Below are 57,671 nucleotides of genomic sequence, written 5' to 3'. Positions count from 1 at the left end.
GCACGGCCGCCCCTACGGAAGGGAGCACCGCCCCATGGGATTCGCGGACCAGCGCTTCGCCGTCAACCTGTCGATCCTCTTCACGGAACTCCCGCTCCTGGAGCGTCCGGCGGCCGCCGCGGCGGCGGGTTTCACGGCGGTCGAGCTGTGGTGGCCCTGGACCGGCTCGCCCGCTCCCGGGCGGTCCGAGCTCGACGCCCTGAGGACGGCGGTCGAGGCCGCCGGTGTCCGCCTGACCGGGCTGAACCTCTACGCCGGGCGGCTTCCCGGTCCGGACCGGGGCGCCCTGTCCCTGCCCGGCGAGGAGTCCGCGAGGTTCCGCGCCAACATCGACGTGGCCGCCGAGTTCGCCGGGTCGCTGGGCTGCACGGCGCTCAACGCCCTGTACGGCAACCGCGTCGCCGGCGTGGACCCGGACGAGCAGGACGCGCTCGCGCTGGAGAACCTGGTCCTCGCGGCACGGGCCGCGGACAGGGTCGGCGCGGTCCTCCTCGTCGAGGCCCTCAACGCGCGGGAGTCACCGGACTATCCGCTGGTGAGCGCCGCGGCGGCCGTCGCCGTCGTCGACAAGGTCAACGCGGCGACCGGCCTCGGCAACACCCGGTTCCTCATGGACCTCTACCACCTCGCCATGAACGGCGAGGACCTTCCGCGGGTGATCGCCGCCCACGCCGGCCGGACCGGCCACGTGCAGATCGCCGACAGCCCCGGCCGCGGCGCACCGGGCACCGGGGCGCTCCCCCTCGAAGCGCTCCTCGACCGGCTCTCCGAGGCCGGTTACACGGGCCGGGTCGGCCTGGAGTACAAGCCGGGCGACCGGCCGAGCGCGTCGGCGTTCGACTGGCTGCCCGCCGGGGCCCGGGCCGCCCGCTGATCCGCGCCCCCGATGACGCAGCGGAGTCTGCAGAGAGGCACCCTCATGAGCGACGACCTCCCCAAGGTGGCGTGGATCGGTCTCGGCATCATGGGCTCGCCCATGTCGGAGAACCTGATCGGGGCCGGGTACGACGTCACCGGCCACACGCTGGAGCGGGACAAGCTGGAGCGTCTGTCCGCCGCGGGCGGCACCGCCGCCGCCTCGGTCGCCGAGGCCGTGCGGGACGCCGACGTGGTGATCACGATGGTGCCCGCCTCCCCGCAGGTCGAGGCCGTCGCGTACGGCCCCGACGGCATCCTGGAGAACGTACGGCCGGGCGCGCTGCTGATCGACATGTCCTCGATCACCCCGCAGACCTCGGTGGACCTCGCGAAGGCCGGGGCCGAGAAGGGCGTCCGCGTCCTGGACGCCCCGGTGTCCGGCGGCGAGGCCGGGGCGGTCGAGGCCGTGCTGTCGATCATGGTCGGCGGTGAGCGGGCCGCCTTCGACGAGGCGATGCCCCTGTTCGAGGCGCTCGGCAGGACCGTCGTGCTGTGCGGTCCGCACGGCTCGGGCCAGACGGTGAAGGCGGCCAACCAGCTGATCGTCGCCGTGAACATCCAGGCGTGCGCCGAGGCCGTGGTCTTCCTGGAGCGTTCCGGCGTGGACCTGGGGGCCGCGCTCGACGTCCTCGGCGGCGGCCTCGCGGGCTCCACCGTGCTGGCGCGCAAGAAGGACAACTTCCTGAACCGCGCCTTCGAGCCGGGCTTCCGCGTCGACCTGCACCACAAGGACATGGGCATCGTCACGGACGCCGCCCGCGCCGTGGGCGCCGCGCTGCCCGTGGGGGCCGTGGTCGCCCAGCTCGTCGCCAGCCTGCGCGCGCAGGGCGACGGCGGCCTGGACCACTCCGCGCTGCTGCGCGCGGTCGAACGGCTCTCCGGCGCCCGGGTCTGACCGGGCGCCCCGAACGTCCGGGCCGCGGCGGCGCCGACATCTGTCCTGTCGCGCCCGGGCGCCGCCGCGACCCGGATCCGCGTCCGTCGGGACGGGCTCCCGGAAAGGGAGTACCGGACCGCGGGGCCTGCTCCGGGTGCGGATTCCGGCCGCGGCCAGCAGCCTTGGACCATGGAGGCTGACGGCATGGAATTCCCCAGGATCGTGGTGCACACGCCGGGGCTGGACGGCTCGCGGCGGGTCACCGAGGGCGACAGGGCGCTCGGCATCGCGTACCACCTCGACGACGTGGTCGAGATCCTGCGCCAGGCGGACGTCGACCTCGACGTGATCGAGGTCGAGGAGAGCAACATCATCGAGTGGCAGGGCGGCGGTCCGGACGACTGGCCCGGCCTCTCCGAGCACTCGGAACACACGGGGCACACGGACGGATGAGGGCCGCGCGCCCCGGACCGCGCGTCCGGCGCCCCGGCCGGGTCGCCGCGCCGGGCGGCGAAGGGCCTTCGGGGCGTACGCAACCGGGCGTAGAACGCCTACGGAACCCTCAAATCAACCTCTGAACCCCGCCTCGGGGGCTTCACCTGCCGCCGGATCAGGCACATCCTCGGCACACGGGGTCCCGCCGGCACGGGGGCGGCGGGTCCCGAACGGGGGGAGCACGGGGGCACGGGGGTAGCACCATGAGCAGAAGCGCGGCGGTCGGGGCGGTGCCCCGGCCGCCGCGCCGCTGCCGCGCCTGCCCCGGGACCCGTCGTTCGGATCATGCGGCGGGACGGCGCCGGCTTCACCGGCGGCGGGACCGGCTGGGGGTCCTGGGGCTGTGTACGGTGACCGCCCGCGGGTTCGCCAGGAACGGCAGGACGTGCCGCAGGAAGAGACCCGGCCGCTCGTTGTACGGCTCGTGGGCCGTGGGCAGCCGGACGCTCAGCGTCCCCGCGGGGAGCACGCGCCGGGCACGGCGGCCGTCGAGCAGGGCGGGGACGACGGGGTCGCGGTTCCCCCACAGGAGCAGGATCGGCTGGCTCAGGGCGGCGGGGTCCGCGAGGCCGAAGTCCGGGGCGGCGAGTCCGCGCCAGAGCGCGCAGTGCACCGCCAGCCTCCGCTCGTCGTGCGGCAGCCGGCGCGCCCGGGCGTACGTCTCCCGGGCGCTCGGGGTGCCCAGCCGGCCCAGATAGGCGCGGGCCAGCGGGACGACGAGCCTGCGGGCGCGGGCGGGGCGGCCCATCACCTCGCGGCAGAACCAGCGGGTGAGCGCGGTGTGCCGGGTGAACCCCGCCGGGTCGACCAGGACGAGCGCGGTGACCGACGCGGCGTGGGGCCCCTCGGCGAGACGGCAGGCGACATAGCCTCCGACGCTGTTGCCGAGCACCGCGACCTCCCGCACGCCCTGCTCGTCGGCGAGCGCGTCGATCACCCGCTCCGCGACCTCCACCAGGCCCTCGGGAGTGATCCGCCCGGGTTCCGGGGCGGTCGAGTCGCCGTACCCGGGCCAGTCGAGGACGAACGTGCGGTACCGGTCGGCGAGGGCCGGCAGCACGGCGTCGAAGTCGCGGCCGTCCCCGGGGCTGGCGTGCAGGAGCAGCAGTGCGGGAGCGTCGGACGGGTCCGGGGCCCCCGCCGGCCGGGCGCCGGGCAGGGGGTCGAGGAGGCGTACGGCGATGTCGCCGAGGGGGGTGGGGACGGTCATCCGCATGGGGCGAGCATGCCGGACGCGTCCGCTCCTGGGAACAACGCGCCCGGACGGTCCGTCACTTGGGGGCCCGGCCGGTCCGTCACCCGGAGGCCCGCCCGGCCGGGTCCGCGGACGGACGGCCGCGTCAGACCTCCAGGGGCCTGATCGAGGTGGGCGCGTGGCCCGGCTCGGTCGCGACCTCCTCGAACTCGACCACGTCGCCGATGTCGTTCGTCCTGCTCATGGCGATGTTGGTGACGCGCTCCAGGATCGCCTCGACGACGACGGGGACCTGGAACTCGGCGGCGAGCTTCTTGGCCCGCTCGAAGGCGGCGCCGAGTTCGCCGGGGTCGGTGACCCGGATCGCCTTGCAGCCGAGGCCCTCGACGACCTTGACGTGGTCGACGCCGTAGACGCCGAGTTCCGGGGAGTTGATGTTCTCGAACTCCAGGTTGACCTGGAAGTCGATGTCCAGTGCGAGCTGCGCCTGCCGGATCAGGCCCAGGTAGGCGTTGTTCAGCAGGACGTGGACGTACGGGATCCTGTGCTGGGCTCCGACGGCCAGTTCCTCGATCATGAACTGGAAGTCGTAGTCGCCGGAGAGGGCGACGACCTGGGCGCCGGGGTCGGCCCTGGCTACGCCGAGCGCGGCCGGGACGGTCCAGCCGAGCGGGCCCGCCTGGCCGCAGTTGATCCAGTGGCGCGGCCGGTGGACGTGCAGCATCTGGGCGCCGGCTATCTGGGAGAGGCCGATGGTGGAGACGTACCGGGTCTCGGGACCGAAGGCCTTGTTCATCTCCTCGTAGACGCGCTGCGGTTTGATCGGGATGTCGTCGAAGTGCGTCCGGCGCTGGAGGGTGGCCCGTTTCTCCTGCGCCGAGGCGGCCCAAGCGGAGCGGTCGGGCAGCGCGCCCGCGGCCTTCCGCTCCCTCGCCGCCTCGACGAAGAGCTCCAGGGCGGCCCCGGCGTCGGAGGCGATGCCGAAGTCGGGGGCGAAGATCCGTCCGAGCTGGGTGGGTTCGACGTCGACGTGCACGAAGGTCCGGCCGGCCGTGTAGACGTCCAGGTCGCCGGTGTGGCGGTTGGCCCAGCGGTTCCCGATGCCGAGGACGAAGTCGGACTCCAGGAAGGTGGCGTTGCCGTAGCGGTGCGAGGTCTGCAGGCCCACCATGCCCGCGTTGAGCTCGTGGCCGTCGGGCAGCACGCCCCAGCCCATGAGCGTCGGCACGACCGGGACCCCCGTCAACTCGGCGAACTCGACGAGGAGTTCGGCTGCGTCGGCGTTGACGATCCCGCCGCCGGCCACGATCAGCGGGCGTTCGGAGGCGTCCAGCAGCCCGAACGCCTTCTCGATCTGGGCGCGGGTCGCGGCGGGCCTGTACGCGGGCAACGGCTCGTACGTCGCGGGGTCGAACTCGATCTCGGTGAGCTGCACGTCCACGGGCAGGTCGATCAGGACGGGCCCGGGGCGCCCGGAGCGCATGAGGTGGAACGCCTGCTGGAAGACGCCGGGGACCTGCGCGGCCTCCAGCACGGTGACGGCCGTCTTGGTCACCGGGCGCGCGATCGAGGCGATGTCGACGGCCTGGAAGTCCTCCTTGTGGATCACCGCGGTCGGCGCCTGTCCGGTGATGCACAGGATCGGGACCGAGTCTCCGCTCGCGGAGTACAGACCGGTGATCATGTCGGTTCCGGCGGGACCCGAAGTCCCCACGCAGACACCGATGTTGCCGGCACAGGTGCGGGTGTAGCCCTCCGCCATGTGCGAGGCGCCCTCGACATGACGGGCGAGGGTGTGGCTGATCCCGCCGGACGCCTTGAGCGCCGCGTAGAAGGGGTTGATCGCCGCGCCCGGAACGCCGAACGCGTCGGTGACGCCCTCGCGCTTGAGGATCTCGACTGCCGCGCGGGCAGCGGTCATACGAGCCATGGAGTACTCCTGCTTCGGCCGTCGGACTCGCGCTCCCGTCGCGCCCCGCGGAGAGCCGCGGATTCCCTTTTCAATTCCGCATTGCGGAAACTTACTTCTGCTATCTGGAAGCAATGTAGGTGCCGGGGCGGGGAGCGTCAAGGGTGGGCGGCGCGCCGGAGCGGACCTTCGCGCGTCGCGGCGTTTCGCTGCCGGACGCCGCCCGGAGGAGGACGATGGACGCGCTGACCCGACGTGAGTTCCTGGAGCGGTCCATGGCCGAGAGCGTGCCGGTGCGGTGTCCGGCCTGCCGTCGCGAGCACCTGTACGCGGCACCGTCCTACCCCTGCGCGTGCGGATCGCCCGTGACGGCCCCGATCGACCCCCTCGCGGAGGCGAGCCCCGTCACCCACCGTGCGTGGGACGACGAATGGACGACGGTCCGGTGCGGCGCCTGCGGCCGCGAGAGCCAGTGGCCCCGGCCCGAGCTGGGCTGTCCCTGCGGGACGACGCTGCGCATCCCGCTGCGGACGGCCGGCGCGGCGCCCGGCGCCCGCCCGGCGGAGCCCGCGCGGGACAGGGCCGACGCCGATGCCCCGGCACGAGACACCGGGGACGCCGGAGACGCCGGCACGGAGGGCCTCCCGGGCGGGACCCGGGAGGCCGGGTCCGGTGGCGGGCGGGGCCCGCGTGAGGGTGCGGCGGAGGGACGGCCGGCGCTCCGGCCGGTCACCATCCGTACCGCGCGCGACGCCGTCACCGCCGCCGCGCTGTGCCTGGGCCGGCTCGGCTACCGCGACATCCGGCGCGCCGACCAGCGGCCCACGTCCGGGATCGGGCTCGCCGCCCGCGGCATCCTGGCGCAGGTGGATCCCACCGCGCGGCCGGCCACGCTGCGCGACGTGGAGTGCCTGTGGCTGACCGCCATGACGGAGTCGGCGAACTGCGTGTTCTTCTCCCTGGCCGGGTACGCCGAGGACGCCCGCGCCCGCGCCGACGCCCTCGGCGTCCCCCTCTTCGTCCTGGACCGCACGGGCGCTCCCCGGCCGGTGAACAGCCCGGCCGACGCACTCGTCGCCGTCACGGACCGGCCACCGGACACGGACTGACCACCGGGCACGGGCCCCGGGCCCCGGGCCCCTATTCGGCGTACGTCTCCCGCAGTTCGACCTTCCGGACCTTCCCCGAGACCGTCATCGGGAAGGTCTCCAGGACGCGCAGCCTGCTGGGGATCTTGTAGTGCGCGAGCCTGCCCTCGCAGAAGGCGCGCAGCTCGTCCAGCGTGAGGGGGTCGGCCGGATCGCGCGGGATGACGCAGGCGAGCACCTCCTCGCCGTAGCGTTCGTGGGGGATGCCGACCACCTGGACGTCGGCGATCTTCGGATGGGCGTACAGGAACTCCTCGATCTCGCGCGGGTAGATGTTCTCGCCGCCCCGGATGATCATGTCCTTGATGCGGCCGACGATCTCGACGTACCCGTCCTCGCGCATCACGGCGAGGTCGCCCGTGTGCATCCAGCGCCCCGCGTCGACGGCCTCGGCGGTCTTCTCCGGCTCGTTCCAGTAGCCGAGCATCACGCTGTAGCCGCGGGTGCACAGCTCCCCCGCGGTGCCGCGCGGCCGGGTCACCCCGTCCACCGGGTCGACGACCTTGACCTCCAGGTGCGGCAGGACCCGGCCGACCGTGCCCGTGCGGTGTTCGAGGTCGTCGTCCCGGCGGGTCTGGAGGGAGACGGGCGAGGTCTCCGTCATGCCGTAGCAGATGGAGACCTCCTCCATGTGCATCTCGGCGACCACCCGTTTCATCACCTCGACCGGGCAGGGCGAGCCCGCCATGATGCCGGTGCGCAGGGAGGACAGGTCGTACTCCGCGAAGTCGGGGAGGTTCAGCTCGGCGATGAACATGGTGGGCACGCCGTAGAGGGAGGTGCACCGCTCCTGCTGCACGGCCCGCAGCGTCGCCGCCGGGTCGAACGACGGGGCCGGGATCACCATGCACGCGCCGTGCGAGGTGGCGGCCAAATTCCCCATGACCATGCCGAAACAGTGATAAAAGGGCACGGGGATGCAGACCCGGTCCTGCTCGGAGTAGTCGATCAACTCGCCAACGGAATAACCGTTGTTGAGGATGTTGTGGTGGGAGAGCGTGGCCCCCTTGGGGAAGCCCGTCGTGCCCGAGGTGTACTGGATGTTGATGGGGTCGTCGCAGGACAGTTCGCCCGCGCGGACGTGCAGTGCCTCGTACAGGTCCGGGGTCCCGCGCCGCAGCAGCGCGTCCCAGCCCGGGTCGCCGATGTAGACGGCCTCCCTCAACTCCGGGCATCTTCCCCGCACTTCCTCGACCATCGTCCGGTAGTCGCTGGTCTTGTGGCTCAGCGAGGCGAACAGCAGCGAGATCCCGGCCTGGTTCAGGACGTACTCGACCTCGTGGGTGCGGTAGGCCGGGTTGATGTTCACCATGATCGCGCCGATGCGGGCGGTGGCGTACTGGACGAGCACCCACTCCGGGCAGTTGACCGCCCAGATGCCCACCCGGTCGCCCTTGGCGACTCCGGAGGCGAGCAGCGCGCACGCCAGCTCGTCCACGGCCGCGCCGAACCGCGCGTACGTCCAGCGACGGCCCGAGGGTACGTCGACCAGCGCCTCACGCTCCGGCCAGGCGGCGACGGCCCGGTCGAGGTTGGCCCCGATGGTGTCGCCGAGCAGCGCCGTGCCGCCCGTCCCGTGCGCGTACGAGAATTCGGTCACCGGAAGTCCTCCTCGCGGTACTCGGCGTCCGAGCCGGCGGCCGTGGCCTCGCGCAGCTCGATCCGGCGGATCTTGCCGGAGACGGTCTTGGGCAGCTCGCCGAACTCGATGCGGCGGATGCGCTTGTACGGGGAGAGCACCGTGCGCACGTGCTCGAAGAGGAGCTTGGCGGTGTCCGGTCCGGGCTCGTACCCGGCGGCGAGGACGACGTACGCCTTCGGGACGGCGAGGCGCAGTTCGTCGGGGGCCGGGACCACGGCGGCCTCGGCGACCGCCTCGTGCTCCAGGAGCGCGCTCTCCAGCTCGAAGGGCGAGATCTTGTAGTCGGAGGCCTTGAAGACGTCGTCGGCGCGGCCGACGTAGGTGATGTAGCCGTCGGCGTCGCGGGAGCCGATGTCCCCGGTGCGGTAGTAGCCGCCCGCCATCGCCTCCGCCGTGCGGTCGGGGTCGCCGTGGTAGCCGGTCATCAGGCCCACCGGGCGCTCGGACAGGTCGAGGCAGATCTCGCCCTCCGTGGCGCCGGGCGCGCCCGTGACGGGATCGAGCAGTTCGACGCGGAAACCGGGGCCGGGACGGCCCATGGAGCCGGTCTTGAGCGGCTGGCCCGGACTGTTGGACACCTGGACGGCGGTCTCCGTCTGCCCGAAGCCGTCCCGGATGGTGACACCCCAGGCGCGCCTGACCTGCTCGATGACCTCGGGGTTCAGCGGCTCGCCCGCGGCGACGACCTCGCGCGGCGGGGTCCGCAGCAGGCCCAGGTCGGCCTGGATGAGCATGCGCCACACGGTGGGCGGGGCGCAGAAGGTGGTCACCCCGGCCCGGTCCATCTCGGCCATCAGACGGCCCGCGTCGAAGCGCGTGTAGTTGTACAGGAAGACGGTCGCCTCCGCGTTCCACGGCGCGAAGAGGTTCGACCAGGCGTGCTTGGCCCAGCCGGGCGAGGAGATGTTCAGGTGGACGTCCCCGGGCTTCAGCCCGATCCAGTACATGGTGGCCAGGTGACCGATCGGGTACGAGACGTGGGTGTGCTCCACGAGCTTGGGCCGGGCGGTGGTGCCCGAGGTGAAGTAGAGCATCAGGGGGTCGTCCGCGTGGGTGGGCCCGTCGGGCTCGAAGACGGCGTCGACGCCGGCCGTCTCCCCGTACGCGTGCCAGCCGGAGCGCGCGGCACCGACGGCGATACGGGTGTAGTCCCCCGGCACGGCGTCGAACTTCGCGGTGTCCTCCGCCCGCGCGACGACGTGCCGCACCCGGCCGCGTTCGATCCGGTCCGCCAGGTCGGCGGGGCCGAGCAGCGGGGTGGCCGGGATGACGACGGCACGCAGCTTCATCGCGGCCAGGGCCGTCTCCCACAGCTCGGCCTGGTTGCCGAGCATGACGAGGACGCGGTCCTCGGCGCCCACCCCCCGGTCCCGCAGCCAGTTGGCCACCCGGTCGGAGCGCTCGGACATCTCGGCGAAGGAGACCTCGACACGTCCGCCGTCCTCCTCCACGATGTGCAGGGCGGTGCGGTCGTTGTCCCGCGCGATGACGTCGAACCAGTCGAGGGCCCAGTTGAAGTGCTCCGGGCGGGGCCAGCTGAAGCCCTCGTACGCCGTGGTGTAATCCGCGCGGTGCTCCAGCAGGAAGTCCCGTGCGGCACGGAACTCCCCCGCCCTGCCCGTCGTCGCCGTCATGTGTCCTCCTCGTTGCCGGACCGCCGCCTACCATCGTGTATTCCGTGATGCAGGTCTCACCACCCCCGAACGGGGGTACCCGCGACGAAGGGACGAGCAGGTGGCAGCGGACACGGCCGGGTCGGTGGAAGTGCGCGCGGCACTGGTGCGGCTGCGGCGTGCCACGGGGCTGCCGGTGGCCTTCGGCGGCCTGGTCGACCCCGGTGGACGGCAGGTGCGCATCAGCGAGCTGAGCGGTACGGCGACGCCCGCGCTGAGCGCGCTCGCGGTCTCGTCGGGCAACGGTCTGGGCGGCAAGGCGGTGGCCCTCGCCCGGCCCTGCGCGGTGAGCGACTATCCCGCCTCGCGGCAGATCAGCCACGAGTACGACGTGGCGGTGGCGACGGAGGGGCTGTGTTCGGTCCTCGCGGTTCCCGTCGTCGTACGGCGCCGGGTGCGCGGTGTGCTGTACGGCGCCCTGCGGACGGCACAGCCGCTGGGCGACCGCACGCTGGGAGCGGCCGTCGCCGCGGCCCGGGACGTGGAACAGGAGCTGGCCGTCCGGGACGCGGCGCACGATCTGCTCGGCGTCGTCCGCGAGCCCGGCCCGGCGCCCGGGGCGGCGGGGGACGCCGCCTGGGAGGAGGTGCGCGAGGCACATGGGACACTGCGGGCGCTGGCGCCGCGGATCACCGACCCGCGGCTGCGGGCCGAGCTGCTCTCCGCGTGCGGCCGGCTGGCCGACGCGGCGGCGCCGACCGGGAAGGCCGCGCACCCCGTCGGGCTGGCTCCGCGCGAGGTGGACGTCCTCGCCTGCGTCGCGGCGGGGGCGACCAACGCGGCCGCCGCCGAGCGGCTCGGGCTCCGTCCGGAGACCGTGAAGGGGTATCTGCGTTCGGCGATGCGCAGGCTGGGCGCGCACACTCGTCTGGAGGCGGTCGTCGCCGCACGCAGGGCCGGGGTGCTGCCATAGGGACCGGCCGCCACGGCACCTTCCATTCAATCGTCCGGACCGTGAAATGACGTATGCGAACCATCTGTTATTTCCCTCACCATCCGGACTGTCCGAAATTCGCAGAGACACTGCCTAATATTGGCCAGGACACGACACACGAGGGGAGCGGTGACCGTGCGAGGGGACTTCAGGGAACCTGCGAGACCGCGCCCTGACCTGGTCATCGGCCGGGAGGAACTCTTCGCGGCGGCCCGCGGACAGCTCTCCGGGGGTGGCAGTGTGCTCGTGCACGGGCCGGCGGGAATAGGAAAGTCGACCGTTCTGCGGGCGCTGGCCGCGGAATGCGCCGAATCGGCGCGGACCGTCTTGCGTTGCTCCGCCACCGAGTCCGAATCCCATCTTCCCTTCCTCGCTCTGGCCGACCTCCTCGGTCTGGTCGTCGACGAGATAGCCGACCGGCTGCCCGCCCCGCAGCGCACCGCCCTGGAGTCGGCGCTCACCGGCCGTGGCGAGTCCACCCTCCAGCGCGACGGGCTGGCGCTGCGGCTCGCGGTGCTGTCGGCGTTCCGCGCCCTCGCCGCGCGCGGGCCGGTGCTGATCGTCGCCGACGACCTCCAGTGGCTCGACCCGGCCAGCGCCGAACTCCTCGGCTTCGCCGCCCGCAGGCTCGGCGGCACACCGGTGCGCATGCTCTGCGCCGTCCGTACGGAGACCGAGCCCCAGGCACAGGACCACGACCGCTATCTACGCGCGTCTGTCCCGGAGACCCTCGCCCTGCGGGTCGCCCCGCTGACCCGGACCCAGGTCGCCGCGCTCCTCGTGCAGCGCGGTTACACCGGTCTGTCCCGCTCCACCGTGCGCGACATCCACCGCACCAGCGGCGGCAACCCGCTCTTCGCGCTGGAGCTGGGCCGCGCCCTCGCCGAGTCCCCCACCCGGCCGAGTCCGGGCGAACCCCTCCCCGTACCGACGTCGCTGCGCGCGCTCGTCCTCAGCCGGCTGGACATGCTGTCCGCCGAGGCCCGCCGCACCCTGCTGGTCGCGAGCGCGGGAGCCCGTCCGACGCTGTCCCTGCTGCGCGCCGCGGGCCGGGAGAACGCCGAGGCCGAGACGGCCTCGGCCGCCGCCCTCGGGCTCCTCGCCACCGAACGCGAGACACCGGGCATCCGTTTCGCGCACCCCCTGGTCTCGGCCGCCCTGTACGCGGAGGCCGACCCGCAGGAGCGGCGCGCCGCGCACGCCGCCCTGTCCCACGCGGCCTCCGATCCCATCGAGCGCGCCCGGCACCTGGCGCTGGCCACCACCGGCACGGACCCCGCCGTCGCCGCCCGGCTCGGCGAGGCCGCGGCCGTCGCCCGTGACCGCGGCGCCCCCTCGGTCGCCGTCGGGCTCGGACTGCTCGCCGCCCGGCACACCCCGGCCGACACCCGGCCGGGGCCGGACGAGCGGCGGCTCCAGGCGGCCGAGGACGCGCTGACCGCCGGGGAGACCGACCTCGCCCGGGACATCGCCCGCCAGGTGCTGTCACGAGCCACCGCCCCCGCCGAACGGGTCCGGGCCTGGATGGTCGTCGTCGACTCCGCCGGACAGGCCATGGCCGAGATCGACGCCGTCTTCCCGCAGGCGCTCGCCGACGCGGGCGACGACCCGGGCCTGGTCGCCCTCGTGCGCTACCAGCTCGGCTGGCGGGCCCTGCTGATGGACGGCGAGATGACCAAGGCCCGCGAGGAGGCCGCCCGGTCCGCGCGGCTCGCGGCGCGCGCCGGGGACCGCCGCACCGAACTGCTCGCACTCGGCTTCCAGGCGCAGATGGAGACCCTGATGGGGCACCCGGACGCGCCCTCGACCATCCAGCGGGCGATGCGCGAGCCACAGGACCCGAGGGTCGCCTGCGACCACAACGGCGCGGGCGCCGCCCGCTTCCGCTGGCTCATCATGGGCGACCGGCTCGCCGAGGCCCGCACCGCCATCACCGCGCTGCTGCGCGAGGTGCAGCGACGCGGCATGGTCGAGAGCGAACTGCACTTCCTGCGCGGCCTCGCCGAGACCGAACTGCGCTCCGGCCACTGCGGCCGCGCCCTCGACCTGGCCCGGGAGAGCCTCAGGCTGGCCCGCGACACCGGCATCGGCGAGGCGGCCACCGCCATGTTCACCTCGCTCGCCGAGGCGGCCGGCGGTGACGTGGACCGGGCGCTCTCGCTCGCCCACGAGGCCGTGGACCGCGCCGAGGAGGACGGCGACATGGTCTACCTCTCGCGCGCGCTGGGCGCCCTCGGGCACGCCCAGCTCGTCGCCGGGGACGCGTCGGCCGCGGTCCACTCCCTGCGCCGGGTCCGGGAGCTGGAGGAGAGCCTCGGTGTCATCGACCCGGCCCGGGGCCGCTGGCACGGCGACCTGGCCGAGGCCCTGGTCAGGATCGGCGAGACCGCGGAGGCGCAGGACGTCATCGACGTGACGCGCAGACGGGCGCTCAGGCTGGAGCGTGAGAGCGTGCTCGCCGTACTCGACCGCGCCGAGGCGCTGGTACGGGCCGCACGCGGCGAACAAGGACCCGCGGAGCGCCAGTTGGCCTCGGCGCAGGACCGCCTGGGCAAGCTGGGCTACGGCCTGGAGGAGGCCCGCGCCGCGTACGCCCTCGCCGGACTGCGCACCTTCTCCCCGGCCGCCGGGTCGGCCCGGGCGGGGACACCGGGGCCCACCTCCTACGACGAGGCGGCCCGGCTGTTCCGCCGGTGCCGTGCGCTGCCCTGGCTCCGGCAGGCCGAGGCGGCCGCCGCGCGTCCCCCGGCCGCGCCGCCCCTCGCCCCCGCCGCCCTCGACACCCTCGCGGCCACCGAGCGTCAGGTCGCCGCCCTGGTCATGGAGGGCGCCACCAACCGCGAGATCGCCGGGCGCCTGTTCATCAGCGTCAAGACCGTGGAGGCCACGCTCACCCGGGTGTACCGCAAACTGGGGATACGGTCGCGGGTCGACATCGTGCGGCTGGCGGCGGAACGCAGGCCCGACTGACGCTCCCCCGGTCCGCAGGGAAGGCTTCCGGCCGGGCGGGGCGCCCCGACGGAAGCGGGGCGCACGGGAAGCGGGGCACGGGGGGGCGGGTCCGGAAGCGTACGGGCCTGGAAGAGTACGGGCCCGGAACGACGGCTCGGGGCGCGCGGGAAGCGGCCGGACCGGTGAGACTGCGGGCCGGAACGGTGACGCTCCGGCCGCGACCGGTAGAGGTCCGGGCCAGGACGGTATGGCTGCTGGGTGACTCCCTCGGATGAACGTGCGTCGGACGGGCGGGTCCCGCGGGCCGGGACCAACCGGACGGCGCCCGCGTCAAACACGGCCCGTGCCGTACAAGGGTTTTCCCTCCCCCCGCCCCACTAGGGGGTTCCCCCATTGGGTGAGAGCGGTCCCACCCCCTAGCGTGTGGGCGTGCCGCTCGCTCGGGCCTACGACACTCCATCCAGAGGTGTCGTGACTTCCCCCCACACACCCGCGCGTCCCCCCACCGGCAACTTCCAAGGAGACCGATGTTCGGGCTCAACCGCGTCAAGAACAGCGCCGCCCTCTGTGCGGCGACCGCCGCAGCCGCCGCGACCACGCTGCTCGGCGCCCCGTCCGCCGCAGCCGCTCCCCAGCCCATCGTCGGCGGCACGACGACCACGACGACCGCGTACCCGTTCATGATGCAGATCACCGACGCCAGGCAGAACCAGTTCTGCGGCGGCACCCTCGTCGCCGCCGACAAGGTCGTCACGGCGGCCCACTGCATGTCGGGCGAGACCACCAACAGCGTCCGGGTGGTGGGCGGGAGGACGTTCCTGACCGGCACGGACGGCACGGTCAGCAGGGTCAGCGACATCTGGATCAACCCCGAGTACACGGACGCCACCGAGGGCGACGACGTGGCCGTGCTGACCCTGTCCACGCCGATGCCGTACACCCCGGCGCCCTACGTCTCGGGTTCCGACACCGGTCTGTACGCGACCGGCGCCACGGCCCGCATCGTCGGCTGGGGCACCACCTCGGCGAACGGCGCCTCCTCGAACCAGCTCCGCACCGCGACCGTCCCGATCGTGTCCGACACGAGCTGCGCCGCCTCGTACGGCTCCAACTACGTGGCCTCCGACATGGTCTGCGCCGGTTACGCCGCCGGAGGCGTCGACACCTGCCAGGGCGACAGCGGCGGCCCGCTGCTCATCAACGGTGTGCTGGCCGGCATCACCTCCTGGGGCGAGGGCTGCGCGGAGGCCGGCTACCCCGGGGTCTACACCCGCCTGACGACGTTCTCCGGCCTGGTGACCGAGCAGGTCAACTCGTAGCGACCGATGATTTCCTGAGTACCCCTCAGGCAAAAGCCGAGGGGCGTTGCGAGCCTCCACGAGCGGCCCGCAACGCCCCTCATCCAAGGGCACGCCCCTCATACCTGCCGGCGGACGGCTTCCCCGCGGCGCCTCCCGTCCGCCGGCACCTCACGGCCGTGCGACCGTGCCGAACCGGATGTCGTACCCCTCTCCGGCGTGCATCGCCGTGAGCATCCGCTCCCCCTCCGCGCCGACCTCGTCCCGCTGCGCCCCGGTGAGCCTGCCGAAGGGTTCGACGACCAACGCGCCCTCCTCCAGCTTCCACAGGCCGGACACGAAACCGTCGACGAGCAGGGTGCGGTAGGCCTGATTGCCCCGCCAGGTACGCCCCTTGAGGTCCGCGGGGACGACCCGGGAGCGGTCGGCGTGGGACAGCAGCAGATTGTCGAACTCGGGCAGGAAGCGGGGCGGGGCGGGGGTGTCCGGGTCGGGCCGGGACGCGTCGGGAAGGTCGAAGAGCTCCACTCCGTTCTCGTCGCGGAACACCGTCAGACCGGGCCGCAGCCGTTCGAAGACCTCGCGGAGCCGGGTCAGGCCGGACCAGGTCTGCATGTCCTTGACCGAGGCGGGTCCGAAGGCCGCGAGATAGCGCAGCACGGTCGCGTCGGGCGCCGGGGCGGGTTCGGCGGGGCGGCCCAGCCAGTGCTCGACGGTGGTGAGGGCGACCTGGCCGCTGCGGCCCCACAGACCGCGCGGGGTGACCTGGACGAGCGGCAGGGTGCAGCGGGCCGCGACGGTCAGGGCGAACGGGTCGGCCTTCGGCCAGTGCGCGAACAGTTCCCCCCGGAGCTGCTTCATCGTGCGCGGTTCGGCCTCCACCAGCTCACGGCTGATCGCGGCGAGCCGGTCCAGGTCGACGCCGGTGAGCCCCTTGCGGAAGTAGGCCAGCTCCCGGTCGCGGGCGGCCTGCACCAGCGGACGCAGGGTGAGGGCGTCGTCGGCGGTGTGCGTGTGGATGGTGGAGCGCATGGTGACGATCCGGACGGCCTCGCGTGCGTCCATGGCCGCCGACAGGTGCTCGGGCCGGAAGCCGTCCAGACGGGCCGCGAGGGCGTAGTACGGGGGCTTCACGTTCTGCGCCTGGAGGCCGAGGAGGTGCTCCACGGCGGCCGTCGCGGACATCGGGGCCGGGCGCAGCAGGAGCTGACGGTCGAGGGTCGCGCGGTTGAGGGCGCGGGTGCCGAGCACGGGGGCCGTCGCGGTCGTCTTCGTCATACCGGCACGCTAACCCCGCTCGCGGACACCTTCTGTCCGCAACTCCCGTCCGGGCCCGCCCTGTCCCGTCCGGCACCCCGTTGCCACGGTCCCGTCCCCGCGGCCCCGCCCGCATCCCCCCACCCGGCCCCTGTCCACCGGCGGCACGCGGGCGTTTGCCCCGTATATCCTGCCCGGAGTTCGCGCAGACGTACGTTCGAGCCTGGAGGCAGCCGCGATGTCCGAGCGACGCGCCCGCTCAGCCTCGGAGAACCGGCGGGGCGCGGGGGACGCCGACGACTCCCCGGAGGGGAAGGGCCCCGGGGGCACCGAGAACACGAAGGCGGAGCGAAGGCCCCTGTGGCGGCGCGCCCTGACTCCGCCGTCCGCCGCGCCCCCGAGCCGCACGCCGCCGCGCGACGCGCCTTCCGCGCCCGAGCCCGCCGAGGTCGCGAGCGTCGTCCAGTCCGCGCTGTACCGCGACGGGGTACGGGTGTCGGCGCCCGGGTCGCTGGCCGAGACCTTCCGTGAACTGCGCGAGCAGCCGGACGGCATGGCGTGGATCGGCCTGGCCCGCCCGACGGCTGCCGAACTCCATTCACTGGCCGCCGAGTTCGACCTGCATCCGCTCGCCGTCGAGGACGCGATGGAGGCTCACCAGCGCCCGAAGCTGGAACGGTACGGGGAGACCCTCTTCGTCGTCCTGAGCGCCGCCCGCTATCTGGACGCGGCCGAGGAGGTCGACTTCGGTGAACTGCACGTGTTCGTGGGACCGGACTTCGTGATCACGGTCCGGCACGGCGCGGCACCGGACCTCTCGGCGGTGCGCCGCCGCATGGAGGACAGCCCGGAACTGCTGAGGCTCGGTCCGGAGGCCGTCCTCTACGCCATCCTCGACTCCGTCGTCGACGGTTACGTCCCGGTGGTCTCCGGCGTCCAGAACGACATCGACGAGATCGAGACCGAGGTCTTCCGCGGCGATCCCGCGGTGTCCCGCCGCATCTACGAACTCTCCCGCGAGATGGTCGAGTTCCAGCGCGCCACCCGCCCGCTGGTCGGCATGCTGCACAGCCTGATGGCCGGTTTCGCCAAGTACCGCACGGACGAGGAGCTCCAGCGCTACCTCCGTGACGTCGCCGACCACGTCACGCACACCAGCGAGCGGGTGGACGGATTCCGCCAGGCCCTCACCGACATCCTCACCGTCAACGCGACGCTCGTGACCCAGCAACAGAACGCCGAGATGAGGGCGTTGGCGGAGGCGGGCTTCGAACAGAACGAGGAGATCAAGAAGATCTCGTCGTGGGCGGCGATCCTGTTCGCGCCGACGCTGGTGGGGACGATCTACGGTATGAACTTCCGTCACATGCCGGAGCTGCGGTGGGCGTTGGGCTATCCCTTCGCGATCGTCCTGATGGCGGTCGTCTGCACCAGTCTGTACTTCATCTTCAAGCGGAAGGACTGGCTCTGAGTAGCGGAAGCCTCGCCGCTGAGGCACTGTCCCCTACTCGGCGGAGGCTGTCTCACCGTCCGCCTACGACTGCGAGCGAGTGGTCCAGATGACACTGCGGTCTTCACCTTCGAAGGCGGGTCCGACGGGGTCTTCTCCGCCGTACTCAACCGTGATGTTTCGACACAACACGAACCCTGCCCCACTCCTGGACCGCAGGACGACAAGCAGATGGAACTCTCTGCTGGACGGGTTAATTCCAGAGAAACCGAGAATCTCTTCAGCCTCGGTCGTCGGCCGGATCGACCGCCTTCCCCGCACGGGCCGCAGCGACGGGGTCCGTGACCCTGTCCAGCCGGTCACGCACCCAATATCGCCGTCGCGCCAACCGGGTTGCTCGCCCGCGCAACCTGCGCGGCCAGAGGCGGAACGTGCTCACCGGAACGGAGGCGAAGGGACAACGGGCACCTCGACAGCTTCGCCGGTCGGCGGAACTACCTGAGCATGCCCGTTGATCACGCAGCCGCACCGGGAAACTCCAAGATCCCCGACAGAGTCAAACAAACTCAGTTATGCGGTCCGAGCCTCGACGCCTTCAAGGGCTTCGCGGGTGATCTCGGGAACGAAGACGGAATCGTTCTTCATCCCCTCGGGTAGGTGGCCTCGGCTGTCCTCACGAAAGAGGAACGTGCCACGGGGGGTGAGAATGCCCGCCCCGATCCTGTCGGCGAGTTCAGCGATGACGCCACGGATCTCGCCCATGGCGGGACGCTCGACCCCGATGATGTTGCCCGAGACAGACAGTTCGGCTTCCCCGCCGTCATCCGCGCGGATCCAGAAATCCATACCGTTGGCCGTCGATTTCCCGGGCACGACACCATACGGAGCGAGAACCGTCCGCACCACGTCCATGTCGGGCGGAACGAGTTCACCGTCCACGAACCTATAGAGCCCCAGACTGTAACTCATTTCACTCCTCTTGCTCGTCAGGAAGGTGACGGGTGTCTCCCCTCTTCCTGCAGGGGGAGACACCCGTTGCTCAGCCCGTGACCGGGACGGGCCTGAACACGAACTCGATGCCCTTGACGTCGTTGTCGATCGCCCAGAGCCGCAGAGCAGTGGCGGTTCGCTCGTTGTTCATGTACCACACGACGGGCACACCATTGGCTGCCGCGACCTGTTTCTTCATCGTTGTGGTCTCCGCGGTGGGAAACTTGAGCTTGCCGGTGCTCGGGTTGATGAAGCTGTCGGGATAGTGCAGGTTCTTGGCGTCGATGAGTTTCCCGTTCTTATAGCCGTCGAACTTGACGAAACCACTCGGTGTGGAGGCGGGAACCTTGTACACGAAGCCTTCAGGCACCCCGTCCGTCACCACACGCTGATAGGCGGCGTCGGCTGATTTCATCGACTCCTTCTCCGTGAACCATCTGCCGGGCCCACCGAGCTCAACCCAGCAGAACTCGCCGCTGACGGTACGTGCGAGAGCGGCGATGCGGGGCTTGCCGCACGCCTTGCCCAGTGCCTGGAGGGCCCTGGCGCCGATACCGGCGATGGCCTCTTCGCTCAGGGGGAGAGCGCGCAGGGCTTTCCACGCGTCGGCGAATCCGATGCCGGTCCTCGCGGCGGCGTCGGCTGCCTTGACGGCCTCCGCGATGGGCCTGATGATCTTGCCGGCGAACAGGCTTGCGACGTCCAAGGCGGCCCAGGCGCAGCCGCCCGCGCTTCCTCTCTCACCACCGGGCATGAGCTGGGCGCACCTGATCCAGCTGCCGAAGAGGATGTCGACCGGATCGACGTTCGCCTGGAACTCGGCGATCGTGATGGTGTGTGTGATCGTCTGGGACAGTTCATCGGTCCGGACCTCGCCGAGGTACAGCGTGGCCTCGGCCGGGCATATGAGCTTCTGCGGATCGATACCCTCGGCACTGCACAGGTACAGGTCGAGGACCTCCTTGTACCGGATCTTCGAGGTCATCGTGCAGTCGCCGTTGTAGAAGAGCTTGTCGATGAAGCCCTCGCAGCCGTCCGTCTGCTTGGTGACCTCCGGCTCGCCGACCTTCTCTATGTGGTCGACGACGTAGAACACGTTGCCGATCGAGTGACCGTTCTCGTCGGGGACGGTTCCGGTGTTGATCTGCTTGGCCTTCTCCGCCTTCTCGGCCCTGTCGGCGGCTTCCTGGGCTTCCTGCGCGTATTCGTCGGCGTCCTTGGCGTCCTGTTCGGCCTGGGCGGCGGCAGAGCGGGCCACGGAGGCGTCGAGTTCGGCGGCGTCGGCGGAGGCCACGAGTGCCTTGGCCGTCTCCGCGTTGGCACCGTTGGCCTGGGTCTTGGCGTCCTTGGCGTGCTGTTCGGCCTCATCGGCGAGCTTGACCGCGGTCTTGGCCTCGGCGGAGGCGTCCTTGGATGCCTTGATGGCATCGGCGACCGCGCTGGTGGCGGTCTTCACCGCCGCGTCGGCCTTCAGTTTGTCGGCCTGGGCGGCGTCCGCGTCGGAACGGGCCCGCTTGGCAGCGGCCTCGGCGTCATGCGCGGCTCCACCCTATGCAGGCACACACGGAACCGAATGGAGGTTCGATACGCCCGGGAGGATGTTGGCGTGAAACCTCCCACCGCCCAACAGTCCGCGGTCGGGGCCCTGACAGCCCGGCGGCGCATGGATTTTCTGCGCACTCCCTGCACCCAGAAGGTGGGGTGCGGTTTGCGCCTGTCCGGCAAAGTATGACCGGTTTTCGACATCAATGAGGCACACGGCCCGCCCCCGTGTGTAGTGGTTCTGGCCCGCTACTTCCCCCGTGGTGACGGGCCAGCCCTGTGTCCAGCGGGCGAGGGTGACCGTGATGGGCCGGTCGGGACATGCAGCAAGGCACTCGGCGAGCACGATCTGCTCGGCGGGGTCGATGGCAAGACGGTAGCGGGTCTTGTCGGCGACCCGGTCGGTGACGTACTGGCACCAATAGCCGGCGTATGGCGGCAGCCATGTGGAGGGGGAGTCTCCGTTCGCCCAGGTGGGAGCCGGGTTCGGAGTGTCAGAGGCGACCGCGTGGCGGGACGTCGACGAGACAACGGGGTAGCCGGACGAGTCGGCCTGGGGATGCCCGGCAAGTGGCGGACCCCTCGAGGAGCGTCCTGCCCCGCCATGTGAGGGAACCTGGTGCGAATCCGGGGTTGACGCACAACGGTATGGGATGGCGAGGAGCCGTTCCGGTGCTTGTCAGGCTCAGCCGACACCGACGGGATATCCACCTTCCGATTCACAGTCGCCCGCGAAGAGCCTGTTGGCAGACTCGACCTACACGCCGAGAGTTGACCCGGCGTGGTTGCCGTGACGCCTCGCACAGAGCCACTCACAGCACCTGCCGCCCCCAGCGACGGCCACCCCTGGGGAGAATCTGGGGAGAATGAGACGCGCCGGGGAGTGCGCGGGGAGAACCGATCGCGTCACGCGACACGCACTCGAAAGACTCCGAAAGATTCATGCACACAGGCCAGAGACGATTCTGACCGCATCGACGCAGGTCAGGGCGACTCGGTAGAGGACTTCAAGAAGATCTCGTCGTGGGCGGCGATCCTGTTCGCGCCGACGCTGGCGGGGACGCTCTACGGCATGAACCTCCGTCACATGCCGGAGCTGCACTGGGTGTTCGGGTATCCCTTCGCGGTGTTGCTGATGGCGGGGTCTGCACCAGTCTGTACGTCATCTTCAAGCGGAAGCGGTGGCTCTGAGCAGTCGCCACGAGGGACCCCGTCGCTGGTGAACGTGGCGCTGTCGCCGGTGGACGTCGGCCCGACCGCAGGCGTCGGCGGAACGTTCGGGGCCGCTGGGGAGAATGAGGGCTCTGGCCACAGTTCCGTGAACCCACGAAGGACGCGTGTGGACAGGCGGTGCGTGAAGTTCAGGGAGCACCGGGGTGGCCCGCGGCGGCGAACTGATCAATGACGTCGCGAAGTTGCTCGAGGAAGTCGCGCAGACTGGCGGCCACGGTACAGAACTCGTCGTTCCAGGATGCGGTCCTGGACTTGTGGACCGTGCCGTTGGCCACAAGAGCGAAGAGATTGCCGCCGCCGTCGCTCCCGAAGACGAGTCCATGATCGCCGTTCGCGAGGGGGACCGCGCCGTACTCGTCCACCCGTCGCCTCCGCCTCCGCTGTGACGTCCTACGATGCGTCAGTCCTCCGGCAGATCCGGATCATCGTGCGGCAAGGGAAGTCCATGCGCCTGTCCAGCTACGTCAGGAAGGCCGCCATGGGCGCGGCGTCGATACCCCTCCTCGCCGGGTGCACGGGGGAACAGGATGCGGGCGGGGCCGTGGAGCGAGCCGCGGGGAGGCCTGCCTCCTGGACGGACCTGCCGGTGCGGACCGGCGCACGGGACGTCGTCCACACGGACACCGACCACCGGTCGTACCAGGTCAGGATCACGGTCAAGAGCCTGGTCCGGGGTTCTGAGGAGGACATGCGGGGGGCGCGCGTGGATGAGGAGCTGAAGGGCATGGTCCCCCACTACCTCACCTTCGAGGTCACCAACACCGGCCGGAAAAAGATTCCCGACGCCTACATGGTGGACAACGATTTCGCCCTGAACGGCACCGACTGGGCGCGCGGGGAGGAGATCTACGTCAGCGGCGGCAGGCCGGGCGGGGTCGACCTGCCCTGCGCGGACACCGCACCGAAGACGCTGGCACCCGGCGACTCGTACAACACCTGCGTGACCTACGCGCTGCCCGAGGGCGTCGGCGTGCTGTCGCTGGCGCATCACGCCGACGGCTACCTCGACGAGGGCGGCGCGGTCGCCACCTGGCCCGTCGAGGGCGGCCTCCAGGCGGCGGCCGCCGGGCTGGCGGATCCGGGCGACATCGTCCGCGTCCGGTGGGACGACCCCGAGGACGGCGTCCTCGAACTGCCCGCCACGCTGGTTTCCGTACGCCGGGGCAGTGCGGCCGACCTCGCGGGTCTGGACCTCGACCTCAACGAGAACGAGCGGCGCGGCGTCCCGTACTACGTGTCGGTCACCTACACCAACACCGGGCCGAAAGACCTCTACGCCGACCAGGCCGACCGCGTCCGCCTGCTCACCGAGGGCGGTCGACAGATACGGGGGAAGACCCCCTTCGTCCTCGACACGAAGATCCCCGGCTGTCCGTCCGACTGGGTCGCCCGGATGGTCCCGCCGGGCGACAGCGTGACGGAGTGCAGCATCCACCTGGTGACGGACGACGGCGACAAGCCGTTCGCGGTGGGTTTCGCGGAGGCGGGCCGGCCGGGACTGGCGGCCTGGCGAGCCCCCCTCCACTGAGGCGGCCGGGGCAGCCGGCCGACCTGCCGCCCGTCTCCGCGAGCGGCAGGTACACGCGGTTACCCGCCGCCGCGAACTCCTTCGACTCCTCCGGCATCCCCGCCTCGATCTCTTCAGGCGTCGAGCCCTCGTCACCACCGAACTGCTCTGTGATGCTTCCGCTGATCTTCATCGAGCAGGGCTTCGGCCCGCACATGGAACAGAAGTGGGCCGTCTTGGCGAGCTCGGTCGGCAGTGCCTGGTCGTGGAACTCCCGCGCCGTGTCCGGATCGAGAACCAGGTTGAACTGGTCGTCCACGGCCTTCACCGACACAGCCTTCAAGGACTCGACGGCTCCGGACTCGGACACGTTCTCACTGGTCATCGATGCATCTTCCATGATCGGGAGTTACACCGAACGTCTTACAGTCCCTGATCCGGGAACGAGAACGGCCCCTGGGATTCGCCTAACCAGGACAGGGACCGTTCTCAGTGCTCAGCAAGCGGAGGCGGTGTGATGCGAACCCACGGTGACATCGCTGCCACGACGGTTTTCAGGATCGCCGCACCAGGGCGTGAGGAGCCCGCCGAAGAGCCGGACCTGTCAGGCGACGCGGTCGCCGTGGGCGTCGCAAGGCAGTTCGCTGGCGGGGTGGTTCGCGACGAAGTCCCGGGTGGCCTGCCGTTCGGCCTCGGTGATCGCGGTCGGTGAGACGTTGATGATGCCACCGAAGGGCCGGTCGACGTCCCGGATGATGACCAGCGCCGTCGTGAGCAATGCCGTGATCACGGCGAGAGTGACCAGTTGCCCTCGGTTGTTCCTGCGGGGCAGACAGATGCCGAGTGCCACGACCGTGATGGTCAGTGTCGCGAGGAGGAACCAGAAGATGGTGGCGGGGATGCTCGCGGTCGCCTGGGTGAGGCGTTCCTCTCGTTCCTCGGAGCGGTTGTTGTCGATGGCCACCAGCATTCCGAAGGGCGTCTCGCCCTGCATGGACCGGAATGTCTTCCGGAAGTCGGTCGACCACACGCTGGGGGCGGCCGAACCGGCGCCGTCGGCCATGGCGAGCCACTCCTGGTGGCGTACGGCGCGGGCGTAGCAGACGGCGCCGGCCTGGATCCGGGCCCGCTGCGCCGCGGGCCCGTACTCCGCGGCCTCGACGAGCTGGTCCACGGCCCGGGCCTCGGCGCGGGAGGCGATCTCGGCCTTCCCGTACGAGCTGGAGGCGGTGACCAGGACGAACGCGAGCAGCAGCACGGTCAGTGTCAGCAGCGGCCCGACGAGGTCCTTGACCGCCATGCCCTCGTCGTCGTCGCCGGTGATCAGCCTCGGTCGCAGGAAACGGTTCGCGGCGAGCCCCGCGAGCAGGGCGAGCACGGCGACGACGATGACAAGGGCCACGGACGGCCACCTCCGGGACTGGTGCGAGAGCCCCAGGGGCGGGGCGCCGTGATCATGCCCCGCCACCGGGTACGACCAGAACAGCAGAAACGTTCGAGCGCCCCCTAACGAGGGACGTTCCTTGCGCCGTAAAGCCCTCTGTCCGTGCTCACCCTTGCTGTCCGCGGTCGCCCCCTCCGCCCGCGGGGACCCGTCCCGCTACCACTCCTGCCGCGTGCAGCCGGAGCCGTCGTCGCCCAGGTCGAAGCAGGTCCGCGCGTCGGCGGGCCGCTCGACGCCGACCATGAGGGTGTAGAGGGAGTGGCTGGGGACGGACACCTGCCGGGTCTGGCGGCGGCCGTCGGAGGTCTCGACCCATACGCGGTCCTCCGAACGCGGGTTGCGAATGCGCCCCCAGACCGCGTCGCACATCGGGCTGTGGCGAAGCTCCACGGTCCGGCCCCGCACCGTACGCACCGCGTGGGTGGTCGCGTCCGTCCAGCAGACCGTCCTGCCCTGCTCGGAGTCGCGGTCCGTGCAGGTCTCCCCCCGGCACGGCATCGCGGTGCGCGCCGCGGCCGGCTCAGGACCGTCGGCGGCGGGCGCCCACATCCACGCCGCCACGCCGAACACGGCGGCCGTCACCGTGGCGGTCGCCACGACGGCGACGACCAGGGCATGGCGCTCCGGCTTGCGCGCCACGCCCGCGGGTGCCGCGCCGCCGCTCGCTCCGACGCCCTCGTGTCCGGCACCCTCGTGTCCGGTGACTTCGTGTCCGACACTCCTGTGTCCGGTGCCGGCGTGCTCGGTGCCGGCACCGGTTTTCGTGCCGGTTCCTGCCGTCGGGACCGCCCCGAGGCGCGGCTCGGAGCCCGACGCGGCGTCCGTCCCCGTGTCCGGCCCCGCCGCGGGGCACCGCGCGTCACGGCCGCTCCACGCGCCTTCGGCGAGTCGCCACAGCGCCAGCAGCCGGGCGGGATCGGCACCGCTCAGTCGCGCGAGGGTCTCCACGGCGTCCCGGGGCGGGCACACCTTGCCGTTGAGGTAGCGCTCCCAGGACGACTTGCTGTACGCGGTCGCGGCGGCCAGCGCGGCGAAACTCAGCCCGGTGGCCTCCTTGGCCTCCTTCAACCGTTCCACGAGCCGGCGGACCTCCGGGGACGGCAGGGGGGCCGTGCCGCCCGGGTGCGGACGTCTGCGCTCAGTCACGAGGCTCCCTGAGTGCCCGCCAGGTCCCGGGGCCGACGACGCCGTCGTCGTCGAGGCCGCGCGAGCGCTGGAAACGCTGGACGGCGTCCTTGGTGTTGGGCCCGAAGGACCCGTCGATGCCCTGGGGGTCGAAACCGTGCCGTTCGACCAGGCACTGCACTTCGGCGACCGCCTCGACCGTGACCCCTACGTGGTACGGATCGGTCAGGGTCGTGCTGTGCCCGGCGTACGTCAGACCGTCGCGCTCGGTGAAGTAGCAGGGGAAGGTCCGCGGGGAGTACGTCGAGACGGGCACGACCGACTGCTCCGCCGTCCCGCGCGGCTGCGCGGACGACTTCCGCCATTGGGCCGCCGCCAGCACCCCCGCCGTGACCAGCAGGGCGAGAGTCGCCGCCGTCGACACCACGGCCACCGCACCACGCCGGGCCGCACGGCCGGGGGCGTCCGGCCCCACCGCTTCCGGCGTGACATCCGGGTGCCCGCCGTTCACGTCCGCCGCCGCGGGCACCTCGGACGATCCGTGCGAACGTTCTGCTTCAGGCGCTTCCGGCGCTTCCGGCGTCTTCGTGGACGCGGCCACCTCCCACAGCGCGGTCAGCTTCGCCCGGTCGCCCCCGCAGACGTCCGCCAGGGCTTCCAGCGCCCACAGCGGCGGCAGCGCACGGCCGTTGAGGCAGCGCTCCCAGGAAGACCGGCTGTACCCGGTCCTGTTCGCCAAGGCGCTCAGGCTCAGCCCGCTGTGGTCCTTCGACTGCCGCATCTGCACCACGAGCCGTCTGACCGGTGAAGCCAGAGACTCGGGCAACGGCCTCCAACGCGGCATGCCCCATTCCCTTCGCGCGCACCGCACCGTGCGGTTCGAGCGGGGTAAGCGTACGGAAATCCCGCCGCCCGTTCACACGTTCTTCATCCCAGGGCTCGTGACCGCTGTCCGCAGGCCCGTCCGAAGTCCCGCCACCACCTCGTCCGGCGCGGCATCGTCGCAGCTCAGCGAGGTGTGCGTCCCGGGATGTCCCAACCCGCCGACGGAACTGGAACCCCGGCGGAGGACGGACCAGCATGGCCGTCGTTCGAACCGGGGGCACGGTCCGCCCGTGTCCGGGTCGAACACCGACCACTGGTCGGTTTCGCTACAACTCCGTTCTTAAACAAGGGAATCGATGTCTTTCTCCGCAACTCGCAGGCATGCTGCACTCCTGCTCGCCTCCGCCGCGCTCGTGGGTGGCACGACGACCGGGGCCGCCGCCGGGACGAACGCCCAGGCCGCCACCACCTTCCCGTGCGACGTCAACATGAGCGCGGCCGGCATTCTCACCGCCGGCTACTACAGCGGTAACACGGTCAATCCTTCCACCTCTTCGGTGACCGCCGCGGGTAAGGAGGCCCAGTGCCTCCTCCAGTACCAGGACTACAACCCCGGCACCGTCGACGGCATCTTCGGCTCCAAGTCCCAGGCGGCGGCGAGGAGCTTCCAGAGCAACATCAACCGCGTCTGTAAGACCGACCTGGACGTCGACGGAATGATCGGCAAGGAGAGCTGGCCCCACCTGCGCCGCCTCTTCTGCTGATCCGCGATCGACGTACCGCGGCCCGCCCTCCTCCGGTTTCGTTTCCGGGGAGGGCGGGCCGTGGTCATTGGGGGGGCGGTACGTCAGCCGCCGGCGAACCGCTTGAAGGCCGCGCGGGTCTCGGTCCCGGCGCTGCCGTCGATGTCGCCGGTGTAGCCGTAGTGCTCCTTGAGGAGCCGCTGGAGCGCCCTGATCGTGTTGGCGCCGGGGTCACCGTCGATGGCGCCGGTGTAGCCCCACCACCTCTTGAGGTAGCGCTGGAACGCCTTCCAGCTCTCGGTGCCCAGCAGTCCGTCGATCTCGCCGGTGTAACCCCAGTCGGTCTTCAGGAACCTCTGGACGTTCATGGCCCCGGCGGTGGTCAGGCCGAAGTTCTCCGTCGCGAGTACGGTGACGGGGGCGCCCACCGCCGGCCGGGCGGTCGGCGCGGGCGCCGCGTGGGCGGTGCCGGCGGCCGCCAGGGTCCCGGCGGCGATGCCGGCGACGGCGGTGAGGCTGACGATGGTCCTGCCCAGGACGTGCGATCGCATGGATCCTCTTTCGAATCGTGAGTGGACACCTGACCCGTCGGACGAGCAGGTGACGACTCGAGAGTGCGGGGCGCCGGGCGACGGTCGCCACCGCCTGCGCCCAAGTGACGGCCGCCTGGGACACGACACGCGCCGACCTGCGCGAACACCACCCCTGGGGACGCTTCGGCGGGACGGCCGCGGCGGATGCCGTACCGCTCGCGCAGCATGCGGCGCGGCGACGGCGCGAAAGATCATCACGTGCGGCCGCCCGATCCGGTGCGCCCCGGGGGCCGGCATTCTCGGTAGCGTGGCCATCTGCCGCACGAGGCGTCCATGTGTCCGGCCGGTCCGTGCGGCGGCTTCCGACGGAACGTGATGAGGCTGCGATGAGTGAACCGACGAAACCCGAGGTCGACGTGCCGGAAGGTGACGCTCCCACCGAGCTGACCGTCCGGGACCTGGTCGTCGGGGACGGAGCCGAGGTGAAGCCGGGCATGGTGGTCAGGGTCCACTACGTCGGGGTGACCTTCGCGTCCGGGAAGGAGTTCGACGCCTCCTGGGACCGGGGGCAGCCGTTCAAGTTCGCCCTGGGCGGCGGCAAGGTCATCAAGGGCTGGGACCGGGGGGTGAGGGGGATGAGGGTCGGCGGCCGACGCGAGATCATCGTTCCCCCGCGTCTCGGATACGGCAATCAGTCGCCCTCGCCGCTGATCCCGCCGGGCTCGACCCTGGTCTTCGTGGTGGACCTGCTGGACTCGTACTCCGGCACGACCGGGTGGAGCAAGGCCTAGTACCCCGGCCGCTCCTCCCCTACGGCGTGCCGCACGTCCCCTCTTCGCGCCGGCGCCGGCCCCGGTCGGGACGATCCACGGCATGGACTTCCGCCACGTGCCGGAGCCGCACCGGGCGCCGGGCCGTCCCTTCGCGAGCGTCCTGACGGCGATGGTGGGCACGGGCCCGTACGTCGTCCCCAAGCGGCGCGCCCGGCTCCGAGCGAGCGCCGGGGAGAAGAGATCCCCCAGTGGACCGTTTGCCCAACTGTGTGCTGTGGTAGGCCTGTTGAGGCCAATTGATCGTCACCGCACACCCGTCGCGCTCCGGCACCGGGCGAGCCGCCGGAGTGCGCGGTGATGCCCGAGTGCCCAAAGGGGGACATCCGTCAGTGGATCCGGCACCAAATCTTGAACACAAATTCCACACATCCCTCTCTCCATAACGGCCCTGATGGTCTAGATTGACCGTGCTTCGGATGTACGGGCACAAGGCGACCAATAATGATCTATGGGTCCGACGTCGGGAATGCCAGCATTGGCCTCGGCGCCGGACACGGGGGCGATCGGTCCCCGGAGCCCCGGAAGGGCTCGGGTGCGGGGAGCACCCGGGAATCCGACCGGGTTCCGGACATCCCGGGAGTCCGGTAGCACGCGCAAGTCCGCCGTCGGCGGGGCGAGTTGTCCAAGTGCCCCCGGTACGGCGGGAGTTCGTCGCGTGGAGGCGGTGCCTCCGGGGGGAGGAACGACGCGGCGCGGGAGGCGGGGGCCTCCCGGGGGGAGGAACGGCGCGGCTCGGCGCGGGGGGCGGGGGTGCTTCCCGGGGCGAGAAACAGTGTTAGGCGAACACGTCGAACCACTGGAACCTGGGGGGTTCTGTGCCACAAGGGGGACTAGTACGTCCGTTTCCGTCTGCGCGCGGACGTCTGACGAACGGGGCGTTCCATCAGCCCGCGACCGACTGGGAGCAGCGGTACCGCCGTACCGTGATCACCAGCGACATGGTCGCCACGGCCTTCGTGGTGGCGGCGATCGGCAACTTCTTCGGGGCCCGGGACGCGGCCAACTGGCACGAGAAGTGGGGCATCCTCGCGTTCGGCACCGAGCTGCTGGTGCTGGGGGCACTGGCGGTGAGCCGTGCGTGGGCTCCGGCCGTCCTGGGCCAGGGCGCGGAGGAATTCCGCCGGCTGGGACGCTCGCTGTTCGCGGCGACCGTCGTCCTGGCGCTCGGGGGCATCGCCCTCACCTCGCGCAACATCAAACTCTGGATCTTCGTCGCGATCCCCGCGATCGCGCTCGTCACCATGACCGTGCGCTATCTGCTGCGCCTGTGGCTGCACAAACAGCGGAAGGAAGGCCGGTGCCTGCGACCGGTGCTCGCCGCCGGAAGCCCGGCCACCGTGCGCGATCTGGTCACCCGGACCCGCAAGTTCCCGCACCTGGGCTGGCGGGTGGAGGCGGTCTGCACGACGGACGGCCACGGGTTCGACGGTGACCAGCTCGACGGGGTGCCGGTCGTCGGCCGGCTGGCGGACGTGGCGAACCACGTGCACCGCGACGGCTACCGCGTCGTCGCGGTCACCCCGGACCCGCACTGGTCGCCCGACCGGCTGCAGCGGCTGGCCTGGAACCTCGAGGGCAGCGACGCGGAGATGATCGTGGCCCCCGTGCTGATGGAGGTGGCCGGGCCGCGGCTGCACGTCGACGCGGTGCTCGGGATCCCGCTGCTGCGGGTCAGCATGCCGACCTTCACCGGGGGCCGCCGCGCGGTCAAGGTGGTCGTCGACCGGCTGGGCGCCGCCGTCCTGCTGCTGCTGTTCGCGCCGCTGATGGTGCTCGTCGGGCTGCTCGTCCTGCTGGACAGCCGGGGCGGGGCGTTCTACCGCCAGCGCCGGGTCGGCAAGAACGGCCGCGAGTTCACCATCCTCAAGTTCCGCACCATGGTCGTCGGGGCCCACAAGGCACGCGCCGAGCTGGCCGGCCTCGACGAGGGCGCCGGCCTGTTGTTCAAGGTCCGCCGGGACCCGCGGGTGACCCGGGTGGGAGCGGTGCTGCGCCGGTACTCGCTCGACGAACTCCCGCAGCTCTTCAATGTGTTGACCGGATCGATGTCGCTCGTCGGTCCGCGGCCTCCGTTACCGGAGGAGTCGGCCGCGTACGGCCCCGACATCCGGCGGCGGCTGCTGGTCAAGCCCGGACTCACCGGCCTGTGGCAGATCAGCGGACGCAGCGACCTGTCGTGGGAGGAGGCGGTGCGGCTGGACCTGCGGTACGTGGAGGACTGGTCGCTCGCCCTGGACACGGTGATCTTGTGGAAGACGCTGCGTGCGGTGCTCTACGGGCAGGGGGCCTACTGATGCGGGGGGCTCGCTCGATGTGCGGAGGGCGTCGTCCGGCAGGCACGGGTACGGCAGGCCGCAAGGGTCTGCCCAGGGGGAGGAACGGGTCATGAAGGTCAGCGTTTTCGGGCTCGGCTACGTGGGCTGCGTGTCGGCCGCGTGCCTGGCCGGCCAGGGCCACGAGGTCATCGGGGTGGACGTCAACCAGGTGAAGGTCGACCTGGTCAACGACGGCAAGGCCCCGGTGGTCGAGGAGGGGATCGGCGAACTCGTCGCCGACGTGGTGGGGAGCGGGGCGTTACGCGCCACCACCGACGTCCGTGAGGCGATCGCGAACAGCGAGGTGTCGCTGATCTGCGTGGGCACGCCCTCGGAGTCCAACGGCAGCCTGTGCACGACGTACCTGGAGCGGGTCACCGAGGAGATCGGTGCCGCGCTGGCCGAGCGGGGCGGCCGGCACACCGTCGTGTTCCGCAGCACCATGCTCCCGGGCACCTGTCTGGACCTGCTGGTGCCGATCCTGGAGAAGTACGTCGGCGGCACGGCCGGGGTCGACGTCGGGGTCGCGGTGAACCCGGAGTTCCTGCGCGAGGGCACGAGCGTGCGGGACTTCTTCGACCCGCCGAAGACCGTCATCGGTGAACTCGACGCGGCGAGCGGCGACGTGGTGGCGGCCCTGTACGAGGGCCTGCCCGGCGAGGTGTTCCGGGTGCCGGTCCCGGTGGCCGAGGCGATCAAGTACGCGGACAACGCGTTCCACGGCCTCAAGATCGGCTTCGCGAACGAGCTGGGCGCGGTGTGCCAGGCGCTCGGGGTGGACTCGCACCAGGTGATCGACGTGTTCCTCGCCGACCGCAAGCTGAACATCAGCCCCGCCTATCTGCGGCCCGGCTTCGCCTTCGGCGGCTCCTGCCTGCCCAAGGACCTGCGCAGCCTGGTCCACGCCGCGCAGCGGGCCGACGTGTCGGTGCCCATCCTGTCGCACGTGCTGCCCTCCAACGCCGACCACCTGCAGCGCGCGGTGGAGATGGTCGAGCGCACCGGCAAGCGCAAGGTGGGGCTGTTCGGGCTGTCCTTCAAGCCCGGCACCGACGACCTCCGCGAGAGCCCGCTCGTCGAACTGGCGGAGCGGCTCTTCGGCAAGGGTTACGACCTGCGCATCCACGACGCCAACGTGAGCCTGTCCCGGCTCCTCGGCGCGAACCGCGAGTACATCGAGAACCGGCTGCCGCACCTCGCGCAGCTCCTCGCGGACTCCGTCGACGAGGTGCTCGAACACGCCGAGGTGTGCCTGGTCGGGACGAAGGACCCGGCCGTGCTCTCGGCGCTCCCCCACGGCGACGGTCCGGTGATCGTCGACCTCGTCCGCCTTCCCGACGCCGACGCGCGCCGGACCGAACCGGGATACATGGGCCTTGCTTGGTGACTCGAACGGCGGCGACCGGCCGAGCCGGCGCGCGCTGATCCTGGTGGAGAACCTGTCGGTGCCGTTCGACCGGCGGGTGTGGCAGGAGTGCACGACCCTGCGCGACGCGGGCTGGACGGTGCACGTCATCTGTCCGCAGGGCAGCAAGCGGGACACGGAGCCGGAGGCCGTGATCGACGGGGTGCGGATCCACCGCTACCCGTTGCGCGCGGCCACCGGCGGGCCGGCCGGCTATCTGCGGGAGTACGGATCGGCGTTGTGGCACACCATGAGGCTGGCCCGGAAGGTCGGGCCGGTCCACGTGGTGCACGCCTGCAATCCGCCCGACCTGCTGTTCCTGGCGGCACGGTGGCTGAAGCGGCGCGGAGCACGGTTCGTCTTCGACCAGCACGACCTGGTGCCCGAGCTGTACCTCTCCCGGTTCGGCCGCGGCGAGGACCTGCTCTACCGGGGCGTGTGCGCGCTGGAGCGGATGACCTACCGGGCGGCGGACGTCGTGCTCGCCACGAACGAGAGCTACCGGGACGTCGCGGTGAGCCGTGGCGGCAAGCGGCCCGAGGACGTCTTCGTGGTGCGCAGCGCGCCCGACATCGACCGCTTCCACCCCGTGCCGCCGGAGCCGGAGCTGAAGCGCAACAAACCCCATCTGCTGTGCTACCTCGGTGTGATGGGCCCGCAGGACGGCGTCGACTACGCCTTGCGGGCCCTGGCGAAGCTGCGTGACGAGGTCGGGCGGACCGACTGGCACGCGGTGTTCGTCGGCGGCGGCGACACCTTCGACGCGATGGTGGAGCTGTCGCGGGAGCTCGGGCTCGCGGACCAGGTGCAGTTCACCGGGCGCATCCCGGACGCGGACCTGGTGCGCTACCTGTCCACGGCGGACGTGTGCCTCTCCCCCGACCCGCACAACCCGCTCAACGACGTGTCGACCATGAACAAGGTCCTGGAGTACATGGTGATGGGCCGCCCGCTCGTCTCCTTCGACCTCCGGGAGGCTCGCGTCTCCGCCGGTGACGCCGCCGTCTACGCGCCCGCCAACGACGAGGCCGAGTTCGCGAGGCTCGTCGCGCGGCTCATGGACGATCCGGAGAAGCGGGCCCTGATGGGCAAGATCGGCCAGGAGCGGATCAGCGGCCCGCTCTCGTGGCGGAACTCCCAGGCGTCCCTGCTCGCCGCCTACGCCGCCGCCTGCGGCGACCGTGTTCCGGCACCGGGCGGCCCGGACAGTGCGCAGGGCGGAGGCCGCACCGTTGAACGATGACACGATACGCCTGGCGACCGTCGGACGGATCGTCCGACGGCGCTGGCGGCTGCTCACCGTCCTCACCGTGGTGGGCGCGCTCGTCGGGTACGGCGTCTCCCTGGTCTTCCCCCCTCGCTACACGGCGACGGCGTCGGTGCTGCTGCCGGGCGCCTGGGAGGAACGCGAGCTGCTGACCCAGCAGGAGATCGCGACCAGTTCGGTGGTGGTCGACCGGGCGGCGGACGCGCTCCACTGGACCGGCGTCGGCAAGGACGAGCTGCGGGACGAGGTCGACGCCAAGACCGCCGACGGCAACATCATCAAGATCTCGGGCACGGCCGACACCCCGGAGCGCGCGCAGCGGCTCGCCGACCAGGTGGCCCAGCAGTTCGTCACGTTCGCCTCGCGGATCGCGGACAACAACGCCGACCCCGAGGCCGCGGCGCAGCGCGAGGCGCTGCAGCAGACGGTGGTGAAGACCGGCCGCCGCATCACCGAGCTGGCCGACGCCACCGATCCGGGGCAGACCGTGGAGAGCGTGCAGGCCCGCACCGAGCTGGAGAAGCTCCGTACCACGCTGCAGGAGGCCATCAGCAAGCTGGACCAGTCCGACCCCGCCGCCAACAAGGCCAACATGGTCGTCATGGGCCCGGCCGCCCGGCCGGCCGGCGAGGCACCGCCGACGAGGATCCAGATGGTCGTCGCCGGGGCGCTGCTGTTCTTCCTGCTCGGGGTCGTCGGCCATCTCGCCGCGGCCCGGATGAGCCGCCGGCTGCGCACCCGGACGGAGATCGCCGCGGCGCTGGGCTCGGAGCTGCTGGGCAGCGTCGACGTTCCCGGGGGACGCTCCGCGCACCGGCCGCGGGGCGGTGGCCCGCGGGCCCGGGTCCGCCGTCTGCTGGGCGTCGACGTCCGCTGGGACGTACCGGTGGCGCAGCCCTCCGGTGACGAGGCCGGCCGGCAGCTGCGCTACCGGCGGGTGTGCGCCCGTCTCCGGGACCGGCTGCCCGCTCCCCGGCGGCTGCTGGTCGTCGTCCCGGACGGCGACGAGACCGCCCTCCTCGCCGCCGGGCAGCTCGCCGCCGGGGCCGAGGGCGATCCGGTGCTGCGGACGGTGGGGGTCCCGGTGGACCGGCCGCTGGTGCCGGACCAGGGCACCGAGTCCGGTGTCCTCGTCGTGCTCAGCCCGGGGAACTGGACCGCGGCGGAGCTCACCGGCATCGCCGAGGCGTGCGCGGACGCCGGGCACGAGATCGTCGGCGTCGTCATCGCCGACATGGTCCGGGCCCTTCCGGCGCGGTCCGCCGACCGTGCCCGGACCGCCGCCACGCCGGTGCTCGCGGTCGGCCACGACGTGAAGGGAAGTTCAGGGTGACGACGAGTACGACTTCGGAGTCGTCGGCCGCCGTTCCGCTGCTGGACCTGCAGGCGCTGGTGGTGGCGGTGCGCAGGCGGCGCCGCTTCTGGTGTGCCGCGGGGCTGCTGGGGCTGCTCGTGGGCGCGGCGGTGGCGGTCCTGCTGCCGACGCCGCCGACCGCGGTGACCAAGGTGCTCGTCTCGCACCAGGAGGACCAGCCGAACGACCCGGGAACGCTGATCCGCACCGACGTCGCGCTGCTCCAGACCACACGGATCGCGGACCAGGCCCTGAAGTCCCTGCACTCCTCGGAGAAACCCGAGGACTTCATGCGGGACTACTCGGGGACCGGCCTGACCAACAACCTGCTGCAGATCACGGTCACGGGTGACAGCGACGCGGACGCCGAGGCCCGTGCCAAGGCGCTGGCCGACGCGTTCGTCGCGGACCACGTGAAGCGGATCCGGGCGGCCGCGGACGCCGAGGCCAAGGCCCTGCTCGACCAGCGTGACCGTCTGAAGGGCGAACTCGCCCAGGTCAACAAGACGATCGGGGACGGGACGGCGCAGAGCGGGCCGACGGCGTCGGCGGACCTGGAGTCGCTCTTCGCCCGCCGGGCCGAACTCACCTCGCGGATCACCGACTTCGGCCAGCGCGCCGCGGAGGCGCGCATCGGCGCGCCCCGGCTCGTCGCCGGGACGCAGATCGTGGACGCCCCGAGCGCGGTGGACAGCTCCCTGCCCAAGGCCGCCGCCACCGACGGCGCGGTCGGGCTCGTCCTCGGCCTCGTCCTCGGCCTCGCGGTGGCCTCGGTCGGTTCGGTGGTGGCGGACCGCCCCGTGCTGCGCCGGGAGATCGCGTCGAACCTCGGCGCCTCGGTCATCGCGGAACTGCCCCGCCGCAAGGGCGGGCCGTTGCGGCGCCGACGGGTCCGGACGGCACGGGAACGGCTCACCGCGTCCCTGGCGCGCACCGCGAGCGGCTCCGCGGAACCGGTGTCGCTGCTCGAACTGGGCTGTGCGCGCGGCACGAGCGCCATCGCGCTGGACCTCGCCCGGGCACTGGCCGCGGACGGGCCGGTGACCGTCGTCGACGGTCTGCCCGGTACGCAGCTCGCCAGGCGCCGCGCGAAGCCGGGTGACCCGGCCGTGGTCGGCGGCGAGCGTGCCGCGGCCCTGCCGCACCAGGACCGCCGGGTCGGCGTCGGCTCGGTGGCGCCCGGCACGGCGTGGACCGACCTGCGGTACCTCGGCACCAGGACCGTGCTCGTCGTACGCGCCGGGCACGGCAGCGCCGCGTGGCTGCACACCGTGGCGCGCCAGCTCGCGGACCAGCGGATCGCGGTGATCGGCGTGGTGCTGATCGACCCCGATCCGCGTGACCGCACGGACGGCACGTTGTGGGACGGGCTGGACACCGCGCTGCGCGGCCGGGACGAGCGGCCGGTCCGGCAGGGCGCACGGCAGACGGACCGGCAGCCGTCGTGGGCGGCACGGGTTCCGGACAGCGACCAGGAGGCACGGTAGGACATGTGTGGCATCGCGGGTACTTACCGCTGGCCCGACGGGAAGGCCGTGGCCGACCGGCTCACCGAGACCCTCGCCCATCGCGGCCCGGACGGGGCGGGCCGCTACAGCCACCCCGCCGGTGACGGCGAGGTGCACCTCGGGCACCGCCGGCTGGCCATCGTCGACCTGTCCGGGACGGGCGCCCAGCCGATGGTCTCGGGCGGCCTCGCCCTGACGTACAACGGCGAGCTGTACAACGCGCCCGAGCTGCGGGCCGAGCTGGAGTCCTCGGGGGTGCGCTTCCGCGGCACCTCCGACACCGAGGTGCTGCTGGAGGCCTGGCGGCGCTGGGGCACGGACTGCCTGCCCCGGCTGCGCGGCATGTTCGCGTTCGGGATCTTCGACGAGCGGACCGGTGAACTGACGCTCGTCCGAGACCAGTTGGGCATCAAGCCGCTGTTCCTGCTGCGGCGCGGCACGGGCCTGGTGTTCGCCTCCGAGCTCAAGGCGCTGGCCGCCGTGAGCGGCGGGTCGCTGGAGGTGGACCACGCGGCGCTGGTGGCCTCGCTGCTGTACTACTGGGTGCCGGACTCGCGGTGCGCGTTCCGCGAGGCGGAGAAGCTGCCGCCGGGGAGCTGGATCCGGTTCCGGCCCGACGGCGGGGTGGAACGCGGCCGGTACTGGAACCTGCGGGAGGTCGCCGAGGAGGGCCGGGAGCGGGCCCTCGCCGGCGAACTGCCGGACATCGCGGCCGTGGTCGAGGAGTCGACCCGCCGCCATCTGCTCGCCGACGTGCCCGTGGCGACGTTCCTGTCCGGCGGTCTCGACTCCAGCTATCTGACCGCGCTGGCGGCCCGCGACCGGCCCGGGATCTCCGCCTACACGATCGGGTTCCGCGCCGAGGACGCCAGGTTCGAGGCGATGCCGGACGACCTGCGCTACGCCCGGCAGGTGGCCGAGAGGTTCGGCGTCGACCTGCACGAGATCGAGATCGCCCCGGACGTGCTCGACATGCTGCCGCGGATGACGCACCACCTGGACGAGCCGATCGGCGACCCCGCCGCGATCAACACGTTCCTGATCTGCTCGGCGGCCCGCGAGGCCGGGGTGAAGGTGCTGCTCTCGGGAATGGGCGCCGACGAACTGTTCGCCGGCTACCGCAAGCACCTGGCCAACCTGATCGCGCTGCGCTACCAGCGCGTCCCGCGGCCGCTGCGGCGCGGCGTGTCCGCGGCCGTGGACCGGCTGCCGGTCGCGACGGCCCGCCGGGGGTACCGCTCGGTGCGCTTCGCCAAGCGGTTCCTGTCCTTCGCCGATCTGCCGGAGGAGACCGCGTTCAGGCGCAGTTACACCATGTACGACCGGGAGGAGCTGCTCGCCCTGATCGATCCGGACCTGGCCCCGGCGGTCGAGGACGTGCTGACCGAGCACGCGGACGTCTACGAGGACAACGGCCTCGACGACTTCGTCAACCGCATGTGCCTGGGCGACTCCCGGATGTTCCTGCCGGGCCTGAACCTCGCCTACACGGACCGGTCGAGCATGGCCGCCTCGACCGAGGTGCGGGTGCCGTACGTGGACGTCGAGGTGGTCAGGGCGGCGTTCGCGGTGCCAGGTGACCGCAAGATCGTCAAACGGCAGGGCAAGGCCGTCCTCAAGGAGGCGGCCGCCTCGGTCCTGCCCCGGGAGATCGTGTACCGGCCCAAGGGCCTGTTCAGCGCCCCGCTGCGGGCCTGGATGAGCCGGGACCTCGCGCCGCTGGTGCGCGAGGTGGTGAACGACGGCGAGCTCGTGCGTTCAGGGCTGCTGCGCCGCGAGGCGCTGGCTCGGATGGTCGCCGAGGACGCCGCTGGGCAGCGGGACTTCTCCAAGCATCTGTGGCACGTGCTGACCCTCGAGTACTGGTATCGCGGCGCGACCTCCGGGGCCGGCCAGAACTCTCCCGTGACGGCGTAGAGACAGTAGAGACAAGAGGACTTCGGTGAAACAGGTCGTACAGAACTACAAGAGCGGTGAGCTCGCGCTGCTCGACGTGCCGGTGCCGGGATGCAAGCCGGACGGTGTGCTCGTCCGCAGCGCCTACTCGCTGATCTCCACCGGGACCGAGCTCATGAAGGTCTCCGAGGCCGGCATGTCGATGCTGGGCAAGGCCCGCTCCCGGCCGGACCAGGTCGCCAAGGTCATGCAGAGCGTCGCCACCAACGGGGTGCCCGCCACGTACCGCAAGGTGATGGGCAAGCTGGACTCGTACACGCCGCTCGGTTACTCGCTGTGCGGGGTGGTGGAGCAGGTCGGCGCCGGGATCGACGACGTGAAGGTCGGCGACCTGGTGGCCTGCGCCGGCAACGAGCACGCGCTGCACGCCGAGTTGAACTGGGTGCCGAAGAACCTCTACGCCCCGGTGCCGGACGGTCTCGCGCCGCGGCACGCGGCCTTCGGCACCGTCGGTTCGATCGCGATGCAGGGCGTCCGCCAGGGCGAGTCCCGGCTCGGCGAGGTGGCGCTGGTCATCGGCCTCGGGCTGATCGGCCAGTTGGTCGTGCAGCTCCTCACCGCCTCGGGGGTCCGTGTCGTCGGGGTCGACCCGGACCCGGCGCGCTGCGAGCTCGCCGAACGCCTGGGCGCGGCGGCCTGCGGCGATCCCTCCTCCTCGGCCGTCGAGAACTCCGTCGCCGAACTCACCGGCGGCCACGGCGTGGACCAGGTGTACCTGGCCGCCGGCGGCGGCAGCAACCAGCCCGTCGAGCTGGCCGCCCGGCTCTGCCGGGACCGCGGGCGGGTCGTCGACATCGGCAAGTGCCGGCTCGACCTGCCGTGGAACGCGTACTACGAGAAGGAGCTCGACGTCCGGTTCTCGCGCAGCTACGGCCCCGGGCGCTACGACCCGGAGTACGAGCTGGAGGGGCGGGACTACCCGATCGGCTACGTGCGCTGGACCGAGCGCCGCAACCTGGCCTGCTTCCTCGACCTCGCCGCCCGCGGCAGGATCGACGTGGAGCCCCTGGTCTCGCACGTCGCCGACTTCGACGACGCCGTCGAGACGTACCGGAGCCTGGAGGAAGGCGAGTTGAAGGCCGTTGCCGTGCTGTTCCGGTACCCGGAGCAGGCGGTGGAGACGGAGACCACCGAAACCCCTCTGAAAGTCCAGGAGTTGACCGTACCCGCCGTGAAGCGGGGCGGCGGCGGGAGGTCCGCCCCGGTGCGGGCCGCGAAGACGCCGGTGCGCCTGGCGTTCATCGGCGCGGGCAACTACGCAACGTCGATGCTGCTGCCGCACCTGGCGCAGCGCGACGGCGTCGAGCTGTCGACGGTCGTCACCACGACGGCGCTGTCCGCGGCCAACGCGCAGCGGAAGTTCGGCTTCGCGGAGGCGACCACCGACCTCGACGCGGTGCTCGGCGACAGTGCCGTCGACGCGGTGTTCGTGGTCACCCGGCACAGTTCGCACGCCGAGCTGACCCGGCGGGCCCTGCTCGCCGGCAAGGCCGTGTTCGTGGAGAAGCCGCTCGCCCTCACCGAGGAGGAGCTGGCGGGTGTCCTCGCGGCGGTGGAGGAGTCCGGCAACGACCGGCTCCAGGTGGGCTTCAACCGCCGGTTCTCGCCGCTGCTCCAGGAGGCCAGGAAGCGGTTCGGCGCCCGGACGGGTCCGGCGAGCCTGCGCTACCTGGTCAACGCGGGCCGGTTGCAGCACGGCAGCTGGTACCTCCAGCAGGGCACCGAGGGCTCGCGGTTCGCCGGCGAGGGCGGGCACTTCGTCGACACGGCGAGCTGGCTCCTCGGCGCCGATCCGGTCTCGGTGTACGCGGTCGCCGCGTCCGGCAACGAGGACCTCCAGGTCGTCCTGCGTTACGCGGACGAGTCCACCGCCACCATCAGTTACGTCACCACGGGCGCGCCCGGCTTCCCCAAGGAGACGCTGGACCTGGTCGCGGACGGCAAGGTGCTGCGGCTCGACGACTTCGTCCGCGCCTCGGTCTACGGTGGTAAGCGGTGGGTCAGTTCGCGGCTGCCCAAGGCCCGGGACAAGGGCCAGTCCGCCGAACTGGCCGCGTTCGTCAGGGCCGTGCGGACCGGCGGTCCGATGCCGGTGCCGCTGGAGTCGCTGGTCGCCACGACGGCGGCCACCCTCGCCGTGCGGACCGCCCTGGCCGGCGGCGCGCCGGTGACGCTGGCGGGACCCCGATGACCATGAGCGCGGGCTGGTACCTGCGCCGTCTGTCCCGGATGGGGCCGCGGGAGGTCGGCGGCCGGGCGGGCGACGCGGTGCGCAGACGCCGGTGGCGGTCGGCGCCGCCCGGCTGCCCGGCCGTGACCGGCGCCCGGTTCACCGCGGTCCTGCCCGCGGGGACGCTCGCCGCGGTGCCGCCGGACGCCGCGAAGCGTCTGGTCGCCGAGGCGGACCGGCTGATGGAGGGGCACGCCGGGTTCTTCGGCGTGGAACGCGGCGACATGGCCGACCCGGACTGGTCGTACGACCCGAGGACCGGGCGCCGGGCGCCGCAGGTGTACGCCTTCGACGTGCCGTACCGCGACGAGGGCACGGTCGGGGACATCAAGCAGATCTGGGAGCCGTCCCGGCACCAGTACCTCACCGTGCTCGCCGCCGCGTACGCCGTGAGCGGGGACGCGCGGTACGCCCAGCGGGTGGCCGCGCACCTGCGGTCGTGGTGGGCGGCCAACCCGCCGCTGCGCGGGGTGCACTGGACCAGCGGCATCGAGCTGGGCATCCGGCTGCTGTCGTGGGTGTGGATCCGCCGGCTGCTCGACGGCTGGCCGGGCGCGGCCGCGCTGTTCGAGGACAACCCGGTGGCGCTGAACCAGATCTGGCACCACCAGCGCTGGCTGGCCGCCTTCCCCAGCCGGGGCTCCTCGGCGAACAACCACGTCGTCGCCGAGACCGCCGGGCAGTTCGCCGCGGCCTGCGCGTTCGGATGGTTCCCCTCCTCGGCGCGGTGGCGGACCGAGGCGCTGCGGTCGCTGGAGCGGGAGCTGCGGAGCAACACCTTCCTCTCCGGTCTCAACCGCGAGCTGGCCACCGAGTACCACGGACTGGTGCTCGAACTCGGCCTGGCCGCGGTCGCCGAGGCGGACGCGGCGGGCGTCCGGGTCCCCGCGACGGTCCGGCTGGTGCTGCTGCGGATGACGGACGCGCTCGCGGCCGTCGTCGACGGCCGGCTGCGGCCGCCGCGTCAGGGCGACGCGGACGACGGGCACGGTCTGGTCGTGGACGGCGCGGGCACCGACCGCTGGGCCTCGCTGCTCACCACCGGGGAGGCCGTGTTCGGCCGGCTCGCCTGGTGGCCGGAGGTGACCGGCACCGACGTGCGCACCCCGCTGCTGGCCGCGCTCGTCCGGCCGTACCCGGGGAAGGGCGCGCCGGCCGTGGCCCGCCCGGCGGACCGGCCGGCCCATTTCGCCGACGCGGGCATGACCATCCTGCGCGGACCGGGAGGGATCTGGGTCCGCTGCGACGGCGGTCCGCACGGGTTCCTGTCCATCGCCGCGCACGCCCACGCCGACGCGCTGTCCGTGGAGGTCCGGCACGACGGGGTCGACGTGCTCGCCGACCCGGGCACGTACTGCTACCACGGGCAGCCCGAGTGGCGGCGGTACTTCCGCTCGACCCTCGGCCACAACACCCTGGAGGTGGACGGCGGTGACCAGTCCGTCTCGGGCGGGCCGTTCCTGTGGACCCGGCACGCCCGCAGCCGCGTCCTGGTCGCGGACACCTCCGGCGCCTCGGCCGGGGGGACGGCCCGCTGGTGCGCCGAGCACGACGGCTACCAGCCCTCCGTGCACCGCCGCCGGGTGGAACTGGCGGGCGCGGAGCGGGAACTGACGGTGGTGGACGAGGTGCGCGGCCCGCGCCGGGAGGTGCGCCTGGCCTTCCACCTCGGCCCGGCGGTCACCGCGGAGCTGGAGGGGAACCGGGCACTGCTCACCTGGAGCCGGGACGGCGAGGACCGCTCCGCGGAACTCGACCTGCCCGGGCGGCTGGAGTGGCGTGCGCACCGCGGCGAGAGCGAACCGCCGCTCGGCTGGTACTCCGCCGGGTTCGGGCGCAGGGAACCCGCCACCACGCTGGTCGGCACCGGTGTCACCGACGGCACGCGGGAGTTCACCACCGTACTCAGGTTCCACGGCTAGGGGGCCTCTGATGGATCTCCGCGGCGTCGCGACGCCCGGCACGTACTCTCGCCGCACCGGCCGAAAGCCCGAGTACGCCCAGTACGAGGGCTTCCGGCCGGCACGCCGAGAGCACGCACCGGACGCCGCTCCTTCCTCCACGGAGATCCATCAGAAACCCCCTAGGAAGGAAGGACGCTTGGGGATCAAGTGGCGGCGTTGGGCGCTGCCGGCGGCACTGCTGGCGCTGGCCCTGCCTGCGGCGACCGGCTGCGACAGCTCGCCGGACACGCGGCTGAAGCCGGCCGCCGGGCCGTCCGCGTCCGTGGCCCGCGTGTGCGCCAGGCCCGCGTCCGGGCCGGCGAAGGCGCCGGCGGGCGCGGTCACGGTCGACCCGTCGGTCCCCGGCGACCTGGCGAAGAAGACCAAGAACCGCCCCGCGGGCACCACGTTCTGGCTCAAGCCGGGCAAGCACAGGCTGGAGGCCGACCGCTACGCCCAGGTCGTCCCCAAGAAGGGGAACGTCTACCTCGGCGCTCCGGGCGCGGTGCTCGACGGCCGGAGGACCAACCAGTACGCGTTCGGCGGCACCGCCCCCGACGTCACCGTCCGCTATCTGACGGTGCAGGGGTTCGTCGCCCCGCGCGACGAAGGCGTGGTCAACCACGACTCGGCCGACGGGTGGGTGATCGAGCACGCGACGGTCCAGCACAACTCCGGCGCCGGGCTGATGGCCGGGGCCCGCCAGCAGGTCCGCGCCACCTGCCTGCGCGACAACGGCCAGTACGGCGTGAACGCGTACAAGGGCGGCGGCCGCATCAGCGGCCTGGTGCTCCAGGGCAACGAGATCACCGGCAACAACACGGACGACTGGGAGCGGAAGCGGCCGGGCTGCGGCTGCACCGGAGGGGTCAAGTTCTGGGCCGTCGACGGCGCCGACGTACGCGGCAACTGGGTGCACGACAACCGCGGGACCGGGCTGTGGGCCGACACCAACAACAACGACTTCCTCATCGAGGACAACCTGCTCGAGGCCAACGACGGTGCCGCGCTGATCTACGAGACCAGCTACAACGCGGTCATCCGGAAGAACACGATCCGGGGGAACAACCGGGTCGAGGGCCGCAAGTACGCGGACCGCGGGGACAACTTCCCGTTCGCCACCGTCTACCTGTCGGAGTCCGGCGGCGAACCACGGGTCCGGGCCCGCACGGACAGGATCGAGGTCTACCAGAACCTGCTGGAGAACAACTGGTCGGGGATCACCCTGTGGGAGAACGCCGACCGGTTCTGCAACAGCCCGGCCAACACCTCGTCCGGCGACTGCACGCTGCTGGTGAAGGACATGGACCGCTGCGCCCAGCCGGCGATCGCCGCCGAACCCCTCTACGCCGACTGCCGGTGGAAGACCCAGCGGGTGGACATCCACGACAACCGTTTCGTGCTGGACAAGTCCGCCGTCGACTGCACGGTGAAGTGCGACCGCATGGCGGTGCTGGCCAACTACGGCACCTACCCGGACTGGTCGCCGTACCAGGGCGACCGGGTGGCGGAGGCGATCACCGGCGAGCAGCACAACCGCTGGCACGACAACACCTACGTCGGACCGTGGAGGTTCGTCGCCCACGACCCGAGCCGGGTGCTCGACTCCGGGCAGTGGCAGGGGGCGCCGTACCGGCAGGACGCGGGCAGCACCTTCGCCCCCCAGGACGGGGGCTGAGATGAGCGCGGACCGCACACCGAAGATCGTCGGGACCGTCTGGGGACTGCTGATCCTCAACACGCTCGGCTCCGCCGGGGCGAAGACCATCGTCCCGCTCCCCCGCTCCCTCATCCAGATGGTCACCATGGGCGCGCTGGTCGCCGCGTTCGCGCTGGCGCTCGCGGTCAACGTCCGGCTGCGCATCCGGCCCAGCGCCTACGTGTTCCTGCTCACCCTGCTGCTGGTGTCGAGCGTGATCTCCAGCGTGCACCTGGAGTCCGGGTTCGGCGCGTTGTTCCGCTGCTTCCGGCTGGCCCTCTTCGTCGGCACGCTGTGGCTGGTCAGCCGCTGGTGGGACGGCGGTCTGACGTTCGTGCGGCATCACATCCGGATCTACCTGGCGGTGCTCGGGACGGTGGCCGCGGGCGCGGTCGTCTCACCCGGCGCGGCCATGCCCGAGCTCTACGGCGGACGGCTGGTCGGCGCGCTGTGGCCGCTCACCCCGCCGCAGATCGGGCAGTACGCCGCGGTGATCATCGGGCTCACCGTGCTGCTCGTCCTGGGCCGCCGGACCGACCGGACCAGCGCGGTGGTGGTCATCGTGCCCTCGCTCGTGCTGCTCGCCCTGACCCATACCCGCACGGCCACGCTCGGCCTGCTCCTCGGGCTGGCGCTGGCGATCGGCTCGCTCGTCCTGACCAGCGGCGCCGCCCGCCGGTTCTTCGCCTGGGCGGTGCTGAGCGCCACGGTGGCCGCGGTGGGGTTCGCCTCCGCGCTGCAGACGTGGTTCCTGCGCGGCCAGAGCCAGGAGAACTTCTCCAGCCTCACCGGCCGGGCCAAGGTGTGGCACGCCCTGCTGGCCGCTCCCCGGTCGACCACGGAGCACCTGTTCGGGGCGGGCCTGGGCGACAAGTCGTTCGGCGGGCTGCCGATCGACAACAGCTGGCTGGCCGTCTACAACGAGCAGGGCGTGATCGGCGTCGTCCTGGTGGCGGCGGTCGTCGTCGTGCTGGGCGGCGTCGCGCTGCTGCGGCCACCGTCGCTGCAGCGGGCCTGCGCGATCTTCCTGATCAGCTACTGCGCGATCGCGTCGTACACCGAGGCCGGGCTGGGCGACGCCTCGCCGTACCTGCTGCACCTGGCCGTGGCCGCCTCGCTGCTGGCGGCGCCCGCCGCGGCCACGCCCCTTCCGGTGCCCCGCGTCCCCCGGCGGCGCGTTCCCCGATGGGCCCAGAGACCGGAGGTGATCTGAGCATGCACGTCCTCGTGGTGCACAACCGCTACGCCTCGGCGCAGCCGAGCGGGGAGAACAAGGTCGTCGACCAGGAGGTGGAGCTGCTGCGCGACGCCGGCCACCGGGTCGAGCTGTTCGAGCGGCGCAGCGACACCATCGCCGCCCGGTCCCTGCCGTCCAAGGCCGCGTTACCCCTGCTGGTGCCGTGGAACCCGGCGGTCCGCAAGGAGCTCGCGGCGAAGCTGCGCGCCGAGCGGCCGGACGTGGTGCACGTCCACAACGTCTTCCCGCTCCTGTCGCCGGCGGTGCTGGCCGCCTGCGCCGACGCCTGTGTGCCCGCCGTCGCCACGCTGCACAACTACACCCAGGTCTGCCCGCCCGGCACGCTCCAGCGGGACGGGCGGCCCTGTGCCGAGTGCGTCGGGTCCACGCCGCTGCCCGCCGTCCGGCACGGCTGCTACCGCGGCTCGCGGCTCGCGACGGTGCCGCTCGCGGTCAGCATGTCGGTCAACCGGCGACGGTGGTGGACCGGTGTGGAGCGGTTCTTCTGCATCTCCGAGGCGCAGCGCGACGTCCTGGTGGGGGCCGGCATGCCGGCCGGGCGGCTGGCGGTGAAGCACAACTTCGTGCCCGAACCGGGCGTCCGCAGGGAGGGCGCGGGCGAGCACGTGCTCTATCTGGGCCGGCTCGCGGAGGCCAAGGGCGTACGGCTGCTCATGGCCGCCTGGGACGAGATCGCCGCCGGCGGCGGTGCGGGCGTGCCGCTCGTGATCGCCGGCACGGGGCCGCTGGAGCGGGAGGTGACCGCCTGGGCGGAGGGCCGTGACGACGTGCGCTACGTCGGGCTGTACGACCAGGAGGAGTGCCGGCGGGCGATCGCGCGGTCGGTCGCCGTGGTGGCCCCCTCCACCTGGCTGGAGGCGTTCGGCCTGGTGGTCGTGGAGGCAATGGCGGCGGGGGTCCCGACGGTCGCCGCCGGTCACGGCGCCTTCGTCGAACTCGTCGAGGACAAGGTGACCGGGCTGCTGCACGAGCCGGGCGATCCCGCCTCCCTCGCGTCCTGTCTGCGCCGGATCACGGCGGAGCAGGACGACAACCGGGAGATGGGGCGGGCGGCCCGGCGCCGTTACGAACAGGGCTTCAGCCCGGCCGTCGGGCTGGAGCGTCTGGTGGAGGGGTACCGGACCGCGATCGCGGGACGGTCCGCACATGCTCGCGACGGGGACACCCGCGCGATCAAGGGGGATGGGGACAGTACATGACACGATGCCGACTCTGCGGCTCGCACGCGACGGCGAGCGTCGTCGACCTGGGGGCGACACCGCCGTGCGAGAGCTTTCTCGCCGCTGACCAACTGGACCGGCCGGAGCCCGCGTACCCGCTGCACCTGCGGGTCTGCACCGACTGCTGGCTCGCGCAGATCCCTCCGCTGATCGAGCCGGAGGAGACCTTCACGGAGTACGCGTACTTCTCCTCGTACTCGACGTCCTGGGTGGAGCACGCGCGCACCTTCGTCGCCGACGCCGTACAACGGGTGGGACTCGGCCCCGACGCCTTCGTGGTCGAGGTCGCGAGCAACGACGGGTACCTGCTCAAGCACGTGGTGGAGCGCGGGATCCGCTGCCTCGGCGTCGAGCCCTCGGTGAACGTGGGCGCCGCGGCCCGGGAGGCGGGTGTGCCCACGCTCACGGCGTTCCTCGACCCGGACACCGGCGGCGCCGTCCGTGCCGAGCACGGCCCGGCCGACCTGGTCGTGGCGAACAACGTGTACGCGCACATCCCCGACGTGGTCGGGTTCACCCGGGGGCTGCGCGCCCTGGTCGCCGACGACGGCTGGGTCTCCATCGAGGTGCAGCACCTGCTGACGCTGATCGAGGAGAACCAGTACGACACGATCTACCACGAGCACTTCCAGTACTACACGGTCGCCTCCGCGGTCCGGGCCCTCGCGAGCGGCGGACTCTCCCTGGTGGACGTCGAGCTGCTGCCCACGCACGGCGGCTCGATCCGGCTGTGGGCCCGCCCGTCCGAGGTGGCCGGGGAACCCTCCGCCCGCGTGGCCGAGGTCCTGGACCGGGAGAAGGCGGCCGGGCTCCAGGACCTGTCCGGGTACACCGAGTTCTCCGCCCGGGTGGCCAAGGTGCGCCGGGACCTGCTGCGGTTCCTCATCGAGGCGGCCGAGCGCGGCGAGACGGTCGTCGGCTACGGCGCCCCGGGCAAGGGCAACACCCTGCTCAACCACTGCGGCATCCGGCCCGACCTGCTGGCGTACACGGTCGACCGCAACCCCTACAAGCACGGCAGGTTCACCCCGGGCACCCGCGTCCCGATCCTGGCGCCCGAGCGGATCGCCGCCGACAGGCCGGACTACGTCCTCGTCCTCCCGTGGAACCTGCGGGAGGAGCTCGTCGAGCAGCTCTCCTACGTGCACGACTGGGGCGGCCGGCTGGTCTTCCCCATTCCGGAACTGAGCATTGTCGAGGTCAAGCGATGAAGGTCGTCCTGTTCTGCGGCGGTTACGGGATGCGGATGCGCAACGGCACGTCCGACGACGTGCCCAAGCCGATGGCGATGGTCGGCCCGCGCCCGCTGATCTGGCACGTCATGCGCTACTACGCGCACTTCGGGCACAAGGAGTTCATCCTGTGCCTCGGGTACGGCGCCCACCACATCAAGGACTTCTTCCTCAACTACGAGGAGACGACGTCCAACGACTTCGTGCTGCGCGGCGGGCGGACCGAGCTGCTGTCGACCGACATAGCCGACTGGACGATCACGTTCGCGCAGACCGGCATCGAGTCGCCGATCGGGGAGCGGCTGCGCCGGGTGCGGCACCACCTGGACGGCGACGAGATGTTCCTCGCCAACTACGCCGACGTGCTCACCGACGCCCCGCTGCCGCAGATGATCGACAGCTTCGCCCGGCGCGACGCCGGGGCGTCGATGATGGTGGTGCCGCCGCAGTCCTCCTTCCACTGCGTGGAGTTGGGCGAGGACGGCCTGGTGGGCGGCATCACCGCGGTGAGCGACATGCCGCTGTGGGAGAACGGCGGCTACTTCGTGCTCCGCCAGGAGGTCTTCGACCACATCCCGGAGAACGGGGACCTGGTGGCCGACGGCTGCGCCCAACTGGCCAAGCAGGGAAGGCTGGTGGCACACCAGCACCGCGGCTTCTGGAAGCCGACCGACACCGTGAAGGAGCGGGCCGCGCTCGACGACGCCTACACCCGGGGCGACCGTCCGTGGGCCGTGTGGGAGCGGGGCGGCACGACGGCGCGGGTGCCCGCGAGCCGGGTCGGCGCCACGGCGGGCACCGCGTGATCCGGCTCGGGACCGGGCGCCTGGACCGGATCGTCGCGGTGGGCGCGCACTGCGACGACATCGCCATCGGCGCCGGCGGCACGCTGCTGACGCTGTGTCAGGCGCATCCGGGCATCCGCGTCGACGCGCTGGTGCTCACCGGCGGTGGCGGCGAACGGGAGCAGGAGGAGCGGGCCGCGCTCGCCGCCTTCTGCCCGGGCGCCGACCTCGGGCTGACCGTGCACAAGCTGCCGGACGGCCGGCTGCCCGCGCACTGGGACGAGGCCAAGGGCGCGGTCGAGGAGCTGCGCGCGGTCACGGAACCCGATCTCGTCCTCGCCCCGCGCCCCGACGACGCGCACCAGGACCACCGCGGTCTGGCGAAGCTGATGACCACCGCGTTCCGCGACCACCTCGTGCTCGGCTACGAGATCGTCAAGTGGGACGGCGACCTCGGCCGTCCGTCGGCGTACCAGCCGCTGGCGCCGGGGACCGCCGAGGAGAAGGTGCGGCTGCTTCAGGAGCACTACCCCTCGCAGCGGCACCGGCCCTGGTACGACCGGGAGGCCTTCCTCGGGCTGGCCCGGATCCGCGGCATCGAATGCAACGCGCGCTACGCCGAGGCGTTCGCCGTCACCAAACTCACTCTCGACCTGGGGGAATGAACCTTGCGCGTACTGCTGACCGGGCACCAGGGCTACCTGGGCACCGTCATGGCCCCGGTCCTCGCGGCCGCCGGACACGAGGTCGTCGGACTGGACTCCGGCCTGTTCGCCGACTGCGTGCTCGGCCCGGCACCCGCCGACCCGCCGGGGACGAGGGTCGACCTGCGTGACGTCACGGCCGAGCACGTGGCCGGGGTGGACGCCGTGATCCACCTCGCCGCGCTGTCCAACGACCCACTGGGATCGCTGGCGCCCGAACTCACCTACGACATCAACCACCACGCCTCCGTGAGGCTGGCGAAGCTCGCCCGCGAGGCCGGGGTGCGGCGCTTCCTGTACGCCTCGACGTGCTCGGTGTACGGCGCCGCGGGCGGCGGCGAACTGGTCACCGAGGAGGCGCCGCTCAGGCCGGTGACGCCGTACGCGGAGTCCAAGGTGCGGGTGGAGGACGACCTGCACGAGCTGGCCGACGACGACTTCACCCCGGTGTACATGCGCAACGCCACCGCCTTCGGCTTCTCGCCCCGGCTGCGCGCCGACATCGTGCTGAACAACCTGGTGGGCCACGCCCTGCTGTCCGGCGAGGTCCTCGTCCTGTCCGACGGCACGCCCTGGCGCCCGCTGGTGCACGCCGCCGACATCGCGCGGGCCTTCACGGCCGCGCTGGACGCGCCGCGCGAGGCGGTGCACGACCGGGCGTTCAACATCGGCAGCGAGACCAACAACGTCACGGTCGCCGAGATCGCCGAGCAGGTCGCCGAGGCGGTGTCCGGCGCGAAGGTGGTGATCACCGGGGAGAACGGCGCCGACCCGCGGTCCTACCGGGTCGACTTCTCCCGGTTCCGCGGGGCGATCCCCGGCTTCGACTGCGAGTGGACGGTCGAGCGCGGGGCGCTCGAACTCGCCGACGCCTACCGCGAGCACGGGCTGACCCAGGAGAACTTCGAGCAGCGCTTCACCCGGCTCGCCGTGCTGCGCGCCGCGTCCGGCGCCGGCACCGTCGACGACACCCTGCGGCGGCGCCGGTGACCACGCGTGTGAAAAGAGGTGCCGGCGAGGAGATGCACGAGCTGGTGCGGCGGATGTACCCGCTGTGCCGGAGCATCACCGGCGACGGGGTGCGCGCCACCCTGGACATCGTCGGCGAGTACGTCCCGCTCACGGTGCACGAGGTGCCGACCGGGACGCAGGTGCTCGACTGGACGGTGCCGCAGGAGTGGAACATCCGGGACGCGTACATCGCCGACGGCACGGGCAGGCGGGTCGTCGACTTCGCCGCGTCCAGCCTGCACGTGCTCGGCTACAGCGTGCCGGTGTCGGCGACCATGCCGCTGTCCGAGCTGCGCGAGCACCTGCACACCCTGCCGGACCACCCGTCGTGGGTGCCGTACCGCACCAGCTACTACAAGCCGGAGTGGGGGTTCTGCCTGGCCCAGGAGACCCTGGACGCGATGCCGGACGGCGAGTACGAGGTGCGCATCGACTCCACGCTCGCCGACGGCCACCTCACCTACGCCGAGCACGTGGTCCCGGGGCAGGTCGCCGACGAGGTGATCGTCTCCTGCCACGTCTGCCACCCGTCGCTGGCCAACGACAACCTGGCCGGCATCGCCGTGGCGACGTATCTCGCGCGGGCGCTCGCGGAGCAAACGCCTTACTACACCTACCGGTTCATCTTCGCGCCCGGCACGATCGGGGCGATCACCTGGCTGGCCCGGAACGCGGAGCGGGTGGAAAGGGTGAAGCACGGGCTCGTGCTGGCCTGCGCGGGCGACCGGGGCAAGCTGACGTACAAGCGGAGCAGGCGCGGTGACGCGGAGATCGACCGGGTGATGGGGCACGTGCTGGCCGCCTCCGAACGCCCGCACGAGATCAGGGAGTTCACCCCGTACGGCTACGACGAGCGGCAGTACTGCTCGCCCGGGTTCGATCTCGGCGTGGGCTCGCTCAGCCGGACCCCGTACGCCGGCTACCCCGAGTACCACACCTCGGCGGACGACCCGGACTTCGTCTCCCCGGAGGCGATGGCGGACACGCTCGCCCTCTGCCGCGAGGCGTTCGCCGTCCTGGACCGCAACCGGCGGTACGTCAACCTCAGCCCCTACGGCGAACCGCAGTTGGGGCGGCGCGGGCTGTACGACGCGCTCGGCGGCCGCAGTGACACCAAGCAGGCCCAGATGGCCATGCTCTGGGTGCTCAGCCTCTCCGACGGCGAGCACGGTCTGCTGGACGTCGCCGAGCGGTCCGGGCTGCCGTTCAGCGCCGTCGTGGCCGCGGCCGACGCCCTGCGCGACGCCGAACTGATCAAGGCGTGACGCCGATGACCGCCGAGGAGGAGAATCCGCCGACGACGGCGCCACCGGCCGGGTCCGCCAAGCGGGCCCTCGTCGGCAGGCTGTCCTGGGGGCTGGCCGACCAGGCGGCCTCCAGCATCTCCAACTTCGCGGTGGGCATCTACGTGGCCCGCTCGCTGGGGGTGACCGCGTTCGGCGTGTTCAGCCTCGCCTGGGTGACGTACGGCGTGGTGCTCAACGTCTCCCGCGGGCTGGCCACCGATCCGCTGACGGTGCGCTTCAGCGGCCCGCCAAGCGCGGCCTGGCGCGGGGCGGTGGGCCGGTCGACCGGTACCGCGCTCGGCGTCGGCGCCGCCCTCGGCGCGGTGTGCCTGCTGGCCGGGCTCGGCCTCGGCGGCCGGGTCGGGCCCGCGTTCGTCGCCCTCGGCGTCACGTTGCCGGGGCTGCTGCTCCAGGACGCCTGGCGGTACTCGTTCTTCGCCGCGGGCACCGGGCGGAAGGCGTTCCTCAACGACGTCGTGTGGGGTGTCGCGCTCGTCCCGGCCATGGTGGTGGCCGCCCGCGTCGGCAGCGTGGCCGCCTTCGTCCTCGCCTGGGGCGCGTCCGCCACGGTGGCCGCGGGGTACGGCTGCCTCCAGTCCGGCATCCGGCCCCGGACGGCGCGGGCGCGCGAGTGGCTGCGCGAGCAGCGCGACCTCGGCTACCGCTACCTGGTCGAGAACGTCAGCCTCAGTGGCGCGAGCCAGCTGCGGGCGTACGGGCTCGGCGCGATCGTCGGGGTCGGCGCGGTGGGCGCGGTGCGGGGCGCCGAGCTCCTGCTCGGCCCGTTCCTGGCCGTGCTCATGGGGCTTTCCCTGGTCACCGTCCCGGAGGCGGCACGGGTGCTGCGGCAGGCCCCGCACCGACTGGGCAGGTTCTGCCTCCTCCTCGGCGGGGGGCAGGCCGTCGGCGCGCTGCTGTGGGGCTCGGCGCTGCTGCTGGTGCCCGGCCGGCTCGGCGAGCTGGTGCTCGGCGACGTCTGGCACTCCGCCTCCCAGCTCATCGTGCCGGTCAGCCTCGGCGTCGCCGGCGCCGGCCTCGGCACCGGCGCGGCGGCCGGGCTACGCGCGCTCGGCGCGGCCCGGCGCAGCCTGCGCTGCCAGCTGTTCGCCTCGGCCTGCTACGTCGGCGGCGGACTCGGCGGTGCCGCCGCCGGCGGCGCGGTCGGCTCGGCCTGGGGCGTCGCCGCCGCGACCGTCAGCGGCTCGGCCGTGTGGTGGCTGCAACTGCGCTCCGCCCTGCGCGAGCACGCTCAAGATCCGATCCGCGAAGTGAGGACGTCATGACCGCGCAACCCAGGCTGAGCATCGGCCTGCCCGTCTACAACGGCGAGGAGTACCTGGCCGAGTCGCTCGACGCCCTGCTCGGCCAGACCTACGAGGACTTCGAGCTGGTCATCTCCGACAACGCCTCGGCCGACGGGACCGAGGACATCTGCCGCCGGTACGCCGCGAAGGACTCGCGCGTCCGGTACATACGGCTGCCCCGGAACATCGGCGCCGCGCCGAACCACAACTACGTGTTCACCGAGTGCCGCGGCGAACTGTTCAAGTGGGCCTCGCACGACGACCTGTACGCCCGCGACCTGCTGAAGCGCTGCGTGGAGGCGCTGGACGAGCGGCCGGAGGTGATCCTCGCGCACAGCGGCCAGGCGGTGATCGACGGCGACGGCCGGGTGAAGGTCCCGTACGAGTACGGGCTCGCCACCGACTCGCCGCACGCGCCGGAGCGCTTCCGCAGCCTGCTGTTCGAGCCCGGGGGCGACGACTTCTACGGGGTGATGCGGGCCGACGTGCTGCGCCGGGTGAAGCCGCACGACAGCTACCACCACGCGGACCGCACGTTCGTCGCCGAGATCACCCTGCACGGGCCCTTCCACCAGGTGCCCGAACTGCTGTACTTCCGCCGCGACCACCCCACCCGGGCCGAGCGGGCGAACCCCTCCAAGCGCTCCCGGTGCGTCAACCTGGACCCGCGCCGGGCGGGTCCGCTGCACCCGACGCCCCGGCTGCTCGCCGAGTACGTCTGGGGCTTCGTCTCGGCGGTCCGGCGGGCGCCGCTGTCCCCGGACGACCGGCGCGCCTGCTACCGCCACCTGGCCTCCTGGATGACCAGCCGGGCCCGGCCGGGCGCCGGCGAGCGGGTCGAGGACCGCGCCCCGGTCGACCCGGCCCTGCTCACCGTCTCCGTCGACGACCTGGTCGCCGGGCGCGAGGGGAGGCGGGCATGACGGCCGCGGACGGGACCGCTGTGCGTGTCGGGGTGTTCGGTCTGCTCGGCTCCGGCAACCTCGGCAACGACGGGTCGCTGGAGGCCGTGCTCGGCTACCTGGGGCAGCGGCACCCGGAGGCGGCCGTGGACGCGCTGTGCGGGGGCCCCGAGACCGTCACGGCCCGGTTCGGGATCCCCGCGACGCGGCTGCACTGGAACCGCGCGGAGTACCGGACCGCGTCGCGCGTCGGCTCGGTCGCGGCGAAGGGGCTGGGCAAGTTCGTCGACGTCTTCCGCACCGCCGCCTGGGTGCGCCGGCACGACGTGGTGATCGTCCCCGGCATGGGCGTCCTGGAGGCCACGCTGCCGCTGCGGCCGTGGGGCTTCCCGTACTCGCTGTTCCTGCTCTGCGCGAGCGGCCGGCTGCTCGGCACCCGGGTCGCCCTGGTCAGCGTCGGCGCCGCGGAGATCGGCAGCCGGCCGACCCGGGCCCTGGTGCGCTGGTCGGCCCGCCTGGCCGCGTACCGGTCGTACCGGGACGACCGGTCCCGTGACGCGATGCGGGCGATGGGCGTGGACACCTCGCGCGACAAGGTCTACCCGGACCTCGCCTTCTCCCTGCCCGCGCCGCCCTCGGGCACGCCCTCGGACTCGCCGGGACCGGTCTGCGTCGGCGTCATGGACTTCCACGGCGGCAACGACGACCGCGCCCGGGCCGAGGAGATCCACGGGCGCTACCTCGACGGGACGATCCGGTTCGTGCGCACGCTGGCCGAGGAGGGCAGGCCGGTCCGGCTGCTCACCGGCGACGCGTGTGACGCGTCGGTCGTCGCCGCGGTCCTCGACGCGGTGGACTCGCCGCTGGTCACCGCCGCCGAACCGGCCTCGCTGGCCGACCTGATGAACGAGACGGCCGCCGCCGACACCGTGGTGGCGGTCCGGTACCACAACCTGATCTGCGCGCTGAAGAGCGGCACACCGACGCTCGCGCTCAGCTACGCGGCGAAGAGCGACGCGCTCATGGAGCGGATGGGTCTCGGCGCGTACTGCCACCCGGCGCGCGAGGCCGACGCCGGCCGGCTGCTCGAACAGTTCCGGGCCCTGGAGAAGGACTCGGCGGAACTGCGGCGGACCCTGGCCGAGCGGAACCAGGTCGTCACCGGCCAACTGGACGACCAGTTCGACGAGTTGACCGCGGCCCTGTTCCCGGCGACCGACAACGCCCCCACTCTGCGGGAGACACCGTGAAAGCGACCGAAGTACCGGCGATCGCCGGCGCCTACCTGTTCGAGCCGACGCCGTTCGCCGACGAACGCGGCTTCTTCTGCCGCACCTTCGACGCCGACGTGGTCCGCTCGGTGGGCCTCGACCCGGACGCCTTCATCCAGGACAGCGTGTCCCGTTCGGTCCGGGGCGTGCTGCGCGGACTGCACCTGCGGTCCGGCGCGGGCGAGGCCAAGCTCGTGCGGTGCTCGTACGGAAAGATCTTCGACGTCGTCGTCGACCTGCGGGCGGACTCGCCGACGTACCGCAACGTGGCCTCCTTCGAGCTGTCCGGCGAGACGCAGGTGACCCTGTACATCCCCGCGGGGTGCGCGCACGGCTTCCAGGCCCTGACCGAGACCGCCGACACCTCGTACAAGATCGACCGCCCGCACGATCCCGCCGAGGACGTGACGATCGCCTTCGACGACCCGGAGCTCGCCATCGCCTGGCCGCTGCCGGTCACATCGATGTCCCGACGGGACCGGGAGGCGCAGAGCCTCGCCAAGGTCCTGCAGCACCAGGAAAGCTGAGGCCCGCGTGCCGGAGAACACCCGAGAATTCCTCCTGCCCCGCTCCCGGGCGGCGAACGAGCGGCTGCACGCCATGATCCCCGGCGGCGCGCACACCTACGCCAAGGGCGACGACCAGTACCCCGAGGGCCTGGCCCCGGTCATCAGCCACGGCAGCGGCGCCCACGTGTGGGACGTCGACGGGAACCGCTACGTCGAGTACGGCTCCGGCCTGCGGTCGGTCAGCCTCGGCCACGCCCACCCGCGTGTGACCGAGGCGGTGCGGCGGGAACTCGACCGCGGGAGCAACTTCGTCCGGCCCTCCATCATGGAGGCCGAGGCCGCGGAACGCTTCCTGGCCACGGTGCCGACCGCCGAGATGGTGAAGTTCGCGAAGAACGGCTCCGACGCCACCACCGCCGCGGTGCGCCTGGCCCGCGCCGCCACCGGGCGCGCGCGGGTGGCCATCTGCGCCGACCATCCGTTCTTCTCCGTCGACGACTGGTTCATCGGCACCACTCCGATGTCCGCCGGCATTCCGGCGGAGACCGACGAGCTGACCGTGACGTTCCCGTACGGGGACCTGGCCGCCACGGAGGAACTCCTCACCCGGTACGAGGACGAGATCGCCTGTCTGATCCTCGAACCCGCCACCCAGACCGAGCCTCCGGCCGGATATCTCGCCGCTCTGCGCGAGCTGGCCGACCGGCACGGCTGCGTCCTGGTCTTCGACGAGATGATCACCGGCTTCCGCTGGTCCGAGGCGGGCGCCCAGGGCCTGTACGGCGTCGTCCCCGACCTCTCCACGTTCGGCAAGGCGCTGGGCAACGGGTTCGCCGTCTCCGCGCTGGCGGGGCGCCGCGAGCTGATGGAACTGGGCGGGCTGCGCCACCCGGGCGACCGGGTGTTCCTGCTGTCCACCACGCACGGCGCGGAGACGCACTCCCTGGCGGCCGCGATGGCCGTGCAGGCCACCTACGTCGAGGAGGGCGTCACCGCGCGGCTGCACGCCCTCGGCGAGCGGCTGGCGGCCGGTGTCCGCGAGGCCGCGGCCGCCATGGGGGTCGGCGACCACGTCGTCGTCCGGGGGCGGGCCAGCAACCTGGTCTTCGCCACCCTCGACGAGAACGGGAAGCCGTCGCAGGAGTACCGCACCCTGTTCCTGCGCCGGCTCCTGGAGGGCGGGGTGCTGGCCCCGTCGTTCGTGGTGAGCAGCGCGCTCGACGACGCCGACATCGATCACACCGTCGACGTGGTGGCCCAGGCGTGCGCGGTGTACCGCAAGGCACTCGACGCGGCGGACCCCGCACCGTGGCTGTCCGGACGGCCGGTGAAGCCGGTTTTCCGGCGCCGGGCATGACGTCACGTCAGGTGACGTGACGTCAGCGGTGCTCCCGGTGACCGGCGTCGGCAGACCGTTCCGCCGACCGTTCCGCCGCCCCGTCCCCCGCTCGGTCCGTCGCTCGGTCCGTCGGACGGACGGCCGCCCGGTCCTTCATCCGGTCGGCTGTCCGGTCGGCCGCCCGGTCGGCCGCCCGGTCGACCAGCCACGCGGTCGCCGGGACCACCGCCAGCGCGGTGCACCAGCCGCCCAGGGCGTCCGTCGGATAGTGCGCGCCGAGGGCGACCTGCGCCCAGCCCATGGCCGCGCCGGCGGCCAGCGGCGCGCCGAGCACGACCGAGGTGCCCGCCGCTCTGCCGAGGCCGAGCCGGCCGGCCACGGTCAGGGCCACGACGAGGGCGAGCGCGGTGACGAAGGTGGTGTGTCCGCTCGGGTAGGACAGGTTCCCGTCGCCGTGGATCGTGCGTCCCACCAGGGACTTGAGCAGCGTCGCCGTCACCACGGACACGGCGGGGCCGGCCACGACGAGTACCGCCGCGCGGGGAAGCCGAAGGAGCAGACAGCCCGCCAGGAGCACCGCGACCAGGGCCGCCGAGCCCGCCGGCTCCCCCAGGAAGTCCACGACCAGGGCGGCGTGCCGCCACGACGGC

The 57,671-nt window shown here is 72.2% G+C and carries 45 protein-coding genes and 2 pseudogenes (1 of these 47 running past the window's edge); 33 read left to right on the top strand and 14 right to left on the bottom strand.

The window, feature by feature from the left end; all coding sequences use genetic code 11:
• The first annotated feature begins 34 nt into the window (after positions 1-34).
• The 3 genes from ACFW6B_RS16710 (at position 35) to ACFW6B_RS16700 (ending at position 2,248) form a co-directional block, all read left to right on the top strand.
• Positions 35-874, top strand: a complete 840-nt coding sequence (locus tag ACFW6B_RS16710; RefSeq protein WP_386596530.1) for a TIM barrel protein — start codon at positions 35-37, stop codon at positions 872-874.
• Positions 875-919: 45 nt separating this feature from the next.
• Positions 920-1,813, top strand: coding sequence for a 2-hydroxy-3-oxopropionate reductase (locus ACFW6B_RS16705; protein ID WP_386596526.1), 894 nt, complete (start codon positions 920-922; stop codon positions 1,811-1,813).
• Between the two features lie 186 nt (positions 1,814-1,999).
• Positions 2,000-2,248 (top strand): hypothetical protein, encoded by a 249-nt coding sequence (locus tag ACFW6B_RS16700; protein ID WP_386596524.1) that lies wholly within the window; start codon positions 2,000-2,002, stop codon positions 2,246-2,248.
• Positions 2,249-2,597: 349 nt separating this feature from the next.
• On the opposite strand, the gene ACFW6B_RS16695 is transcribed toward ACFW6B_RS16700, so the two are convergent.
• Both ACFW6B_RS16695 and gcl read right to left on the bottom strand, forming a co-directional pair.
• Positions 2,598-3,506 (bottom strand): alpha/beta fold hydrolase, encoded by a 909-nt coding sequence (locus ACFW6B_RS16695; RefSeq protein WP_386596522.1) that lies wholly within the window; start codon positions 3,504-3,506, stop codon positions 2,598-2,600.
• A gap of 124 nt (positions 3,507-3,630) precedes the next feature.
• Entirely contained in the window at positions 3,631-5,415 is a 1,785-nt protein-coding gene (gene gcl, locus ACFW6B_RS16690) for a glyoxylate carboligase (protein WP_386596520.1), read from the bottom strand.
• Positions 5,416-5,630: 215 nt separating this feature from the next.
• On the opposite strand from gcl, the gene ACFW6B_RS16685 reads away from it, so the two are divergent.
• Positions 5,631-6,503 (top strand): hypothetical protein, encoded by an 873-nt coding sequence (locus ACFW6B_RS16685; RefSeq protein WP_386596518.1) that lies wholly within the window; start codon positions 5,631-5,633, stop codon positions 6,501-6,503.
• 31 nt (positions 6,504-6,534) lie between these two features.
• Here ACFW6B_RS16685 and ACFW6B_RS16680 read toward each other — a convergent pair whose 3' ends face one another.
• Positions 6,535-8,142: an AMP-binding protein gene (locus ACFW6B_RS16680; RefSeq protein WP_386596516.1), complete on the bottom strand. Its 1,608-nt coding sequence runs from the start codon at positions 8,140-8,142 to the stop codon at positions 6,535-6,537.
• Positions 8,139-9,818: an AMP-binding protein gene (locus ACFW6B_RS16675; protein ID WP_386596514.1), complete on the bottom strand. Its 1,680-nt coding sequence runs from the start codon at positions 9,816-9,818 to the stop codon at positions 8,139-8,141. Before ACFW6B_RS16675 ends, ACFW6B_RS16680 begins: the two co-directional genes overlap by 4 nt.
• Before the next feature lie 100 nt (positions 9,819-9,918).
• Between ACFW6B_RS16675 and ACFW6B_RS16670 the strand changes: the two genes are divergently transcribed.
• The 3 genes from ACFW6B_RS16670 (at position 9,919) to ACFW6B_RS16660 (ending at position 15,062) form a co-directional block, all read left to right on the top strand.
• Positions 9,919-10,770, top strand: a complete 852-nt coding sequence (locus ACFW6B_RS16670; RefSeq protein WP_386596512.1) for a LuxR C-terminal-related transcriptional regulator — start codon at positions 9,919-9,921, stop codon at positions 10,768-10,770.
• A gap of 150 nt (positions 10,771-10,920) precedes the next feature.
• Positions 10,921-13,761: an AAA family ATPase gene (locus tag ACFW6B_RS16665; RefSeq protein WP_386596510.1), complete on the top strand. Its 2,841-nt coding sequence runs from the start codon at positions 10,921-10,923 to the stop codon at positions 13,759-13,761.
• A 509-nt stretch (positions 13,762-14,270) separates the two neighbouring features.
• The gene (locus ACFW6B_RS16660; protein ID WP_386596508.1) at positions 14,271-15,062 is read left to right on the top strand and encodes a S1 family peptidase; all 792 of its coding nucleotides are present in this window, start codon (positions 14,271-14,273) and stop codon (positions 15,060-15,062) included.
• 150 nt (positions 15,063-15,212) lie between these two features.
• On the opposite strand, the gene ACFW6B_RS16655 is transcribed toward ACFW6B_RS16660, so the two are convergent.
• The gene (locus tag ACFW6B_RS16655) at positions 15,213-16,319 is read right to left on the bottom strand and encodes a winged helix DNA-binding domain-containing protein (protein WP_386596506.1); all 1,107 of its coding nucleotides are present in this window, start codon (positions 16,317-16,319) and stop codon (positions 15,213-15,215) included.
• 217 nt (positions 16,320-16,536) lie between these two features.
• On the opposite strand from ACFW6B_RS16655, the gene ACFW6B_RS16650 reads away from it, so the two are divergent.
• A complete protein-coding gene (locus ACFW6B_RS16650) occupies positions 16,537-17,769 on the top strand; it encodes a CorA family divalent cation transporter (protein ID WP_386596504.1) in 1,233 nt (410 codons plus the stop codon).
• A 549-nt stretch (positions 17,770-18,318) separates the two neighbouring features.
• Here ACFW6B_RS16650 and ACFW6B_RS16645 read toward each other — a convergent pair.
• Complete coding sequence (locus ACFW6B_RS16645; RefSeq protein WP_386596502.1) at positions 18,319-18,717, bottom strand: hypothetical protein; 399 nt, start codon at positions 18,715-18,717, stop codon at positions 18,319-18,321.
• A 70-nt stretch (positions 18,718-18,787) separates the two neighbouring features.
• Positions 18,788-20,194, bottom strand: a complete 1,407-nt coding sequence (locus ACFW6B_RS16640) for a hypothetical protein (protein ID WP_386596500.1) — start codon at positions 20,192-20,194, stop codon at positions 18,788-18,790.
• A 1,086-nt stretch (positions 20,195-21,280) separates the two neighbouring features.
• On the opposite strand from ACFW6B_RS16640, the pseudogene ACFW6B_RS16635 reads away from it, so the two are divergent.
• Positions 21,281-21,471, top strand: a pseudogene (locus ACFW6B_RS16635) (CorA family divalent cation transporter); the annotation flags it as partial.
• A gap of 170 nt (positions 21,472-21,641) precedes the next feature.
• Here ACFW6B_RS16635 and ACFW6B_RS16630 read toward each other — a convergent pair.
• On the bottom strand, positions 21,642-21,875 hold the full coding sequence (locus ACFW6B_RS16630) for a hypothetical protein (protein ID WP_386596498.1): 234 nt from the start codon (positions 21,873-21,875) through the stop codon (positions 21,642-21,644).
• 83 nt (positions 21,876-21,958) lie between these two features.
• Here ACFW6B_RS16630 and ACFW6B_RS16625 point away from each other — a divergent pair, with 83 nt between their 5' ends.
• Complete coding sequence (locus ACFW6B_RS16625; RefSeq protein ID WP_386596496.1) at positions 21,959-23,041, top strand: hypothetical protein; 1,083 nt, start codon at positions 21,959-21,961, stop codon at positions 23,039-23,041.
• 34 nt (positions 23,042-23,075) lie between these two features.
• Here the strand turns inward: ACFW6B_RS16625 and ACFW6B_RS16620 are convergent.
• From ACFW6B_RS16620 to ACFW6B_RS16605, 4 genes and pseudogenes are all read right to left on the bottom strand, one after another.
• Positions 23,076-23,336: pseudogene (locus ACFW6B_RS16620) on the bottom strand (phosphomethylpyrimidine synthase ThiC); the annotation flags it as partial.
• Positions 23,337-23,624: 288 nt separating this feature from the next.
• Complete coding sequence (locus tag ACFW6B_RS16615; protein ID WP_386596494.1) at positions 23,625-24,422, bottom strand: hypothetical protein; 798 nt, start codon at positions 24,420-24,422, stop codon at positions 23,625-23,627.
• 198 nt (positions 24,423-24,620) lie between these two features.
• A complete protein-coding gene (locus tag ACFW6B_RS16610; protein WP_386596492.1) occupies positions 24,621-25,610 on the bottom strand; it encodes a helix-turn-helix domain-containing protein in 990 nt (329 codons plus the stop codon).
• The gene (locus ACFW6B_RS16605) at positions 25,603-26,415 is read right to left on the bottom strand and encodes a peptidoglycan-binding protein (protein WP_386596490.1); all 813 of its coding nucleotides are present in this window, start codon (positions 26,413-26,415) and stop codon (positions 25,603-25,605) included. The genes ACFW6B_RS16610 and ACFW6B_RS16605 overlap by 8 nt, the downstream gene beginning before the upstream one ends.
• 355 nt (positions 26,416-26,770) lie before the next feature.
• Here ACFW6B_RS16605 and ACFW6B_RS16600 point away from each other — a divergent pair, with 355 nt between their 5' ends.
• Positions 26,771-27,178, top strand: a complete 408-nt coding sequence (locus tag ACFW6B_RS16600; RefSeq protein ID WP_386596488.1) for a peptidoglycan-binding protein — start codon at positions 26,771-26,773, stop codon at positions 27,176-27,178.
• 83 nt (positions 27,179-27,261) lie between these two features.
• Here ACFW6B_RS16600 and ACFW6B_RS16595 read toward each other — a convergent pair whose 3' ends face one another.
• On the bottom strand, positions 27,262-27,708 hold the full coding sequence (locus ACFW6B_RS16595; RefSeq protein ID WP_386596486.1) for a peptidoglycan-binding protein: 447 nt from the start codon (positions 27,706-27,708) through the stop codon (positions 27,262-27,264).
• Positions 27,709-28,076: 368 nt separating this feature from the next.
• On the opposite strand from ACFW6B_RS16595, the gene ACFW6B_RS16590 reads away from it, so the two are divergent.
• From ACFW6B_RS16590 to ACFW6B_RS16485, 22 genes are all read left to right on the top strand, one after another.
• Positions 28,077-28,481 (top strand): FKBP-type peptidyl-prolyl cis-trans isomerase, encoded by a 405-nt coding sequence (locus ACFW6B_RS16590; protein WP_386596483.1) that lies wholly within the window; start codon positions 28,077-28,079, stop codon positions 28,479-28,481.
• 857 nt (positions 28,482-29,338) lie between these two features.
• The gene (locus tag ACFW6B_RS16585) at positions 29,339-30,817 is read left to right on the top strand and encodes a sugar transferase (protein WP_386596481.1); all 1,479 of its coding nucleotides are present in this window, start codon (positions 29,339-29,341) and stop codon (positions 30,815-30,817) included.
• 91 nt (positions 30,818-30,908) lie between these two features.
• A complete protein-coding gene (locus ACFW6B_RS16580) occupies positions 30,909-32,225 on the top strand; it encodes a nucleotide sugar dehydrogenase (protein WP_386596479.1) in 1,317 nt (438 codons plus the stop codon).
• Positions 32,215-33,486, top strand: coding sequence for a glycosyltransferase family 4 protein (locus ACFW6B_RS16575; RefSeq protein WP_386596477.1), 1,272 nt, complete (start codon positions 32,215-32,217; stop codon positions 33,484-33,486). The genes ACFW6B_RS16580 and ACFW6B_RS16575 overlap by 11 nt, the downstream gene beginning before the upstream one ends.
• Entirely contained in the window at positions 33,476-34,843 is a 1,368-nt protein-coding gene (locus ACFW6B_RS16570) for a Wzz/FepE/Etk N-terminal domain-containing protein (protein ID WP_386596475.1), read from the top strand. Before ACFW6B_RS16575 ends, ACFW6B_RS16570 begins: the two co-directional genes overlap by 11 nt.
• Positions 34,840-36,351 (top strand): Wzz/FepE/Etk N-terminal domain-containing protein, encoded by a 1,512-nt coding sequence (locus tag ACFW6B_RS16565; RefSeq protein WP_386596473.1) that lies wholly within the window; start codon positions 34,840-34,842, stop codon positions 36,349-36,351. The genes ACFW6B_RS16570 and ACFW6B_RS16565 overlap by 4 nt, the downstream gene beginning before the upstream one ends.
• Positions 36,352-36,354: 3 nt before the next feature.
• Positions 36,355-38,289, top strand: coding sequence for an asparagine synthase (glutamine-hydrolyzing) (gene asnB / locus ACFW6B_RS16560; protein WP_386596471.1), 1,935 nt, complete (start codon positions 36,355-36,357; stop codon positions 38,287-38,289).
• A 25-nt stretch (positions 38,290-38,314) separates the two neighbouring features.
• The gene (locus ACFW6B_RS16555) at positions 38,315-40,519 is read left to right on the top strand and encodes a bi-domain-containing oxidoreductase (RefSeq protein ID WP_386596469.1); all 2,205 of its coding nucleotides are present in this window, start codon (positions 38,315-38,317) and stop codon (positions 40,517-40,519) included.
• Positions 40,516-42,480, top strand: coding sequence for an alginate lyase family protein (locus ACFW6B_RS16550; protein ID WP_386596467.1), 1,965 nt, complete (start codon positions 40,516-40,518; stop codon positions 42,478-42,480). Before ACFW6B_RS16555 ends, ACFW6B_RS16550 begins: the two co-directional genes overlap by 4 nt.
• A 178-nt stretch (positions 42,481-42,658) precedes the next feature.
• Positions 42,659-44,179: a right-handed parallel beta-helix repeat-containing protein gene (locus ACFW6B_RS16545; RefSeq protein ID WP_386596465.1), complete on the top strand. Its 1,521-nt coding sequence runs from the start codon at positions 42,659-42,661 to the stop codon at positions 44,177-44,179.
• A gap of 1 nt (position 44,180) precedes the next feature.
• Positions 44,181-45,413, top strand: coding sequence for an O-antigen ligase domain-containing protein (locus ACFW6B_RS16540; protein ID WP_386596463.1), 1,233 nt, complete (start codon positions 44,181-44,183; stop codon positions 45,411-45,413).
• Between the two features lie 2 nt (positions 45,414-45,415).
• The gene (locus ACFW6B_RS16535; protein WP_386596461.1) at positions 45,416-46,657 is read left to right on the top strand and encodes a glycosyltransferase; all 1,242 of its coding nucleotides are present in this window, start codon (positions 45,416-45,418) and stop codon (positions 46,655-46,657) included.
• Positions 46,654-47,889, top strand: coding sequence for a methyltransferase domain-containing protein (locus tag ACFW6B_RS16530; RefSeq protein ID WP_386596459.1), 1,236 nt, complete (start codon positions 46,654-46,656; stop codon positions 47,887-47,889). The genes ACFW6B_RS16535 and ACFW6B_RS16530 overlap by 4 nt, the downstream gene beginning before the upstream one ends.
• Entirely contained in the window at positions 47,886-48,716 is an 831-nt protein-coding gene (locus tag ACFW6B_RS16525) for a glucose-1-phosphate cytidylyltransferase (protein ID WP_386596457.1), read from the top strand. The genes ACFW6B_RS16530 and ACFW6B_RS16525 overlap by 4 nt, the downstream gene beginning before the upstream one ends.
• Entirely contained in the window at positions 48,713-49,360 is a 648-nt protein-coding gene (locus ACFW6B_RS16520; protein WP_386596455.1) for a PIG-L deacetylase family protein, read from the top strand. The genes ACFW6B_RS16525 and ACFW6B_RS16520 overlap by 4 nt, the downstream gene beginning before the upstream one ends.
• Before the next feature lie 3 nt (positions 49,361-49,363).
• The gene (locus ACFW6B_RS16515) at positions 49,364-50,389 is read left to right on the top strand and encodes an NAD-dependent epimerase/dehydratase family protein (RefSeq protein ID WP_386596453.1); all 1,026 of its coding nucleotides are present in this window, start codon (positions 49,364-49,366) and stop codon (positions 50,387-50,389) included.
• A 32-nt stretch (positions 50,390-50,421) separates the two neighbouring features.
• Complete coding sequence (locus tag ACFW6B_RS16510) at positions 50,422-51,675, top strand: DUF4910 domain-containing protein (protein WP_386596451.1); 1,254 nt, start codon at positions 50,422-50,424, stop codon at positions 51,673-51,675.
• Positions 51,676-51,680: 5 nt separating this feature from the next.
• Complete coding sequence (locus ACFW6B_RS16505) at positions 51,681-52,979, top strand: hypothetical protein (protein WP_386596449.1); 1,299 nt, start codon at positions 51,681-51,683, stop codon at positions 52,977-52,979.
• Positions 52,976-53,923, top strand: a complete 948-nt coding sequence (locus ACFW6B_RS16500; RefSeq protein ID WP_386596447.1) for a glycosyltransferase family 2 protein — start codon at positions 52,976-52,978, stop codon at positions 53,921-53,923. Before ACFW6B_RS16505 ends, ACFW6B_RS16500 begins: the two co-directional genes overlap by 4 nt.
• Positions 53,920-55,152, top strand: coding sequence for a polysaccharide pyruvyl transferase family protein (locus ACFW6B_RS16495; RefSeq protein ID WP_386596445.1), 1,233 nt, complete (start codon positions 53,920-53,922; stop codon positions 55,150-55,152). The genes ACFW6B_RS16500 and ACFW6B_RS16495 overlap by 4 nt, the downstream gene beginning before the upstream one ends.
• Entirely contained in the window at positions 55,149-55,700 is a 552-nt protein-coding gene (gene rfbC, locus ACFW6B_RS16490) for a dTDP-4-dehydrorhamnose 3,5-epimerase (protein WP_386596443.1), read from the top strand. Before ACFW6B_RS16495 ends, rfbC begins: the two co-directional genes overlap by 4 nt.
• 7 nt (positions 55,701-55,707) lie before the next feature.
• Complete coding sequence (locus ACFW6B_RS16485; protein ID WP_386596441.1) at positions 55,708-57,039, top strand: glutamate-1-semialdehyde 2,1-aminomutase; 1,332 nt, start codon at positions 55,708-55,710, stop codon at positions 57,037-57,039.
• A gap of 22 nt (positions 57,040-57,061) precedes the next feature.
• Here the strand turns inward: ACFW6B_RS16485 and ACFW6B_RS16480 are convergent, their stop codons facing one another.
• Positions 57,062-57,671: the 3' portion of a phosphatase PAP2 family protein gene (locus tag ACFW6B_RS16480; protein ID WP_386596439.1), read on the bottom strand. Its footprint extends 146 nt past the window's final position; only the last 610 of its 756 coding nucleotides appear in the window; its start codon lies beyond the right edge, outside the window; it ends in the stop codon at positions 57,062-57,064.

The sequence above is a fragment of the Streptomyces sp. NPDC058751 genome (assembly GCF_042746485.1).
Taxonomy (GTDB): Bacteria; Actinomycetota; Actinomycetes; order Streptomycetales; family Streptomycetaceae; genus Streptomyces.
Note: the sequence above shows the minus strand (reverse complement) of the source record. Positions and strands in the feature narration are given on the sequence as shown.

Excerpts from the sequence above, each read along its gene's own strand:
- ACFW6B_RS16525 (WP_386596457.1), top strand. The coding sequence starts at position 47,886 with ATGAAGGTCGTCCTGTTCTGCGGCGGTTACGGGATGCGGATGCGCAAC.
- ACFW6B_RS16700 (WP_386596524.1), top strand. The coding sequence starts at position 2,000 with ATGGAATTCCCCAGGATCGTGGTGCACACGCCGGGGCTGGACGGCTCG.
- ACFW6B_RS16710 (WP_386596530.1), top strand. The coding sequence starts at position 35 with ATGGGATTCGCGGACCAGCGCTTCGCCGTCAACCTGTCGATCCTCTTC.
- ACFW6B_RS16535 (WP_386596461.1), top strand. The coding sequence starts at position 45,416 with ATGCACGTCCTCGTGGTGCACAACCGCTACGCCTCGGCGCAGCCGAGC.
- ACFW6B_RS16530 (WP_386596459.1), top strand. The coding sequence starts at position 46,654 with ATGACACGATGCCGACTCTGCGGCTCGCACGCGACGGCGAGCGTCGTC.
- ACFW6B_RS16685 (WP_386596518.1), top strand. The coding sequence starts at position 5,631 with ATGGACGCGCTGACCCGACGTGAGTTCCTGGAGCGGTCCATGGCCGAG.
- ACFW6B_RS16595 (WP_386596486.1), bottom strand. The coding sequence starts at position 27,708 with ATGCGATCGCACGTCCTGGGCAGGACCATCGTCAGCCTCACCGCCGTC.
- ACFW6B_RS16550 (WP_386596467.1), top strand. The coding sequence starts at position 40,516 with ATGACCATGAGCGCGGGCTGGTACCTGCGCCGTCTGTCCCGGATGGGG.
- ACFW6B_RS16660 (WP_386596508.1), top strand. The coding sequence starts at position 14,271 with ATGTTCGGGCTCAACCGCGTCAAGAACAGCGCCGCCCTCTGTGCGGCG.
- ACFW6B_RS16695 (WP_386596522.1), bottom strand. The coding sequence starts at position 3,506 with ATGCGGATGACCGTCCCCACCCCCCTCGGCGACATCGCCGTACGCCTC.
- ACFW6B_RS16705 (WP_386596526.1), top strand. The coding sequence starts at position 920 with ATGAGCGACGACCTCCCCAAGGTGGCGTGGATCGGTCTCGGCATCATG.
- ACFW6B_RS16500 (WP_386596447.1), top strand. The coding sequence starts at position 52,976 with ATGACCGCGCAACCCAGGCTGAGCATCGGCCTGCCCGTCTACAACGGC.
- ACFW6B_RS16675 (WP_386596514.1), bottom strand. The coding sequence starts at position 9,818 with ATGACGGCGACGACGGGCAGGGCGGGGGAGTTCCGTGCCGCACGGGAC.
- ACFW6B_RS16655 (WP_386596506.1), bottom strand. The coding sequence starts at position 16,319 with ATGACGAAGACGACCGCGACGGCCCCCGTGCTCGGCACCCGCGCCCTC.
- ACFW6B_RS16495 (WP_386596445.1), top strand. The coding sequence starts at position 53,920 with ATGACGGCCGCGGACGGGACCGCTGTGCGTGTCGGGGTGTTCGGTCTG.
- ACFW6B_RS16645 (WP_386596502.1), bottom strand. The coding sequence starts at position 18,717 with ATGAGTTACAGTCTGGGGCTCTATAGGTTCGTGGACGGTGAACTCGTT.
- ACFW6B_RS16650 (WP_386596504.1), top strand. The coding sequence starts at position 16,537 with ATGTCCGAGCGACGCGCCCGCTCAGCCTCGGAGAACCGGCGGGGCGCG.
- ACFW6B_RS16600 (WP_386596488.1), top strand. The coding sequence starts at position 26,771 with ATGTCTTTCTCCGCAACTCGCAGGCATGCTGCACTCCTGCTCGCCTCC.
- gcl (WP_386596520.1), bottom strand. The coding sequence starts at position 5,415 with ATGGCTCGTATGACCGCTGCCCGCGCGGCAGTCGAGATCCTCAAGCGC.
- ACFW6B_RS16510 (WP_386596451.1), top strand. The coding sequence starts at position 50,422 with ATGCACGAGCTGGTGCGGCGGATGTACCCGCTGTGCCGGAGCATCACC.
- ACFW6B_RS16590 (WP_386596483.1), top strand. The coding sequence starts at position 28,077 with ATGAGTGAACCGACGAAACCCGAGGTCGACGTGCCGGAAGGTGACGCT.
- asnB (WP_386596471.1), top strand. The coding sequence starts at position 36,355 with ATGTGTGGCATCGCGGGTACTTACCGCTGGCCCGACGGGAAGGCCGTG.
- ACFW6B_RS16580 (WP_386596479.1), top strand. The coding sequence starts at position 30,909 with ATGAAGGTCAGCGTTTTCGGGCTCGGCTACGTGGGCTGCGTGTCGGCC.
- ACFW6B_RS16505 (WP_386596449.1), top strand. The coding sequence starts at position 51,681 with ATGACCGCCGAGGAGGAGAATCCGCCGACGACGGCGCCACCGGCCGGG.
- ACFW6B_RS16625 (WP_386596496.1), top strand. The coding sequence starts at position 21,959 with ATGCGCCTGTCCAGCTACGTCAGGAAGGCCGCCATGGGCGCGGCGTCG.
- ACFW6B_RS16540 (WP_386596463.1), top strand. The coding sequence starts at position 44,181 with ATGAGCGCGGACCGCACACCGAAGATCGTCGGGACCGTCTGGGGACTG.